The 45,776-nt window shown below is 40.6% G+C and carries 35 protein-coding genes; 28 read left to right on the top strand and 7 right to left on the bottom strand.

Features of this window, described 5'->3' with window-relative positions:
* Positions 1–1,158: 1,158 nt before the first annotated feature.
* From nadE to BM146_RS15530, 3 genes are all read right to left on the bottom strand, one after another.
* Positions 1,159–1,914 carry an NAD(+) synthase gene (nadE, locus tag BM146_RS15540; protein ID WP_074891042.1) on the bottom strand — a complete coding sequence of 252 codons (756 nt, stop codon included), beginning with the start codon at positions 1,912–1,914 and terminating at the stop codon, positions 1,159–1,161.
* Between the two features lie 56 nt (positions 1,915–1,970).
* Entirely contained in the window at positions 1,971–3,176 is a 1,206-nt protein-coding gene (gene pncB / locus BM146_RS15535; RefSeq protein ID WP_074891040.1) for a nicotinate phosphoribosyltransferase, read from the bottom strand.
* Between the two features lie 69 nt (positions 3,177–3,245).
* Positions 3,246–3,761: an adenylyltransferase/cytidyltransferase family protein gene (locus BM146_RS15530; protein WP_074891037.1), complete on the bottom strand. Its 516-nt coding sequence runs from the start codon at positions 3,759–3,761 to the stop codon at positions 3,246–3,248.
* 273 nt (positions 3,762–4,034) lie between these two features.
* Here BM146_RS15530 and BM146_RS15525 point away from each other — a divergent pair, with 273 nt between their 5' ends.
* The gene (locus tag BM146_RS15525) at positions 4,035–4,268 is read left to right on the top strand and encodes a NifU family protein (RefSeq protein WP_177201699.1); all 234 of its coding nucleotides are present in this window, start codon (positions 4,035–4,037) and stop codon (positions 4,266–4,268) included.
* 93 nt (positions 4,269–4,361) lie between these two features.
* Positions 4,362–7,463 (top strand): alpha-mannosidase, encoded by a 3,102-nt coding sequence (locus BM146_RS15520; RefSeq protein WP_074891035.1) that lies wholly within the window; start codon positions 4,362–4,364, stop codon positions 7,461–7,463.
* Here BM146_RS15520 and BM146_RS15515 read toward each other — a convergent pair.
* The gene (locus BM146_RS15515; RefSeq protein ID WP_074891032.1) at positions 7,419–9,230 is read right to left on the bottom strand and encodes a sensor histidine kinase; all 1,812 of its coding nucleotides are present in this window, start codon (positions 9,228–9,230) and stop codon (positions 7,419–7,421) included. The two genes, BM146_RS15520 and BM146_RS15515, sit on opposite strands and share 45 nt — an antisense overlap.
* Before the next feature lie 17 nt (positions 9,231–9,247).
* Positions 9,248–10,813, bottom strand: a complete 1,566-nt coding sequence (locus BM146_RS15510) for a response regulator (protein ID WP_074891030.1) — start codon at positions 10,811–10,813, stop codon at positions 9,248–9,250.
* A gap of 140 nt (positions 10,814–10,953) precedes the next feature.
* Here BM146_RS15510 and BM146_RS15505 point away from each other — a divergent pair, with 140 nt between their 5' ends.
* The 13 genes from BM146_RS15505 (at position 10,954) to BM146_RS15445 (ending at position 31,100) form a co-directional block, all read left to right on the top strand.
* The gene (locus BM146_RS15505) at positions 10,954–12,381 is read left to right on the top strand and encodes an ABC transporter substrate-binding protein (protein WP_074891028.1); all 1,428 of its coding nucleotides are present in this window, start codon (positions 10,954–10,956) and stop codon (positions 12,379–12,381) included.
* A 66-nt stretch (positions 12,382–12,447) separates the two neighbouring features.
* Positions 12,448–13,386 (top strand): carbohydrate ABC transporter permease, encoded by a 939-nt coding sequence (locus tag BM146_RS15500; RefSeq protein ID WP_074891026.1) that lies wholly within the window; start codon positions 12,448–12,450, stop codon positions 13,384–13,386.
* A 14-nt stretch (positions 13,387–13,400) separates the two neighbouring features.
* Positions 13,401–14,264, top strand: coding sequence for a carbohydrate ABC transporter permease (locus tag BM146_RS15495; RefSeq protein ID WP_074891023.1), 864 nt, complete (start codon positions 13,401–13,403; stop codon positions 14,262–14,264).
* 38 nt (positions 14,265–14,302) lie between these two features.
* Positions 14,303–16,912, top strand: a complete 2,610-nt coding sequence (locus tag BM146_RS15490) for a hypothetical protein (RefSeq protein WP_207649938.1) — start codon at positions 14,303–14,305, stop codon at positions 16,910–16,912.
* Between the two features lie 189 nt (positions 16,913–17,101).
* Complete coding sequence (locus tag BM146_RS15485; protein ID WP_074891018.1) at positions 17,102–18,742, top strand: glycosyl hydrolase family 28 protein; 1,641 nt, start codon at positions 17,102–17,104, stop codon at positions 18,740–18,742.
* 333 nt (positions 18,743–19,075) lie between these two features.
* Entirely contained in the window at positions 19,076–20,416 is a 1,341-nt protein-coding gene (locus BM146_RS15480) for a DUF2130 domain-containing protein (RefSeq protein ID WP_177201698.1), read from the top strand.
* Positions 20,417–20,441: 25 nt separating this feature from the next.
* Entirely contained in the window at positions 20,442–21,797 is a 1,356-nt protein-coding gene (locus BM146_RS15475) for an MATE family efflux transporter (protein WP_074891014.1), read from the top strand.
* 37 nt (positions 21,798–21,834) lie between these two features.
* On the top strand, positions 21,835–23,517 hold the full coding sequence (locus tag BM146_RS15470; protein ID WP_074891012.1) for a spermidine synthase: 1,683 nt from the start codon (positions 21,835–21,837) through the stop codon (positions 23,515–23,517).
* Between the two features lie 130 nt (positions 23,518–23,647).
* Complete coding sequence (locus tag BM146_RS15465) at positions 23,648–25,645, top strand: methyl-accepting chemotaxis protein (protein ID WP_074891010.1); 1,998 nt, start codon at positions 23,648–23,650, stop codon at positions 25,643–25,645.
* Between the two features lie 13 nt (positions 25,646–25,658).
* On the top strand, positions 25,659–26,648 hold the full coding sequence (locus BM146_RS15460; RefSeq protein ID WP_074891007.1) for a substrate-binding domain-containing protein: 990 nt from the start codon (positions 25,659–25,661) through the stop codon (positions 26,646–26,648).
* A 216-nt stretch (positions 26,649–26,864) separates the two neighbouring features.
* Complete coding sequence (locus tag BM146_RS15455; RefSeq protein ID WP_074891005.1) at positions 26,865–28,157, top strand: chloride channel protein; 1,293 nt, start codon at positions 26,865–26,867, stop codon at positions 28,155–28,157.
* A 186-nt stretch (positions 28,158–28,343) separates the two neighbouring features.
* Positions 28,344–28,601, top strand: a complete 258-nt coding sequence (locus tag BM146_RS15450) for a hypothetical protein (RefSeq protein WP_022775998.1) — start codon at positions 28,344–28,346, stop codon at positions 28,599–28,601.
* Between the two features lie 267 nt (positions 28,602–28,868).
* Positions 28,869–31,100 (top strand): carbohydrate-binding domain-containing protein, encoded by a 2,232-nt coding sequence (locus BM146_RS15445; RefSeq protein WP_074891002.1) that lies wholly within the window; start codon positions 28,869–28,871, stop codon positions 31,098–31,100.
* Positions 31,101–31,173: 73 nt separating this feature from the next.
* Here BM146_RS15445 and BM146_RS15440 read toward each other — a convergent pair whose 3' ends face one another.
* Positions 31,174–31,836, bottom strand: a complete 663-nt coding sequence (locus BM146_RS15440) for an HAD-IB family phosphatase (RefSeq protein WP_177201697.1) — start codon at positions 31,834–31,836, stop codon at positions 31,174–31,176.
* 129 nt (positions 31,837–31,965) lie between these two features.
* Between BM146_RS15440 and BM146_RS15435 the strand changes: the two genes are divergently transcribed.
* From BM146_RS15435 to BM146_RS15375, 12 genes are all read left to right on the top strand, one after another.
* Complete coding sequence (locus BM146_RS15435) at positions 31,966–33,153, top strand: ribonuclease H-like domain-containing protein (protein WP_074890998.1); 1,188 nt, start codon at positions 31,966–31,968, stop codon at positions 33,151–33,153.
* A gap of 309 nt (positions 33,154–33,462) precedes the next feature.
* Positions 33,463–34,779, top strand: a complete 1,317-nt coding sequence (gene rsxC, locus BM146_RS15430; RefSeq protein ID WP_074890996.1) for an electron transport complex subunit RsxC — start codon at positions 33,463–33,465, stop codon at positions 34,777–34,779.
* A gap of 15 nt (positions 34,780–34,794) precedes the next feature.
* On the top strand, positions 34,795–35,739 hold the full coding sequence (locus BM146_RS15425) for an RnfABCDGE type electron transport complex subunit D (RefSeq protein ID WP_074890994.1): 945 nt from the start codon (positions 34,795–34,797) through the stop codon (positions 35,737–35,739).
* Position 35,740: 1 nt separating this feature from the next.
* The gene (locus BM146_RS15420; RefSeq protein ID WP_074890992.1) at positions 35,741–36,352 is read left to right on the top strand and encodes an RnfABCDGE type electron transport complex subunit G; all 612 of its coding nucleotides are present in this window, start codon (positions 35,741–35,743) and stop codon (positions 36,350–36,352) included.
* The gene (rsxE, locus tag BM146_RS15415) at positions 36,349–37,119 is read left to right on the top strand and encodes an electron transport complex subunit RsxE (RefSeq protein ID WP_074890989.1); all 771 of its coding nucleotides are present in this window, start codon (positions 36,349–36,351) and stop codon (positions 37,117–37,119) included. The genes BM146_RS15420 and rsxE overlap by 4 nt, the downstream gene beginning before the upstream one ends.
* A 2-nt stretch (positions 37,120–37,121) precedes the next feature.
* The gene (locus tag BM146_RS15410) at positions 37,122–37,709 is read left to right on the top strand and encodes an electron transport complex protein RnfA (protein ID WP_022775988.1); all 588 of its coding nucleotides are present in this window, start codon (positions 37,122–37,124) and stop codon (positions 37,707–37,709) included.
* A gap of 194 nt (positions 37,710–37,903) precedes the next feature.
* On the top strand, positions 37,904–38,701 hold the full coding sequence (locus tag BM146_RS15405; protein WP_074890986.1) for an RnfABCDGE type electron transport complex subunit B: 798 nt from the start codon (positions 37,904–37,906) through the stop codon (positions 38,699–38,701).
* 2,153 nt (positions 38,702–40,854) lie between these two features.
* The gene (locus BM146_RS15395; protein WP_074890981.1) at positions 40,855–41,322 is read left to right on the top strand and encodes an Hsp20/alpha crystallin family protein; all 468 of its coding nucleotides are present in this window, start codon (positions 40,855–40,857) and stop codon (positions 41,320–41,322) included.
* A gap of 52 nt (positions 41,323–41,374) precedes the next feature.
* Positions 41,375–41,578, top strand: a complete 204-nt coding sequence (locus BM146_RS15390) for a hypothetical protein (protein ID WP_074890979.1) — start codon at positions 41,375–41,377, stop codon at positions 41,576–41,578.
* 208 nt (positions 41,579–41,786) lie between these two features.
* Positions 41,787–42,842 carry a hypothetical protein gene (locus BM146_RS15385; RefSeq protein WP_074890977.1) on the top strand — a complete coding sequence of 352 codons (1,056 nt, stop codon included), beginning with the start codon at positions 41,787–41,789 and terminating at the stop codon, positions 42,840–42,842.
* Positions 42,843–43,012: 170 nt separating this feature from the next.
* Complete coding sequence (locus tag BM146_RS15380; RefSeq protein WP_074890974.1) at positions 43,013–43,795, top strand: mechanosensitive ion channel family protein; 783 nt, start codon at positions 43,013–43,015, stop codon at positions 43,793–43,795.
* A gap of 82 nt (positions 43,796–43,877) precedes the next feature.
* Positions 43,878–44,483: a thymidine kinase gene (locus BM146_RS15375; RefSeq protein WP_074890971.1), complete on the top strand. Its 606-nt coding sequence runs from the start codon at positions 43,878–43,880 to the stop codon at positions 44,481–44,483.
* Between the two features lie 337 nt (positions 44,484–44,820).
* Here the strand turns inward: BM146_RS15375 and tnpA are convergent, their stop codons facing one another.
* Complete coding sequence (tnpA, locus tag BM146_RS15370) at positions 44,821–45,291, bottom strand: IS200/IS605 family transposase (protein WP_074890968.1); 471 nt, start codon at positions 45,289–45,291, stop codon at positions 44,821–44,823.
* Between the two features lie 183 nt (positions 45,292–45,474).
* Between tnpA and BM146_RS15365 the strand changes: the two genes are divergently transcribed.
* Positions 45,475–45,776: transposase (locus tag BM146_RS15365; RefSeq protein ID WP_143087508.1), on the top strand; the 302-nt coding region annotated here is incomplete at its 3' end.

The raw sequence follows: 45,776 nt of genomic DNA, 5'->3' as shown, positions 1-45,776 counted from the left end.
AAGCTTCGGAGCCTACCTTTCAAAGAAGATAAGTGAAGGCAAGCATTACAATGTTGCTGTCGGTCATGCGGCGAAAAAGCTGATACGCACCATCTATCGGATGGAACTTACAGGCGAAGCCTACCGAAAATAAAGAGTCTTTAACTTACATCCTTTTCTTAGAGCACCTTTTCAGATGCTCTGTTTGTCATGCAGTTTTCAAGGTACTAATTGAGGCTTAAGCCTGCCTCCAGGCTATCTAAAACACCTAACGATGTTTTATTCAAAAATCTTCATTTTCTTGTTGACTTTTAATAGTTAGTCTATTCTTATCATTTTTGTTAACAAATCTGCTGGCTTGTAGGATAAATCGATGGTTTCTTTCACGTTTATCCTACTTTCTGGTAAATTGCAGTGTTCAGAAGGCTGAAAATGTGGGATAATTTCGATAGAATTTCATGTTTTATCCCACATCTCTGAAAATCGACTGTGATAGAATGGGATAAGTTTTACAAATCTATCTTTTTTATCCTACATCGAAGCATGATCCCTTATGCCTCAGAGAATGGGATAAATATTACAGATTTTTCGCTCTTATTCTACTTCTCAGTTAATCCAGCGATAATCCCGTATTTACCAGATATCAATCACTTGTAAAGTGCCGTTCACGCTTTTATATTACGATTTCCCTTCAATCCTACCTAATATATTGCAATTCTTAAACATTTGTATGGATCATTATGCTCATTCAATCCATATCAATCCGTCCGTATAACAGTCCATATCTAATGGAGATAGTTATTCTGGGCATATAACGCTTTGTATGCAGCATTCGAAAGCCGCGTCCATGGAGCCTAGAAAGTAGCCGTCCTTACTGTTCTCGGAATTGGATCCCGAGGCACCTTACCCCAGCCACACCGAAGGTGCTTGCCATTGACGGGTTCTGAGGAAAACGCTACAATGCTGAATCCGACGGTGAAAGAATCTATCTACTGTTCCCATCATCTTCACCGTCGGCTCGAAGACAAAGGCGTTTTCCTCAGGTTCAGTCAATGGTGGCGTACGGAGCCAATTACTTACCAATCAATGACCAATTTCTTAAGTTTATACAAAGAAAAAAGGACGGATTAAATGAATTGTTTTTATAAAGTCATTTAATCCGTCCTCCTTGATTCTTACTTAGCTCTGGCGATAGGTTGGTATGGTTTGAAGTTTATGAAGGTTGATCGCGTGAAGGTGGTCAATCTTCTTTTTTGTTTCTTCATTTTCACAGATGCCTGTTAGGACGTATTTATCAAGAGTATCGTAGGTGAAGCCGAGTTTGTCTTCATCTGACATTCCGCTCAGTCCGTCTGATGGAGTCTTGTGAATGAGTTCGGATGGAAGACCTAGTTCATCACCGATGGCACGCATCTGGCATACAAGGAAGTCAGAGCAGGGGCTAAAATCTCCTGCGGCATCGCCGTATTTGGTTGAATAGCCAACATAGTCTTCTGAGGCATTGCAGGTGTTGGCAACGCGGCCGCCATTTGGAAGAGATTGGGCAATGGCATAGAGTGTAGCCATGCGGATCCTGGGCGGTGTGTTGATCATGGCATCTTTTGAAAGAGTGACGCCGGCTGCTTCTAAAGCTTTCTTTTCGCCTTCAACTGCAGGGTGGATGTTCACAATATGTGATTTTATGCCGAGTATCTCAGCGACTTTTTTGGAATCATCAATATCTTTCTGCTCTCCGTCAGGCATTAGAACACCGACAACTCTGTCTTTTCCAAGAGCTCTCACTAAGAGAGCAGCGACTATTGTTGAGTCTTTTCCGCCGGATAATCCGATGACAGCACTGGCTTTTGGCCCGTTATTATCAAACCAATCTTTGATCCAGGCTGTTATGTTTTCAATTTCTTTTTTAGCATTAAAATCTCTTATTATATTATTCATATTTGCCACCTATATCAAAAATTCTCTTACAGTCATTTGTAGGGATCATGCGAGCATCAAATCGCTTCGTTCTCCATTCTCCAATCGATACATCTTTGCAGATAGTCGACGTATGCAGGATTTTTGCACATTCCTTTGCCTTCAACATCAGAGATTTTGGCAACATCTTGTCCGTTGCAGGCTGTTGTCTTCATTACGATGTTAAGAGGTGGGACTTTTGTGTCGTTGGCAATATAGGTACCGATTCCAAAAGCAACCTTTGCCTTTCCGTTAAAGTGGGCAAAGATATCATTGGCGCGCTTGAAATCAAGGCTGTCGCTGAAGAGAAGAGTCTTTGTCTTGGGATCAATGCCAAGGCTCTCGTAGTGCTTTATCATCTTTTCACCCCACTCAAATGGATCGCCACTGTCGTGTCTTACACCTGAGAAAAGAGTTGAATATGTGAGCTGGAAGTCGCGAAGGAAACAGTCTGTTGTTATAGCATCTGTAAGAGCTGTTCCGTTAAGGATTCCATATTCTTTTACCCAATAATCGAGGGCGTACCAGTTGGAGTATGCAGGATTGTGCTTGTGGTTACCCTGGCCGACACACATGATCCATTCGTGAGCCATTGTTCCTACAGGAGTTACATTTAAAAGCTTTGCAAGATATACATTTGATGTTCCTACAAAGATTGAACCGTCGAGCTTGGCATTCTTGAGCTTCATTACAGCAAGTTCCTGAGCTTCAGCAGATAGGCGTCTTCTGAGACCAAATTCACTGAATGCACCAATCTTGTAAGTGCCGCTTGTGAGCATTGATATTTTTTCATCGAGCTTTTCTTCAAACGATGAGAAGAGTTCATCATAGTCATAGGCCATGCGGAAGTACACTTCATTTACAATAGCAAGAGTTGGAATCTCATACATGGATGTATTGAGCCAGGTTCCATTTGTCTCAATTGAAAGTCCGCATGGAGCGTCGGTTCCAATAGTGAAATCCTCATATCTTGGGTGCCATAAACGAAGGAAATCCACATAAGATTTTTTTATCCATTTAATGCCTGCAAGGTATGCAAGTTCATCCTCATCGAAATTGAGGTCACAGTATGCGTAGATCTGACGCTTGATTTCTTCAACCATTTCAGGTGTGAATTTCACATCAGTATTTCTGCATTTGAATGACCAGGTTGTGGTGTAGTCAGGAAAGTTGTGATAGATAGCCTGACCCATAGAAAATTTGTAAAGATCTGTTTCAAGTAAACTTTCAATAATGTTTTTCATGATAGTTTTCCCCTAAGAAAAAATATTATTCTTTGATTTATTGATTCTTGTTTTCGCTAAAAGAATTCTCTACTTAAGCATACCTGTCTCTTCCAGGTAATTTCTGAACGCTTCATTGATGTCATCTGCATGGATTGTGGGATTGTTTCGGATCTCTGTTCCGGATACACGAATGACTGCCCTGTCTACAAGATTGAATGTGTGATCAGGATAAATTTTTCCAAGTTTATCAATGTAAGATGGCTCTCCGGTGTACCAGTTAAAGTGTGCGCTATCCGGCGAAATCCCTGCCTGTTCAAAAAGTTCGTTTCCCCATAAAACCCAGTTTTCGTGGGTAAAGGTGCCATCAAGCCCCAGCTTTTTATCATCGATTTTTATAACGATCACCCGTGGATCATCCTGGAACATTTCTGTGACGATTTTAAATCTGGTGGCAAAGTCCAGAAAATCTTTGCCCCTGTCAGCCTGATATCCACATACTGCCAGTATCAGCCTGTCATTTTCTAAAAGAGCTCTTTTGATAAGTGACTCATGTCCCTTGTGCATAGGTATGAAACAACCAAAAACAATTCCGATGTTCTGCATTGCTGTCTCCAAAAGATATATGACGTGATTTTAAGTACCACACCATCATATCATACTCTGAGGCGGAGTATAGGTATTTTTGGGACAAAAAAGCTTACAAATAGGAAAAATTCAGTGATTATCATATTTTAATTAAGAAAATAGAAAATGCCACATTGTTCATAGGAAAGTGTCCTTGAGGATGAACATAGATTCAGTGCATCATGTAAAAGTAAAAATATAGGAATTTCAAAGATGGAAGAAAAGACACATAAATTGAAGGTGGAAATTATTATGGAAGATTACATCAAGAATACAATAGCCGGTATGATCCAAGGGGATGGTGGCTGGGTAGAATTTGTTTCGTTCAAGGATAATAGGCTCACACTTCTATTCAGAGCAGAATGCTCAAAGTGTTTCATCCTGGACAGATGCTGCAACTGGATCAAGGGTAGGATTTTGGAAGATCTGGGGCAAAATGTGGAAATCGAAGCAATCAGGAAGAAGCCTTTCTTTTGGGAAACATGATATGACCCGGAAAAGGACAATGACAACTGGGAACGCGAAAAGAGAAAGAGACAAAGAAACCCGGAAACAAGATAAAAATACGAGGGAAAAATAATGGCATTTGTAAAAGTAGTAAGAAGAAGCATGCGCCCTGAAGAGTGGACGGCGCTTAGATATGGTTGGATAAAAAAAGCTATCATCGATACAAAGGTCGAGATAACTGATATTGAGGTTCGTGATGCGCACCAGATTGGTGAAAATGAGTATGTTTATGACAATGATTACAGACCGCTGAAGCAGGGAGATGTCTACTTTACTCCCGATGGAACAGCGTTTATTAGAGGACAAGGTCAGGTTCCGCCTGAACTTATGGGAAAAGAGCTGTATCTCCTGCTTCATACAGCTGCTGAAATGATAGTAAAAATAAATGGCAAGTATGCAGGTGGCATCGATCCAAACAGAGACAGGATAGAGTTAAACAGATGGCTTAACGAGGATGGAAGCTTTGATTTTGAAATCGAAGGCTTTAACAGATCAAAGCCCGATGATGAAAGAAATCCTGACGCCATGGACTCAAGAGGATGTCGTCAGATATTTGAAGGGGCCTACATTTGCACTGTTGATCAGGATATGCTTAATCTTTATTATGACCTGACACTGTTACTGGATATAGCAGGGGCTGAGGAGTTTGACGAAGACTATAGGGCATTCCTTAACAGAGAGCTCAATGAAGCCCTTAACCTTGTAGACTTTGATACCTATGAGGGTGCAGCTGATGCCCTTAAATATATAGATGAGCATATTTATCAGAACAAAGATTTCAGGTCAAGCGGCGACGTGGCTTTGGTTGGACATTCACACCTGGATATCGCCTACTACTGGCGCAGGATGCATGTTGTGCAGAAGAATGCCAGAACCGTTCTCATTCAGATGAGGCTCATGGACAAGTACCCTGACTTTAAGTATGCTCACACGCAGCCTTATGTATATGAATTGTTAAAAGAAAATTATCCAGATCTTTTTAATGAATTAAAAGAAAAGATAAAAAATGGCCAGTTTGAGCCAATCGGCGCTATGTATGTGGAACCCGATTGCAATATTCCATGTGCTGAGAGCCTTATCAGACAATGCCTCTATGGACAGCTTTTTTACAGAAAAGAGTTTGGGATAACCGCCGACAATGCATGGCTACCGGACGTATTTGGAAACAGCTGGATACTTCCTCAGATTCTGAAAAAGAGTGGAGTGGATTTCTTTGTGTCAAATAAGATGTCAACCTGGAATGACACAAACAGATTTCCACATAATAACTTTCTGTGGAAAGGTATTGATGGAACATCTGTATATGCAAGCGTTCCACCTACTCACTTCATCACATGGAATATGCCAAGCCAGATCATGGCAAACTGGAATGCATACCAGGATAAAGAAAGCGGCGGCCAGACTTTAAGTATGTTTGGATATGGAGATGGAGGAAGTGGGGCTACTGAAGAGATGATTGAGCTTATGCACAGATTTGATAAGCTGTCCGTCATGCCAAAGACTGAACATATGTCAGCGCATGAATTTCTCCACAGAAACCTTGAGGGAAATGAGAACTTATCCACATGGGACGGTGAATTGTACCTTGAAATGCACAGGGGAACGTTTACAACCAAGTCCATCCTGAAAAGATATAACAGAAAACTGGAAAGCAAAATAAGAGCAGCAGAGATCCTTTCTCTGATGCGGATGATTACTGATAAAAAAGAATATCCCAAAACCGAAATTGACAAAGCTTATAAAAAGATGCTTGTAAATCAGTTTCACGATATCCTTCCGGGAAGCCATATAAATCCTGTATTTAAGGATGCAATCAGGGATTATGAGGAAGCTGATAAAACTCTTGATAACATCATCAATGAGAACGGAGAGTATTTTTTAAACACACTTAATGTGCCCTTTGATCAGGTGACCTTTATTCCCGATGAAAAAGGAGATATCACAAGAGAAGGAGTTAGAGGATTTTTTGCATATCCTGAAATTAAAGGACTTGAAAGCAAAAAAACAGAAGATATCTTAAAACACAGCCCTATATCCAATGACAATTATGGTGCTGTCAGGGAAGAGAATGCACAGAATAACGCCGGTTCCAATGAGCATGATAATAAAAATTGCAGCGGAAAATGGATTACAATTAACCAATGCGCAGATGGAGTCCTTGAGTTAAAAACTCCATTCTATGAAGCAAAGCTTAACACAGATGGAAGTTTTGGGAGTCTTGTAGATGTAAAAACAGGCAGAGAGTGGGTAGACGGAAACTTTAATAAGCTTCACCTTTATCAGGATGTACCGGGTATGTATGATGCTTGGGATATTTTGCCCAATTATAAAGATGTTGAGTATGAATTCACAGTAACAGAACCTTTAAAACTCACTTTTTCAAATGCCATTGTTGCTGAATTCGAGACGGTTTTACAGACTCCGGAAAACAAGGCAAAGCTTTCCCCTGCAAAGGGAAAGAGTACCTGGAGAGTTATCCTTAGATTTTTCAAGGATTCACCTTATATTGAAGTTGAGCATGACGTAGACTGGGATGAAAAGCACAGGCTTGTTAAAGCTGAATTCTCCTGCAACATACTCTCAAGAGAACTTATTTGCGATACAAGTGCCGGATATATCAAGAGAGAGACTCACAAAAATACAACATGGCAGCAGGCAAGATTTGAAGTCTGCTCTCACAAATGGTGTGACTTTGCGGAACAGGGAGCAGGCGTCGCAATTATAAATGAAGGTAAGTATGGGCTTGGCGTTGAAGAGAAAGGAATGTCCCTTAGCCTTCTTAGGTCCAACATAAGACCTGACGTTAACTCTGATATAGGAAAGCATCACTTCTCCTATGTGATCCTTCCTCATGAAGGCAGCCACATTGAGGCAAAGATAAATGAGAAGGCGCTTTGCTACAACAACCCACTTATAAAAGTGGAAAAGAACTTTTCTATAGGCAAAATCATTCCTGAACTTAAGCTTTTTGATGGGCCTATTCTACAGGCAATGAAGCTTTCAGAAGATGGAAAGAGCATTGTTATAAGACTTTCAGAGCAGAACGGATGTAGAGGAAAAGTAAAACTTCCTCGAAAGGTTACGATCATGAACATGCTTGAAGATATAGAAAAAGAGACTGATGAAATATCATACAGTCCCTTTGAGATAATTACTGTTTCTGTAACTCTTTAAAACTATTTTTATAGAGTTTCTGTAATATGGAATGGAATCCAGCAAGATATCAATGTTTTCTTTTCCATAAGTTGTTATAAATCTGTAATAGACATTGTGAAGTCCTATATGCCGCTGCTGATCATCTTTACCGTTTATCATGATCGCAGCGGTTTTTTCTATATCAAATCCTGAGCCATTGTCAGCAACTTCAATTGTCAGATTTTCTCTGTCTGAAAGAATGTTGACTTCCAGAGTAGGAAGCTGCACAGGAATTCCTTCGCTGTCAATACCAAATCCGTGACGGATACTGTTTTCCAAAAGAGGCTGAAGTATTGTTTTTGGTATTTTGAAAGTGGATAACTCGGGTGAAACCTGATAGATAAAGTTGATATCTTTTCCAAATCGTTTTTCCATCAGATGAATATATGCATTGGCATGTTGTATCTCTTGCGGTATAGCAATGAAGTCATCTCCATACGACAAGCCGATGCGCATATATTCAGAGAGATATTGAATGAGGTCAGCGGCAGTTTCGCTGTTTCCTTTTCTGACTTCTGATTGGATGGCATCCAACGTGTTGTACAGAAAGTGAGGGTTTACCTGCTCTGAAGTCCTTAGCATCTGGGCAACATATTTTTCTGATTCTTCCTTTTTTATCTGTTCAATCTGCGACTGTATAGTGTCGTACATTTGATTGATTGCCTTGTTTAGCTGCCCAATCTCGTCATTGGTTTTAAATTCTCTTTTTACATTATAGGTTCCCTGCTCTATTTCTTTTACTATTCCTGCCTGAATTTGAATGGGCCTACTGATAAAGCGTGACATAAGTACAGAGACAATTCCCAGAATCATAACAATTAAAATGCCAAAAAGTACAAAGGTATTGGATGTTATTCCGATTGCAGAAAGAAATGATGCGGGTCTTGTGTGGTACAACAAAAAAAGTCTTGAATTGTTGACGGGTGAGTAGTACCAGTAATCATCGCCACTTACATTGCTGACACTAGTGGTAATATCTGATAATTTTGAAAGCTTTTCATTTACAGTAAGCATATAATCCGCATCTTCAGGCGGATTAAGTATTACATTATCTGTCGAGAATAAAAAGAATTCAGAACTTTCAGTGGCTCGCTGATCTAAGTCCTGATTGGTTATGGCAGAGGAAAGCTTAGCATAATCAAGGTATACGATTACAAAAATGTCTGTGTAGTCAATGTTGTTTGTTATAGTGACGTAATCCTTATAATCAGTGCTAAGAGGATAGACTATAGGAATGGTTAAAGTGCTCTTGTGCAGAGGACTTGACCTTTTTGAAAGCCAGGTTATACCTTTGATCTGAGAAAGATCATCAGAGGTAAGCAAAGCATTTTCAGCCAGAGTAGCGGACCAGTTATAAGAAAAAATATTTCCGGTTTTGGTGGAAGTTGCCATAACAGAGTCTATGATGTAATCAGATACCTGAAGGTCCGCCAGATAGCTTTGAAGATCTTTTTGCTGAAGCTTTAGAGTATTTTCTTCATTTTGTTCTCTTTTTAAAAGAGTGGCAAAATCTTCGTTTCCGAAAATCGAGACAAAACGCCTTGTGATAACTTCATAGTGCATTGCAAGTGAATATGAAGCATTTGAGGCAAGAGAATCAGATTCCTGAATGAACCATTTATTAGTTCTGGCAGCATATATGAACAGGGAAAAGAATGTTATAAGAGATATAAGTATCACTGTGATGCCAAATAGATAGATACTGATTTTTTTGAATAAAGGCTGATCCTGAAATTTCTGTTTCATCTTTTCTCCATAATAAACTATTTGCTCTGAAAATCAGAAGGAGTGCATCCGTATATATTTTTGAAGGCTCTGGAAAATGATCTGTAGTCGCTATATCCAAGTGAGTCTGCGACTTCCATTACAGTCTGATTATCGCTTCTAAGGGCAGCTGCCGCATACTCCATTTTTGTCTGAAGCAGAAAATCACGAAGGTTTGCCCCGGTTTTTTCCTTGAAATAAGTCGCAAAATATGAAGGGGACAGATGCACGTTTCTTGCTATGTCTTCAAGCTTTATGCGCTTTGCAATATTATCTTTGATGTATTTTTGGGAAGCGACAATAATGTCATCTTCAACAGAGCTTATATCCACGCGTTTTTCTGATTGCGGATTGGAATAGCCGTAGATGGCATCAACCATGTCTGATAGTTTACAAAAAGTATTGCTGAGCCAATCGATAATCTGGTCAGTATTTGTACACTGATACAGCTCCTGACTTCCTGCAAAATCAGTTATATTCTCCTGAAGAAAATTGGAGAACTCCTTTTGTATTTGGGCAAAGAGCGCGTAACACATGCTAAAAACATAGTTTGGCGGAGGCATTTTTACATATAAGAGACTGTTAAAAAAGTCTTTACAAAAATTGCGTATTGAATCTTTGTCTCTTTTAACTATGAACTGGACAAGTGGAAGGCAGTCTATCTCCTGTAGTCTCAGAGTGGGAGGAGTTGTACATATGATATCACTTGGGAAAACTCTTGATGCTGAGTCAAACAGCTTGTAGCTTAGGGCAGTCATGGCTCTTCCGTATGAGTAAGAAGCATTTGTCAGTTGGTTTACAATGTCACCGATTCCTATAGTGGTTCCGGGGCAAAACTCTGACATTACCTCAACAATTTTCATGGCAATGCGAAAAGAAGTTTCCTCTGTAATATTAAAAATTGCTCCGAGCTTAATTGAATCAATCTGCCAGAAAACATGTTTAGTGTTTGAAAATGTCTCATTTAATTTATGTAACATTTTCTCAGGTTCTGTAAGCTCAATATTGGTCTGAATGACCATTACGTAACAGTTTCCCATACCGATTGACAAATCAAGGCTCTGAAGAAAACTGCTTATTGCTGAGGAATCAGTATATTTGCCATCTATCAGACGATTGAAATTGTTGTCTATAAGATGCTGCGTATACTTCTGATTTATTGGCATCTGACTGTGCCTTGAGTGTTCAAGACATATCTGTCCGATCTGGTTATTAAGTTCCTCGGCATTTACAGGTTTAAGAAGGTAGGCTTTGGCTCCGTGGGAAATGGCTTCCTGTGCATAAGAAAATTCCCCAAAACCACTAAGGATAATAAAATCTGTCCTGATCTTGTTGGCTCTTGCCTCGCGAATAATGTCAAGACCGCTCATTCCCGGCATGTTAATATCAACGATGGCAAAATCCGGCTGCCATTCAAGAAGAAGCTTTAATGCTTCTACGCCGTCCATGGCGGTTCCGATGAGCTTTATCTGATATCGGTCAAAATCTATTACTTCCTGTAATCCGTTTAAAACTGACTGTTCATCATCAACCAGAATGGCAGTGATGGTCTTGTAATCCTCCATTTTTTTTCCTCCAATAGATATTTTATTCTATCATTTATATGAAAAAAGTGTTACATAGTGAGTTGAAAAAGTCCTTTAGATAAAAAAATGCGAATGATAACATTTTTATAACAAATGTTTACAGTGAACAGGAGGGAAAAATGAAAAAGAAACTTTTAAGCAGCATTTTGGCTGCAACAATGGTTGTTTCACTTGCAGCTTGCGGAAGCGCTTCATCTGACACTACTGCTACTACAACTGAGACAGGTGATACACAGACTGCTGAAGCAGATACTACTGAAGCTGCTGCCACAACACAGACAGCATCAGGAGACGGCATCACAATAACAATGTGGACAAATGACCGTCATGACATGGACTACATTCAGTCAGCTATTGATACATTTAACTCAACCAATACAGATGGTATTACGGTAGAGTTCCAGACAGTAACTGACAACTATGCCAATCAGATCCAGCTTGCATATCAGGGCGGAACAGCACCTGACATTGTAACAGGTAACGGTTCTGATATTTCAATCAACAATTTTGCTGATACAGGAATCGTTATTCCTCTTAACGATTACATCTCAGCAGATGAAGAATATCAGAAGGTCAATGACCCATACAATCATATGTATGAAGGCTACAACGTAAAGGATGGAAACATCTACAGCGTATATTCGGGAGTTCGTTCAGGTGTAAGAGTTGAGTATAATACATCTCTTATTACAGAAGAAATACCATCAATACTTTCGGATTATGTGGCACTTGCTCAGAAGGTAACAGATGAAGGCGCAGGTCAGTATTATGGAATCGGTCTTACATCATCAGGTCCTTTTGGAAGACTTCTTGAAGCATCAGCTCAGATGTCAGGAATTTACCCATACGACTATGTAAACGGTAAATTTGATTTTTCAGGATTCAAAGAAATCGTAGAAGCCGGTAAGGGACTTGTAGCTGCTGCATACCCTGATCAGCAGGGTGTTGATAACATGAGAGCTCTTTTCGCAGAAGGACAGTTCGCTCTTTGGAGCAACGCTTCGCAGGAAGTTTCAGTATTTACAAACCAGATTCCTGTAACAGGCTTTGAGTGGGGTGTTGCTGAAGTTCCTACACTTGATGGTACAGTAAAGGGTGCGCTTAACATGGTTCCTCAGAAGGGCTACTACATTCTTTCATCAAGCCCTAACCAGGATGCAGCATGGAAGGTTATTTCTTACCTTCAGTCAGAGGAAGTTATGAAGTCTTACCTTGAGAATGGATATTGTCTTCCTATAACAGATTACATGGCTGGCATCATCGACAGTTCACAGACAGGAAGAATGGTGGATTTTGCAACACAGGACTATGAAGATGTATATCCTCCGACACCTTCAATCAACCTCACAGGTGATGATTACGGAACCGTTCTTTGGAATGCCGTAATGGGTTATGTGGATGTTGATGAAGCTATCGAAGATCTGAATACCCGTTATAACGAAGCACTTGAAGCTGACGTTGCATCAGGAACTGTCAAGAGACTTGTAATCAAAGATTATGATCCGCTTCACCCAAGTAAGGGAACTGCTGAATATCTTTCAGAGTAATACGGAGTAAAAAACTAAAAGGGGATCTTTAAGGTCCCCTTTTTCTAAGAGAAAAGGGGCATTAGTATGGCTGGTAATGATGGAAGAGGCAAAAAAAGAATCAAGTTAAGATCAGGCGGTTCTCACGAGGGATTAGCTTCTTTTTTGATGTTGCTGCCTGCAATCATTTTTTTAATAGTTTGTTCAATATATCCTTTCATATGGATATTCAGATATATCTGTTACAACTACAACGGTTTTACTGCCACATATACAGGGGCAGCAAACTTTGAGAGAATGCTTTCAGACAAGACATTTTGGATGAGCGTTGTCCATACTTTTGAGTATGCATTTTATAAGCTATTGTTTATTATTCCTTTGGCGCTTATAATCGCGGTCATTCTTCATACCAAGATTATGGGATCAAATGTTTTCAGAGGAGTGTACTTCATGCCAACTGTAATAAGTTCATCAATTGCAGGCATGATATTCACATTTATTTTTGCAACTAAAAACGGCATTTTAAATTCTGTTTTACAATCCTTGCATATTGTATCATCGCCGATTCCATGGCTCACCGGAACAAATGTCGTAATGGCGGCAGTGACAATTCTGGCTATATGGGGCGGCTTTGGTAATTACATGCTGTACTTTACATCAGGAATGGATTCCATTTCAAATGATGTATATGAGTCAGCCAAAATAGATGGAGCAAACGGTGTTCAGACATTTTTCTATGTGACACTTCCTATGCTTTCTCCGGTACTTAAAGTTGTTCTGATGCTTGCAATTACAGGAGCATTTAAAGACTATGAGGCAATTATGGTCCTCTCCGATGGTGGCCCGGGTAACAGATCAATGGTTATGTTCCTTTACATTTACAGAATGATATTTGGTTCTACCACTTCAACGGCCGCAGTACAGATTGGATATGGAGCTCTTTTGTCAGTGGTAGCTGCAGTAATCGTTGGTATAGTGACTGCTATATATCTTTTCATTTCAAGAAAACTGGATGATGTAGTATAAGGAGGCGAGAAAAGATGGAAGGACATGCGGTTGTATCAACAAAAGGTAAAATAATAAATACAATAGTATGGATACTGCTTCTTTTTCTGGCAGTACTTACTATTTTCCCGGTTCTATATGTAGTATTCGGATCATTTAAGGAAAATGCCGAACTTCTTGTAGGTGGAAGCAATATATTCCCTAAAAAGTGGATTATTGATAACTATATATCTGCGTGGAATCAGGCAAATTTCGCCGTATATACCAAGAACAGTATATTTCTTGCGCTTGGAGTAATGATTGTTTCTCTGGTGAATGCAAGTATGGCAGGTTACGTTTTCTCCCGCAGTAAATTTAAGGTAAAAGAACTTGTTTATTCACTTTTTGTAATGTTCATGTTTATAAATGTGGGATCTGTTTCACTTCGCCCTATGTATGAACTTGCAATAAAACTTCACCTTAACACCTCTCTTTTGGCGGTTGTTCTGATTTCCGCAGGTGGCGGACAGGCTACATACATTTTTCTGAGCAGAGGATTTGTAAATTCTATTCCGAAAGAGCTTGATGAAGCAGCAAAGATAGACGGATGTACTTTTTTTCAGACATTCTATATGGTAATTCTTCCTCTTCTGAAACCTGTAATGGGAACGATAGCTCTTTTATCATTCAGACAGGGATGGAATGAATATATACTGCCATTAGTATTCACAATGACCAACGATGCCAAGAGACCTCTTACAGTTGGCGTCAATATGTTAAAGAATGCAGGAGATGGTACTGCAGCTTGGAACATCATGTTTGCAGGAGCAAACATTGCGATAATTCCTATGCTGGTGATCTACTGCATATTCAGCAGAAACTTTATGAGTGGTATGACAAGCGGAGCTGTTAAAGGATAAAAAAGATGCCGCAGGGTAAGTCCTGCGGCATCTTTTTCGTGACTATTAACAGAACGAAAAAGCATTATTTAGAGGAGATGAAGATAGCTATGGACAGATGGAAACTAGGATATGAAGGATTTGTTTGTCAGTATATGGTTTCGGGGCCAAAGGTGAGCGATTATGAGTCAGATATTATTGATAAAGATCAGTTTAAATTAGAGGAACGTTTAAGAAAGCAGATTGCCAGGAACCTGATAATGAAAGATGACGCAGGAATTGATATTGGCAGTGGGAAAGCGTTGGCCGGTGAAAAGTCATATATTGGCAGTGGGAAAGCGTTGGTCGGCGAAAAGTCAGACATTTGCTGTGAGTGGGAAATAGCAGCAACTTTAGGGAATGGATTTATAGATAAGTCTGCGTTTTATTCGACCTTAAAGAAAATAGAACTTGAGGTGTCAACAGTTCTGGTAGCATCAGAAAGTACAAGGACTACAATTAGGCTATGGTCATATATGGCTGCGGCCTTATTCGTGAATGGCAATTATGAAGGCGGTACGGATACGCCCGTTTATAAGCCTATTAATTACAAAGATGTGGAAATAGAGCTTAATAAAGGTGAAAACGAAGTTCTTATCAAGTGCTTAAACTTAGGGGTTAGGGATACCAGAAATATTGTCGGAGTACAGGTTCTTGATAAAAGAGAAAAGATTTGTGTCACTTTACCTGACAAAAGGATCAGGGAAAAGGTATATGAAAATTTAAATGAGCTGGGAAATCTGAAATATGAAGACGGAAAGCTTTATCTTGGATTAAAGGAATACACAATTTCTTTTCCAAAATGGAAGAGTGACTATGAAGATGGAAGCGAGAATGAAAGCGTTAAGGGAACAGGGGAATTTGTAATTCCCGACGGCAAAGAATCTGTGAGAGTGTCCTGTGAAAACCTTGTGGGAGGAGCTTCGTACACAATAGGAAGAACTATTGAACTTTCCGACAGAATAGGCTCTTTTGTTGAAAAACAGAAAGAAAAAGCAGATAAGCAGAGGTATTTAAAGACAATAGCAGAGGTAAAGTCTGCAAACCGCGGAGAATTTGGCTTTTCCATTATGAATATTCTGGCAAGAAAAGCTTTGGGAATAGATGATCCTTTAGACAGGAAGAGATTTTTTGATGATCTTGATCTTGTGGAGAAAAGAGTTGATTGTGCGGATTTTCTTTTATGCGGGATTATCAGATATATAAAGAATTATGAAGTTGATGAAGAATTGGCTTCAAGAATTCGGGAAGTATTATTAAACTTCAGATATTTGATGAATATGGAAGGCAGCGATGGAATGTGCTTTTGGAGCGAAAACCATTCATTGATGTTTTATTCATGCATGATGTTTGCCGGAAATATGTACCGTGATGATGTTTTTACAAGATCAGGGATGACCGGAAAAGAGCTTTCTTTATACGGTGAGAGAAAAGTTTTGGAATGGCTTAAGGATGTTGAAGAGTATGGATTTGAAGAGTTTCTTAGTGCCACATATACCAATGTTACTTTTGGAGCTTTATTAAACCTTGTGGATTTTGCAGATGAATCTATATCCAAGAGGGCGTCAAAGCTGTGTGACAGGATGCTTGAAGAGATTGCCATGCATTCATTTAAAGGAACTATGATTGCGCCAATGGGAAGGGTGTATCGCGGCGTAATATATCCTTTTAGAGAAGGTGTTCAGAGCCTGGTGCACATGATTAACAATGATGCTCCGTCAATAAGCGGTGAAGGATGGCTTTCTTATGTGGCAACCAGTAAGTACGTTTTTGACGAAAGATTAAAAGAGTTGATGGAAAAGCCTCTGGATACGTCATATAGTACAGGCAATGCGCTTATAAATATAAAAAAGACAGAGGACTATTGTCTTACTTCCGTTCAGTCTCCGAGATCAGATGGCTATAAAAGGTGGAAAAATGAGAAAGGAGATTTTCCTCTCGATTCTCATGCTTGGTTAAAGGCTGCCAATGAGAGTTTTCATGGCACTACATTTTTTGAGCCTGGAACATATGGCTATCAGCAGCATATGTGGTACGCAGCACTTTCAGCAGAAGCAGTTGTATTTATCAATCATCCCGGATGCATGGCAGAAGGCTCAGGAATGAGACCCGGATACTGGCATGGAAATGGCGTGATGCCTGCCCTTAGGCAGCAGGGCAATGTGCTTGGCGGAATTTATAAGATTCCGGATGAGCATCCTGTGGGCTTTGTGCATATATATCTGCCTGAAAAGAGATTTGATGAGGTCTGCGAATTTGAAGATATCAGAAGTGTGATCGGTGCGTTGCCATTTGGTACTGAAAATGCTGCCGTGAAGTCAAATGGCGAGGGCAATAGTTCGTGGCTGTTCCTCAGAAAGGCAGAAGGATATCTTGCGATTTGGTGCAGTGAAAAACCTTACAAATACTCTGATATGATATTTGACAGTGAGCTTAGGATAGCCTCAAGAAATTCAGCTTATGTTGTGATCTGTGGAAGTAAAGCTGAGGACGGATCTTTTGAGGATTTCAGGAATAAAGCTGTTTCTTTTGCACCTTATTACGACAAAAATTGTGGAAAACTTTTTGTTTCAGGAACCGAATATATGAAATACGTAAAAGGAACAGATAAGACGCAATATGTAATATAATGATGACAGGGGATCGAAGTCATCATGCATTCATGCTTGCATGATATGCTTTATGACATTGAGACCCGCAAAACATGAGGAAGTAGCACTTGTGCGAATTACGAATGTTTTAGAATTGCGAGAGTGATTTATCACGGAGCAATTCGTGTCATCATAAAATGCTATAAGAATCGCGGAGGAGAAGCAGGTATGCAGATAGATAAGGCGACAATGCCTGATAATGGTGTGATCTATGAGGGCGATTATTACAGAGGAATTCCGTATGGGCAGTATATAAGGCAGCAGGGCCTACCTGACAAGAATATGTCGAAGGTATTTGATATAAGAGACTTCGGAGCAGTAGCTGATGGAATGACAGTTAATACGGAAGCTGTTCAAAAGGCTGCTGATGCGGCTAAAAGTTCAGGCGGCGGAGTAGTGCTGGTGGATGGCGGATGGTATATTTCAGGTACTGTTAAGATCTATGACAATACTACTTTGTGGATAACCGGGGATAGTGCTCTGGTTGCATCCAAAGACCATGACAATTTTGTAGATGCGTTTGTGATCCTTGATAATGCGGAGAATGTCCGCGTTACAGGTGGTGGAAGGATTTATGGTAGCGGAGAATACTTTGTTTATTTGCCTCTTAAGAAGCCTCTTTTGACACCTCTTGAAAAGATCAAACAGCCACCATTGCTATACGATCCTATGGGATATCCTGTGGATACTATGAGATATGCGATCAGAAGCCGCATTCGCTACGCTGAGGATAAATATGGAAATGGTCAGCCAAAGATCAAGAGACCAATGTATATGCTGTGGGCTAATGGTTGCAAGAATGTGATCATTGAGAATGTCATCCTGGAGGATTCTATGGACTGGAATCTGTGCATTGATGGTTGCGACAATGTGAAGGTTTCAAATGTAGTAATCAACGGAAATCGCCACGTGGCAAACACTGATGGTATTGATGTTATGGGCAGTGAGGATGTTGAAGTTACACATTGTTTTATTTCAACTGCAGATGACGGACTGTGCGTTAAGGCTCCAAGGGTCCACGACCACGACGGATTAAATGTGGCTTCCGAAGGAAAAATGCGTGGCACGAAGAATGTACGCTTTTCAGACTGCACGGTTCTTAGCGTTGCCAATGCTTTTAAGATTGGGACAGAGACTTACTTTGACATTGAAAATGTGACATGCGAGAATTGTCATTTCTTCTTGGATATCTATCCCGGAACCTGCTCCGGAATTGCTATTGAATCTGCCGATGGTAGCAATGTAAAAAATGTTACTGTGAGAAATATCACCATGGACAACGTTGCATGTCCGCTGTTTATCTGTCTTTGCAAGAGAAATAAGTTTGGATATGTTGATGCAGAGGATGAGAAGAAGCGCTTTTTGGGCGGCTCTATTGAGGGCGTGACTATCGAGAATATCAAGGCTGTAAATGCTGAAGTGCCGTCAATTGTGACGGGATATAGGATGACACGGAAGCAGATGGAAGCTCTTTTAGCCAAGGAAGGGGTATCTGAGATAGTAGCTGGCGGAATTGTTGCTGATGAATGTGAATTTAATGAAAATGATTCTTCGGATAATATAATTGGAAAAAATCTTGGGGAAATCATGATCAGTGACTTTGAAGTGGTATATAGAGACGACAAGGAAGAGATAAATCTTTTACCTGAAGTACATGAGAATGTCACTGATTATCCTGAGAACAGTGCCATGGGCGATGTGCCGGCATACGGCCTGTTTATCAGGCATGCACCGAAGTGTACGTATTCCAATGTTCATATTGTTCCGCGTGGCATGAATACAAGGGAATGCATAGTAGAAGAATTGTAAAAAAGATGTTGCGAAGCAAACCATGTCTGATATAATCTAAATAAAGAAGCGGTAACCCCGCTTGATATGAACTGTAGCTACAAAGTTATAACCGCTAGTCCGGTCAAGAACAGGGCGGTTACTTCTTTATTGATACAATGAGTGTTGCAAGTGCAAGTAAAACTAAGGTGTAAGTAAACATATCTGCAAAGCTCACCATTGGCATCACCTCCTCGCATATGCGAGGCTACCGCTCCACATGTAATAATAGCATGTGGAGTTTTTTAATACAAGAACAAATGTTCGAACAAAAATTCGCTATAATATGTAAAGGATTTGATGGAGGATATTGATATGGCAGAACTTAAGTGCCCACATTGCGGGCAGGCATTTACAGTTGATGATACAGAGCTCAGTTCGATCGTTCAGCAGATAAGGGATAAAGAGTTTGAAAAAGACCTGGACAGACGAACGAGTGAGCTTGAGAAACACCTCCAGGAGAAGCATGCTCTGGAGATGGCTGCGCAGGAGGACAAGATCACTCTTAAGACCAAGCAGCAGTATGAGAAAGAGATTGAAAATCAGATCAAGATCATCGAAGAGTTAAAAACGAAACAGTATAAAGAGCTTGAAGAGCAAAACAAAAAAATAAATGAATTAAAAGAGGAGAAGGCTGCAGAAATTGAGCAGTTAAAAGACAAGCTCCGTGAAGCTCAGGAGAAGAACAGTAAGCTCCAGCTTGAGATAGAAAGCACTTCTGACAAGACCAGGCTTGCGGTTCTGGAGGCGGTAAAAAAGGTTGAGGATGAAAAGCATGAACTTGAGAGTTCATTTAACGAGAAGGCAAGAGACCTTGAAAATGCGCTGACCCAGGAAAAAGAAAAGGGCAAGATCCTTCTTGAGCAGAAGGAAAAAGAAGTAGAGTTCTATAAAGACTTAAAGACCAAGATGTCCACAAAGATGGTTGGAGAGACCCTTGAGCAGCACTGTGAGATTCAGTTTAATCAGCTCCGTGCCACAGCTTTTAGGAATGCGTATTTTGAAAAAGACAATGATGCAAGAACCGGAAGTAAGGGTGATTACATCTATAGGGAAACAGATGAGAACGGGGTAGAGATCATATCTATCATGTTCGAGATGAAGAACGAGATGGATGAAACTGCCACTAAACATAAAAACGAGGATTTCTTTAAGGAACTTGATAAGGATAGAAAAGAAAAAAACTGCGAATATGCGGTTTTGGTATCTCTTCTCGAAAGTGACAGTGAGCTGTATAATGCAGGAATAGTTGATGTTTCTTACAAGTATGACAAGATGTACGTTGTAAGACCACAGTGCTTCATTCCAATGATCACGCTTTTAAGAAATGCAGCTCTTGGCGCACTTTCATACAAGCAGGAGCTGGCAGCAGTCCGTAATCAGGATATTGATATCTCCAATTTTGAAGATTCTCTCATGAAGTTTAAGGATGACTTTAGTAGGAATTACGAAATTGCTCATAAGCATTTTGACACCGCGATTGATGAGATTGATAAGACCATCCAGCATCTTGAGAAGGTTAAAAAAGAGCTTCTTGGAAGCGACAATCAGCTCAGAATTGCCAACAGCAAGGTGGATGATGTCAGTGTAAAAAAGCTTACAAGGAACAATCCTACTATGAAGGCAAAGTTCGATGAGCTGAAAGAACAAAAATAAATAAAGAAAACAGGTTAGATTATTAATGGCAACACAAAATAGAAGAGAATACTTGACAACAACACCGGTACCAAAGCTTATTTTGTCTTTGTCTGTCCCGACTATCATAAGCATGCTGGTAACGGCTATTTATAACACGGCAGATACATTTTTTGTAGCAAGGGTGTCATCTGACCCTGTGGTCAATACTGCAGCCACTGCATCAGTAGGACTTGTATTTACAGTAATGGCACTTATTCAGGCAACGGGATTTTTCTGTGGTCATGGTTCCGGCAATTTCCTTTCCAGAATGCTGGGGGCCGGCAATCACAAAGAAGCCAATGAGATGGCATCTACCGGATTTGCACTGTCACTGATTTTGGGAGTTATATTTGCGGTAGTCGGAAATATTTATATGAAAGAAATTGCACAGTTTCTTGGCGCCACAAGCACAACCATGCAGTTTACCATGGATTACATGAGGATAATCCTGTTTGGAGCTCCTTTCATGATGGCTCAGTTTGTTATCAACAATCAGCTGCGATTCCAGGGAAGTGCTGTATACGCCATGATTGGGCTTATGTGCGGCGCTGTCATGAACATTGTTCTTGATCCCCTTCTTATTCTGGTTTTCCACATGCAGGTAAGAGGTGCTGCAATCGCTACTGTAATTGGACAGATTACAAGCTTTATTGTTCTTTTAATTGGAACCAGCAAGGGCGAAAATATCAAGCTTAATATAAAAAATGTTCATATCAATGGCTATTATCTAAAAGAAATTGTAAATGGCGGTGCGCCTTCTTTGTTTAGACAGGGAATGGCAGCTATAGCCACTCTTATCCTAAACAGAACGGCTGGTGCTATTGGGCAAGACGCTGCAATCGCAGGCATGTCTGTTGCCGGAAGAGTCATGATGATGATGGCTTCTGCTCTTATCGGATTTGGACAGGGATATCAGCCTGTTTGCTCATTTAACTATGGAGCTGGACTAACTAAGAGGGTAAAAGAGGGATTCATTTTCTGTGTGAAGTATTCAACAGTATTTCTCGTTGGAATAGGCGTTGTATGCTTTATTTTTGCACCGGATATAATAGCTCTTTTCTCCAAAAATCCGATGGCGATGGAGGTTGGCGTGGCAGCGCTAAGATTTCAGGCCTGCACGTTGCCGTTTTCAGGAACCATTGTTATCAGCAACATGATGCTTCAGTCTATTGGAAAAGGGGTCAAAGCTTCCATAATGGCATCATCAAGAAATGGTCTATTCTTTATACCTATGATATTGATATTACCTCCATTATTAGGTATTCTTGGAGTTGAGATGGCGCAGTCCTGTGCCGATGTGCTTTCTTTTGGACTGGCTATTCCCCTTGCCGCTTCAGAGCTAAAAAAATTTAATGACTGATACAGGCAATAAAAAATGAGAAGTGTTGGGTGAGTAAATGAAACATAAGAAAATATTGAAAAACAAGTTATTTCTTTATTTGACAGAGTTCTTTTCAGGAATGTCTGTCATGGCGGTAGAACTTGGAGCAAGCAGGCTACTGGCGCCGTATTTTAGTTCATCGCAGATTGTCTGGACTATAATAATCGGAACGATTATGATAGCCATGGCGCTTGGCAATATCTACGGCGGTCGAAAAGCCGATAAGGACAAGGATCCCGGAAAGCTCTACGGAAGGGTTCTGATTGCAGCCCTTTGGATTGCACTGATTCCTGTTGTTGGAAAGTACATAATACTTGGAATTTCAGCAATTCTGGTATTTACTGTTAATTCGAATTTTCTCGTGATCGCAGCTTTTGCGGCATGTATGATCGTGTTTGTTTATCCATTGTTTTTGCTTGGAACTGTTACACCGAGCCTTGCAAAATATACAACGGATTCCCTTGAAGATAACGGAAGAATCATCGGAACTCTTGGGGCTTTCAATACGGTAGGAAGCATCATCGGTACTTTTGCTCCTACATTTATAACCATCCCTGCAGTTGGAACTTCAGTTACATTCCTTATTTTCGCAGGTGTTTTGGTAGCACTTTGCGTTTGTTATTTTCTAAGTCCTGATGAAGCTGACGCTGCTTCTAATGAGAATTTGGAAAAAGAAAAATCTCAAAAAAAAAATCTAAGTAGAGTAATAGCAGGAATGCTGATATTTACAATATGCTGCATTTTTGGACATAGCACCAGCTTTGCTTTTTGGGAAAGTGGTCTTACCTATGAAGGCGAGTCTGTATACAACTATCTTCAGGTAAAAGAAACACCAAATTCCGTAATTCTTTCAACAAACGTTCTCTTTGGAGTTCAGTCGGTTCTGGTAAAAGATGGCGCGCTGACCGGCATGTATTATGACTATGCCATGGCAGCTCCTTACATGTGCGGAGTAAAAGACAAGGCAGAAAATGGTGAGGATTTGGATGTACTTATCCTTGGAATGGGATCAGGCACATATGCGACACAGCTTAGCAGATATTTTGATAATGTAAATATCACAGGTGTTGAGATTGATGATAAGATCACAGATCTTGCACATAAGTATTTTGAACTGCCGGACACTACTTCAGTTACCACGTACGATGGTAGGGCCTATCTGGCAGCAGTCAGTGATCAATATGATGTCATAATGGTTGATGCATATCAGGACATAACTATTCCATTTCAGATGTCATCTGTGGAGTTCTTTTCACTGGTAAAAGAACATTTGGCACCCGGCGGAGTTATGGTGGTTAACATGAATATGTACAGTGAAGAGTCCCAAAGTGGAAGCCAGGAAGCCACGATCAACACGTATCTGGCAGACACCATTTCATCGGTGTTTGAGAACGTTGTAGTAGTTGATGTACCAGGTGCAACTAATAAAGAGCTGTTTGCTACTGAGTCAGATGAGTTCCTTACTAAACTGAAGAGCAATGCGGCAAAAGAGCAAAATGAAAAACTGGCGGCAATGATGGAGAGAGCTCTTTTGACTGTAACAGAGTATGAAGCAGGTAAGAATATCATGACTGATGACAAGGCGCCTGTTGAACTACTTGGTATGAGACAGATTGACTCAATAATAAAGGATGAAGTACAGTATTACAAAGAAATTTACAAAGCAAATGGAATTGAAGGGCTAATTAATAGTCTGTAAATTGTCTGAAAAATGTATAAATTAGTGCGGAATCAAGCACATTCCTAAATTGTTGATGCTATAATGAACATGCATTACAAGTTTAGTAATGTGCTATTTTTGTGTCCGCGAAAGCGAGAAAGAGAGAAAAATGGGTGAAAAAACTGAAAAGAAGAAAAAAACAAAAAAGATAAGTACTAAGCTTATTTGCTACATCGTTCCGCTTGTATCGGCGATGGTTATAGCGCTTGTCCTTGTGGCGTCGCTGCTTTCAAAGAGCAGGATGACTGAGATGGCGAATGAAACTCTTGAGTCGTCTATTTCGAATCAGGCTGACAATATTGAGGCATGGCTTAGTGAGAATCTGCAGTTTTTTAGCACAGTTAAGTATTTTATTGAGAAAGAAAATCCTGCAGACGAAGAACTTTCAGGAATGCTGGATATGTTTTATGGTTACAACTCCAGCTGTCCAAACGGTTTGTATGTTGGAACGTCAAATGGAAAGCTTATAAAAGCGTCTAAATCTGAAACTACTGAGTCGGATGTTCTTGGAAGTGCATGGTATAAGCAGGGTATCACAAGAGTGGACATGGCCTATGGCGGAGCACATTCTGATGCAAACGGTACAACAGTTATCAGTGCTACAGGTATTTTAGATATGGAAGGAGATGAGCTGAAGGTCCTTGCAGCTGACGTGCCACTTGACGCCATCAGTATCATCGTTAATTCCGGTGTAAAAATGACAAATGCAAGCTCTTTCCTTGTGGATAAGTCTGATTACACAATTCTTGCACATAGAAATTCAAGCCTTGTATCAACAAAGCTGACCGGTTCATCATCAGATGCTTTTCTTGATGGGGCCTACAGAAAACTTTCAGTAGGCGATTATACAACGGAAGAAATTGCAACTTACATGACAGCTTTTAAGGAAATTGAAGGAACTGACTGGGTGCTTGTATCATATATTCCTACAAGTATTATCCTAAGAGCAATAACACAGATGAGTAATCTTCTTATCATTATCGGTATTATCGCAGTTGTTCTTATAGTTGTTTCAATTCTCTATGTAGTTAGAAGAGTTATTGCTCCTCTTGGACACATTACCGAGAATATTACAGCTATGTCAGAGGGAGATTTTACAATCGAAGTTAATTCTGAGAGCAATGATGAGATTGGAATCATGGGAGGAAAGGTTACAGATTTTGTCGCTTCCATGAGAAAAATGCTTAGAAGTATCAGCGAGGAATCAGAGAAACTCAGACAGGAGTCTGACAGCAGTGATCAGGTTTCGCGAACAATGTATGATGCTTCTCAGGCTCAATCAGAGGCTATGAAGCAGCTAAATGAAACAGTTGATCAGCTTGCAACAGCGGTTAATGATATTGCGCAGAATGCAACAACTCTTGCAACTATTGTTTCTGACACAAGAGATAATAGTGACAAGGCCAATGAGAGCATGAAGGAAACTGTTGAGATATCTAAAAAAGGCCGTCAGGATATGGAGAAACTCAGTACAGCCATGCAGGATATCGAAGCTGCAAACAACGAGCTTGTTAATTCTATCAACAAGGTCGGAACAGCTTCTGAAGAGATCACAAATATTGTTGGAATGATTGGTGAGATCGCTGAGGAAACAAATCTTCTTTCTCTTAATGCCAGCATAGAAGCAGCCAGAGCAGGTGAAGCAGGAAAAGGCTTCGCTGTAGTTGCTACTCAGATCGGTAAACTTGCGCAGACATCAGCAGAAAGTGCTCAGAATATAGCAAACCTCATTGAAGAGGTGCACAAACTTATTGAGAATGCGGTAGGACAGGCACATGCCAGTGCTACAAGCATCCAGGAAAACAGTGAACTTATCGGTGTTGCCGTTGGTACTTTTGACCAGATTTATAACAATATTCAGGAATCCAACAAGCTTATTGAGAACATGATAGAAGATGTGCAGAAGGTTGATGATGTTGCAACCAATGTAGCAGCTATCTCTGAGGAGCAGGCGGCCAGTGCAGATGAGATCCTTGCTACATCAGAGAATATGGTTGAGATGGCTGAGAATATCACCAGAAGTAGTCAGGATGTGGCAGATAATTCTGAAGAACTTGCAGGAACCAGCCACACGCTCACTTCTTATGTTCAGAAGTTCAAGATTTGAGGAGGCTTGTAAGATGAAAAAGATTATTACAGTTCTTTTAACAGGATTATTGCTGGTTACGGTCATTGCAGGCTGCGGGGCTGCTTCAGGAGGATCAGCTGGCACAGGCGGTGGCGGAAAAGCAAAAATTCTTTTGATAATGAATGATGTTACTGATACATTCAGAGGCCAGCTTGCTGATGCGGTTACATCGGCTGCAACCAGCAGCGGAGCGACTGTTGATCTTGTTGAGACAGGCGGAAGTGTCGAGATGGAAGCAGAACTTGTTGCAAGTGCAGCATCAAAGGGATATACAGCAATAATTATGAGACCATCTGATGCCAGCACAGCTCTTCAGATGAATGTGGCAGCAGGAAATCTTCCAATCATCTATATCAATAACCAGCCTTCGGATGAACATCTTACTGCCGATAAATATATTTACTCAGGTTCAAGTGAGGAGCAGGCCGGACAGCTTCAGGCTGAATATGTCCTAAAAAAACTTGGCAATCCTTCAAGTCTCAATGTAATTATTTTTGAGGGAGAGCAGGGACATTCAGCTACAATCGGAAGAACTAATGCAGTTATCAAGACTCTTAAAGAAAATGGCTGCAACGCAACTTATGTATTTAAGGATTATGCAAACTGGTCTGACGCTGAAGCTGAATATAAGCTCGGAATCTTTATGAAGACAGGGCAGAGCGTTGATGCTGTTTTTTGTAATAATGACACGATGGCTCTTGGTGTTATCAGTGGAATGAAAAAATATGGTCTGGATTATACCAAGATTCCTGTGTGCGGCGTCGATGCAACAGCAGATGGCTGCGAGTCAATCTCTTCTGGTGAGATGGCATTTACGGTTCTTCAGAGCGCAGCAGGCCAGGGAGCTTCGGCTGTAAAGGCAGCGATAGCACTTGGAAGCGGCGGCACAATCGAGGGAATCGATTATGCTACAGAGGATCACAAATGTATCTATGTTCCATTTGAATCTGTAGATGCGTCCAATGTAAGCCAGTACAAGTAAAAAGTAATATGATAAATAAAGGGCAGTGCAGTGCAAAAAAAGCATTTCATTGCCCTGTTTTGCACATTATGAAAACTCAGATTTTAAATTTTGAAAGTTTTATGGTTATTCCAAAAAAGTATTACGAAACCGGGGCAAATATGTCATAATCCTAAAAATATCGCGGTATTGCCGTGCTATAAGTATTATTTTTTACAGAAGTTTGAGGTTAAGTGTATGGAAAATAAAGAAAAGAACAGCAATCCTATCGAGTACATCATTGATCATATGCCGGAGATGGATCTGATTGGGAGGATAAGAGTCTTTTTCAGGTGGATAATTCTGGGAAGTATCACGGGAATTGTGGTTGGAGCTATTGGTGCAGCCTTTGGCCGCGCAATAGTTTGGGCTACAGGTTTTAGAAATGAGCATGACTTTATTATTTTAGGGCTCCCTTTTGCAGGTCTTTTGATAGTGTTCCTGTACAGGCTCTGCAAGGATTACGAGGATAAGGGAACAAATCTTGTGATCAAGTCGATCCAGGCGGGGGAGAACCTACCTATTACAAAGGCTCCGCTTATTTTCATTTCTACGACTTTGACCCATTTATTCGGTGGTTCAACAGGTCGTGAGAGTGCGGCACTTCAGATGGGCGGAAGTATCGGCTACAATCTCGGCAAGCTGTTCAGGCTCAAAGATGGAAATATAAAGATCATCACTATGTGCGGTATGAGTGCTGCTTTCTCAGCACTTTTCGGAACGCCAATGACTGCCGCGTTTATGGCGATGGAGATTGAAAATGTAGGTATCATGTACTATTCAGCTCTTGTTCCCTGCGTTGTATCGGCTCTTGTAGCTTCGGGAGTAGCGGAGTTTTTGGGAGCGCAGGGAGAAATCTTTGCTGTAAACATAGTTCCGGAGTTTACAATTTACAATGCGATATTTACTGCAATTCTTGCAATTTTATGTGCAGTAGTCAGCGTGATCTTTTGCGACGTTTTGAAAACATCAGGACGACTTTATAAGAAGTTTTTTGCCAATCCGTATTTGAGAGTGTTTGTTGGCGGATGTATCGTTGCGGCTCTTACATTTATTTCCGGAACAAGGTACTACAACGGAGCTGGAATGAATGTGATTGAAATGGCTTTAAATGGTGATGCTCCTTACTTTGCATTTCTTTTGAAGATAATCTTTACAGCGCTGACTCTCGGCGCCGGCTATAAGGGTGGTGAGATTGTACCGGCTCTTTATATAGGCGCAACGTTCGGCTGCCTTTATTCACAGCTTTTAGGATTTGATCCGGCTCTTTGTGCTGCTATCGGAATGGGGGCACTGTTCTGCGGGGTAACTAACTGCCCTATTTCATCACTATTTATATGTTTTGAACTATTCGGATTCAAAGGCATGCCATATTACCTTTTGGCTGTTGCACTTAGCTATACCTTCTCCGGATACTCAAGCCTTTACAGCAGTCAGAAGATTGTTTATTCCAAGTTCCACAATAAGTATGTGAACAGGGATACGAACTGATCCACAGTGGTTACTGGAGCGAGCTGTATGCGAGTGAACAGTAACATGATTATTTTTACGCATAAAGTGTGTTGCCACTTAAGTAGTTATGTGATATATTATATGTAGTAATCAAAACTACATGCAATCATTTGAAAAACCACTTTTCTCATGATGACAAATAGAGACTTCAATTGGGAGGCAACTATGAACGCAAAAGAACTTCAGAAATATTTCAAAGAACACTTAGTACCATCAAAACTCTACAAAATTGGTGGACATCATAAGAATAGAATTTGCCTTGATAAAACTGAGAATGGTTGGGCTGTCTTTTTCCAGGATAAAAAAGAACGCATCGGAGTTATGAACTTTGTAGATGAAGCATCTGCCTGCAATTCCATGAAGGATGAACTCAGAAAGCTCATGGAGCAGATGTACGGAGTTACATGGGCTCAGGCCAGATGATTAAATGTGTGGATTTTCTGCGTGACAGATTCGCATATTCAGTATAGGCGACTAATTTAATAAAGTTAATATTTAAAGCTCACACTGGTTGAATGATCAGTGTGAGTTTTTTGTGTTTTTGGAAATTGCTTTGCGCCCTGAATTTATATTTTCCTCAATATTTTTTTAGGCTGGATTTAGGTTGTTTTTTTAGAATGGCAGTGTAGACAAAGAGAATGAGTTAAAAGAGCAGCCTAAAGGCATGTGAAAAGTAGAATGGAGAATAATATGTTGAATAAAAATTTGAAATCAAAAATGGGAATTGGATTTGCTACAGTGCTTGCAGTTGCTTTGCTTGTAGCAGGATGTGGGACAACAACAGGCGGAACTGAGACAGCTACAGTAGGTACAGAAAGCGCAACAGTTGTTGCGAGTACCGATACAAGTATAGATTTAAGCGATGTTACAGCAGTGATCACACTTTCTGATAATGGATCAGTTGTGAGTGGTAACGGAGCAAGTGTAGAAGACAATGACATTGTGATCACATCCGGTGGAACTTATTCCTTCAGTGGAACTTTAACTGAAGGAAGGATCAAAGTTGAGGCTGAGGGTCAGGATGTAACGATCATTCTAAACGGAGTGACAATTACAAACAGCGAGAAGGATGCAATATATATTGAATACGCAAACAGTGCAACAATTTACGTAATGGAGGGCACTGAGAATACGCTAACAAGCGGAACAGAAGCGACTTATGAAGAGGCTAAGGCTACTATTGACGAGGCAAATGCAAGTACCGATACTAGTGTGGCAACTACTGATCCTGCCAGTACAACAGAAACAAATAATAGCAGCACAAATGATGTAAGCAGCGCTGATGACAGTGCATCAGCGGAGGAAAGCACAAGTACAACTGAAGCTTCTTCTGCAGATACTGCAAGTGCATCTGAAAGTACAGATAGTACAGAAGCAGTGGATGAAGGATTTAGCAACAGCCAGAAGGCAACAATCATGGCAAAGTGCAGCCTCACTGTAGGCGGAAGCGGTTCACTTACTGTTAATGGATATATCAACAATGGTATTCAGTCAAAAGAAATACTGACAATAAGTGACGTTAATCTCACTCTGGTTTCTGCAAATGATGGAATCAAGGCAGGAACAGAACTTAACATAACATCAGGAACATTTGATATTGATTCTTATGGTGATGCAATACAGTCAGACGGAACTCTCAATATCTCAGATGGATATTTTGATATCTTTACAGGAAATGGTTCTGCCTCAGCGGAAAAAAAATCTGAAGCTATGCCAGGCGGTGGCGGCATGGGTGGAAGAGGCGGCGCAGGTATGTTTTCAAAGAACTTTGAAAGCGGAGCAGCGCAGCCTACAGACAGTGAAGCAGCACAGCCTGCAGATAGCGAAGCAGCGCAGCCTACAGACAGCGGAGCAGCACAGATGTCCGATAGCGCAGAGACACAACCGGCAGCAGGTGAAGCACCACAGATGCCAGATGGCCAGGCACCTCAAATGGGTGGTGGCGGCTTTGGCGGCAGAATGATGGATGATACTGCAGACAGCGTAGATTCTGATTCAAACAGTGTAAGTCAGAAGGGTATCAAAGCAGAAGGCGTAATGACAATTGATGGTGGTACATTCACTATGGATACAGTGGATGATGCAATTCACGGAACATCAGACGTTGTTATAAACTCCGGAACATTTACCATTACAGCAGGTGATGATGGAGTACACTCAGATACAAACCTTACAGTAAATGGAGGAACAGTAACTGTAGAAGATTGCTATGAAGGAATTGAAGCGGGAGTCATTACTATAAATGATGGTGAAGTAAGCGTAACATCTTCAGATGATGGATTTAACGCATCTACAACTCTTACAGATCCTGATATCACAATAAATGGCGGTGTTGTTTATGTAAATGCCAGCGGTGATGGACTTGATTCAAATAAGAACCTTACTATAAATGGCGGAACAGTATATGTTGATGGTCCTTCTGATGATATGAATGCCGCAATTGACATAGGAACTGAAAATCAGGGTATCTTCGTTATAAACGGAGGAACAGTGACAGCGGTTGGATCATCAGGAATGCTTGAAAATGCAGACTCTTCATCAACTCAGCAGACTATTACTTATGTATTTAGCGAGAAACTTGAAGAAGGAACTGTTATTACAGTCAGTGACTCATCAGGAAATGAAGTTGCAAGCTTTACACTTATTAAGAGCGCAAATGCAGTTACTTATTCTTCAGCAGATCTTGTTTCAGGCGAGACCTACACATTTACAGCCGGTGACCAGTCAGGTGAGATTACAGCAGACAGCATTAATACAACTAACAGCACCGGAGGCATGGGAATGGGTGGCCACGGCGGCATGGGCGGCCGTGGTATGATGCAGGGCCAAATGCCAACAGACGGCCAGATGCCAACAGGTGGCCAGGCACCTGCAAATGACCAGACTACTACAAACGAGCAGGCTCCAGCATCAGGAAACTGAATAACATAGACTACAAAGGGCGGCACACAGATGAGTCTCATCTGCGTACCGCTCTTTGTATTTGTTATATCAATCAGCAAAGAAAAGATAGAATCTCTTTTGCTGAATCTGCAACGAATGTTGCACCTTCACGTATCATCGCTGATGTGCTGCCATAGCCGTAGGTTACGGCAATGCTGTCTATGCCTGCATCTACGGCACCTTTTATATCATAGGCGGTATCCCCAATCATTATGCAGGATTTTTTTTCCAGGTTATAGGTACTAATGGCTGTTTCAATGAGCCTCTTTTTGTCAGAACTGTGGTCAGAAAGTGTAGGGCCAACCATGTGGTCAAAGTATTTATCGAGACCTATCCGAGTAAGTATTTTTTCTGCAAAAACGAGAGGTTTACTGGTGATCAAGACAACAGTGAAGCCTTTTTCTTTCAGAGTTTCAAGGAGTTCTGGAATTCCTTCATATATATCAACGTCGTACATTCGCTCTTTTTCGTATATGTCTCTGTAAAGGGCTACTGCCTTGTTGCAGTCCTCGTCATTCATGTGATATTCCCTTGTAAATGAATCATAAAGAGATGGACCAATGAAAGTTTCCAGTTTCTGGCGCGGCTGATCAGTTATACCAAACTGTGACAGAGCATACTCAACGGAGGATGTAATTGCTCTTCCGGAGTCTGTGAGTGTTCCATCCAGATCAAACATTGCGACCTTGTAAGGTGAAAAGAACTGTTTTACCATTTGAGCCTCCATAAATAGATGAATCAGTTTGAATCATTTTACCATGGAATGACAAGCTTGCTTTATTATACCTATTTGATAAAATATTTTTCATAGGAGATTCGTATTATTACGAAAGAGGAAACGTGTATGATTAAGACTAGTGAGGGAATTGTTCTTTCTGGTAGTCATTTTGTCAGGACTTTGCCGGATCTGTTAAACTGCAAGCCGGAGGATTTTCTTTTTATTGATATAGAAACTACTGGGCTTTCTCCTAGGAGTGCTGATATATACCTTATAGGATGTGCTTACTATGACAATGGTAACTGGCATGTCTGTCAGTTTTTTGCTGAAACACCTGATCAGGAAAAAGAAATTCTTGAGGCATTTATTGAATTCTCTAAGGAGTATAAGATACTTATCCATTTTAATGGTGATAGATTTGATATTCCTTTTCTTTTATCCAAATTTGAAAAGTATGAACTTCCGAATCCGTTTGCACATATGAGCTCCCTTGATATTTATAAGGAGGTAAAGCCTTATAAAAAGCAGTTGGGGCTTCTTGACTGTAAGCAAAAGACAATTGAGCTATATTTGGGTATTCAGAGAGAAGATAAATATGATGGAGGAAAGCTTATTCCAGTTTATCAGGACTATACTGTTTCCAAAGATGCTGAGAAGTTAAAGCTCCTCATGCTTCACAATTTTGAAGATGTCAAAGGAATGTTTGATGTTCTTACAATGCTTAAGTACAAGGAGTTCTTTAATTCTTTTTCAAAGCTTCCTAAAGAAGCAATCAGAACTGACGCAGAGATTCCATCATCGGAAGAATTACTTGAGCTGTTGCCTGTCCGCGCTAAAAAAGTTCAGGCCAACTACTATAACGACATTGATGGAACACAGAAAAAGGAAGTTTACATGAAACTGGCAGTTCCGAAGCCTCTTCCTTCTTCGCTTTCAGGAAATCTTGACGGATGTTATTTCAAGATTGATGGAACTGAAGCAGTTCTCAGAGTTCCGTTATACGAAACAACACTGAAGTATTTCTATTCTAATTATAAGGACTATTACTATCTTCCACAGGAAGACACAGCTTTGCATAAATCAATTGCCAGCTTTGTGGACAAAGATTACAGAGTAAAGGCATCACCTGAGAATTGTTACACAAAAAAAGAGGGGCAGTATTTACAGGAATGGAATCTGTGTTTTGCTCCGTTTTTTAAGTCAGATTATAACGATAAGAAATTTTTCTTTGACCTTAATGAGAATATGAAAAAGAGCAGGTTTGCAATGAGCCTGTACGCTTGCCATGTGATTGCACATGTGCTTGAACTGTAGGGGATTCATAGGTGATTGAAGAAAAACAATAAGGGCCTCAAGACGAGGCTCTTTTTATATGCAGAGTTAAAGCTAACGCATATATAAAACGACTTATAGGGTAAAATGTTACATTATACAATATATAGTCAATTAAACTGATTAAATAAAGTGTATTTCAATTAAATAACACCTTAAAAATTGATAGATTATTTTGATATTAATCAAGCAATCTTGTACAAAATTTAGTATAATTGTATAAGTAGTATTAAGTGCTGGGATAGGTTCAGCACTTTTACTATAAACAAAAATATGAAAGAAGGGTAGGAGATGGCAAGAGGTACATTTACGGGCGGAATCCATCCTTACGAAGGTAAGGAATTATCCAAGGATAAGCCCATCAAATCAGTCCTCCCTAAAGGGGATTTGGTGTATCCGATATCACAGCATATAGGTGCACCGGCTAAACCAATCGTTGCTGTTGGGGATCATGTTCTTACAGGACAGAAGATTGCAGAAGCAGGTGGCTTTGTTTCTGCGCCAATCTATGCAACTGTTTCAGGAACAGTCAAGGCAATTGAGCCAAGGCGTCTTGCAACAGGAGCTATGTGTGACAGCATCATAGTTGAAAACGATGGTAAGTATGACGAAGTGGAATTTAAGCCATTAAAACCGTACGAAGAAATGACCGCCGAGGACAAGATTGCAGCTGTTCGCGAGGCTGGTGTCGTTGGTATGGGAGGTGCAGGATTCCCAACTGCTGTTAAATTTTCACCAAAAGAGCCGGATAAGATCGACTATGTTATCGCGAACTGCTCTGAGTGTGAGCCATATCTGACTTCCGACTACAGGCGTATGATCGAAGAGCCTGAGCTTTTGTTGGAAGGTCTTAAGATTGCGGTTAGTATTTTCCCTAATGCGAGAGGAATTCTTGCAATTGAGGATAATAAGCCTGATGCAATCGCAAAATTCAAAGAATTAACAAAAGATGAGGAAAAGATAAGCGTTAAGCCCGTCAAGACAAAGTATCCTGAGGGTGCTGAGCGTATGCTTATCTATGCAGTTACAGGTAGAGAGATCAACTCTTCAATGCTTCCGGCAGATGCTGGATGTATCGTTGATAATGTTGATACTCTTTGTGCTGTGTGCAGAGCGGTAAAAGAGGGACGTCCTCTCATGGAGAGAATTGTTACCATTACCGGTGACGCTGTCACAGATCCAAGAAACTATAAGGTAAGAATCGGAACCAATTATAAAGAGCTATTAGAGGATGCAGGAGGATTTAAGACAGAACCAGCCAAGATCATTTCAGGCGGTCCTATGATGGGATTTGCAATCTTTGATCTCGACATTCCTACAACAAAGACAGCTTCAGCACTTACCTGTCTTACTAAGGACGAAGTGGCAGAGTTTGAGCCAAGTGCATGTATTAATTGTGCGCGTTGTGTTGAGGCATGTCCTGAAAGACTTATTCCAAAGAATCTGGCAGATGCTGTAGAACATGGTGATGAGAAGGCATTCCTTGATATGTATGGAATGGAATGCTGCGAATGTGGATGCTGTAGTTATATTTGTCCGGCAAGACGCCAGCTTACTCAGCTCATTAAGGGCATGAGAAAAATACAGCTCGGAAAAAGAAAAAAGTAAGGGGGACGAGATAAGATGAGTGATTTAAGAAGCGTATCATCCAATCCCCATGTGAGATCCAAAACCACTACTTCAAATATTATGATGTGGGTTGTGATAGCTCTTTTGCCTGCAACAGGTTTTGGTATCTATAACTTTGGCTTGGATGCACTAATTATTATTTTGTTATCGGTTGCTTCCTGTGTGCTTTCAGAGTTCATTTATGAAAAAGCAATGCACAAGCCGATAACTATTGGAGATTTCTCCGCGGTAGTAACAGGACTTTTGCTGGGGCTTAACCTTCCATCAACAGTTCCGTTCTGGATCCCAATCATTGGAGGCATCTTTGCAATTATCCTTGTTAAGCAGCTCTTTGGCGGACTTGGTCAGAACTTTATGAACCCGGCACTTGGTGGAAGATGCTTTTTGGTTATTTCTTTCCCGGCTATCATGACCAACTTCGTTACAGATACTTACACAGGAGCTACACCACTTGCCAATTTGAAGAATGGTGTAGAGGTTAACGTAATGGATATGCTCATTGGTAGAACAGCAGGTACTATCGGTGAGACATCAATGCTCTGCATTGCAATCGGTGCGATGATCCTTTTTGCAATAGACATTATCGATTACGTAATTCCATTTACTTACATAATCACCTTCATTATTTTCGTAGGTCTTTTTGGAGGATATGGATTTAACTGGTCCTATATTTCAGCACACCTTGCAGGTGGCGGACTTATGCTTGGTGCCTTCTTTATGGCAACTGATTATGTAACATGTCCTATCACTACCAAGGGAAGATATATCTATGGCTTTATATTAGGTCTTTTGACCGGAATATTCCGTATATTCGGAGCAAATGCAGAAGGCGTTTCATATGCAATCATCATTTCAAACCTTCTTGTTCCACTTATCGAGAAGTTCACTATTCCAAGAGCCTTTGGTATAAAGAGAGTTGCAAAAAAGGAGGCGAAATAACATGAACGATACAAAGAGCATGATTAAAAACGCCCTGATTCTTTTTGCAATTACTTTAGTTGCAGGTGTACTTCTTGGAGTTGTATACCAGGTGACAAAAGCGCCTATAGCTTATCAGGAAAAGCTTGCGCAGGATAAAGCAAACCAGTCAGTATTCGCAGCAGCGGCAACATTCAATGATACAGAGATTGATGAAGCCGGCGCACAGCAGGCTGGTGCAGCATTCCCGGGAGTTACTATTGAGAGCGTAAAAGAGGCAGTGGATGCTTCAGGTGCAGCTCTTGGATATGTCATTCAGGTAAGCTCAAAAGGATATGGCGATTTCATTACTTACACAGTTGGTATTACAAATGATGGAAATGTAAATGGTATTTCAATCATTTCAATTGCTGAAACTCCCGGACTTGGAATGAATGCAGAAAAGGTGCTTGTTCCACAGTTCGTTGACAAAAATGCTCAGCAGTTCTCAGTTGTTAAGAATGGTCAGATGACAGATTCAGCCACACAGATCGAGGCTATTTCAGGTGCAACGATCACCTCAAGAGCCGTAACTAATGGTGTGAATGCAGCTGTGAACTATTTTGAGAATGTTTTGAAAGGAGGTCAGTCATGAGTGCAGATGTAAAAACGGGCGCTTTAGGATTTAAGAAAGATACTCCTTTAGAGAGATTTTTTAACGGCCTTGTAGCTGAAAACCCTACTCTTGTGTTGATGATCGGTATGTGCCCTACCCTGGCAGTAACATCATCAGCAATAAATGGTCTCGGAATGGGACTTGCAACAACTTTTGTATTGGCGCTTAGTAATGCGGTTATTTCCGCTCTTCGTAAGGTAATTCCGGGAACTGTAAGAATTCCTTCATTTATCGTAGTTATTGCTTCATTCGTTACATTGGTTCAGCTTCTTATGCAGGCCTATGTACCGGCACTTAACAGCGCACTTGGTGTATATATTCCACTTATCGTTGTTAACTGTATCATTTTTGGCAGAGCAGAAGCATACGCAAGTAAGCACGGCGTCGTTCCGGCTTTCTTTGATGGAATAGGAATGGGAATCGGATTTACCTGTGCTATCACTGTTATTGGCCTTATTCGTGAATTTGTCGGAGCAGGCACAGCTTTTGATGTTCAGATCCTTGGAGCAGGTACAGTTGTTCCCGGACCAGTTGGTGCATTCCTTTCCGGATATCAGCCAATCAGCATCTTTGTACAGCAGGCCGGAGCCTTCTTTGTTCTTGCATTCCTGATTGCTATCATGAACAAGATCAAATCAAACATGGCCAAGAAAGGCAAGGATACTTCAAAATTTGGCGAGGGTTGCTGCGGCTCAGCTGAAGAAAAAGCGGCTGATAAGATTGCAGCAGAAAAGGAGGCTAAGTAATCATGGGAGAGACAATACTTAGTTTAATTGGGCTGATGATCTCAGCTTCACTTATTAATAACGTAGTACTTAGCCAGTTCCTTGGACTTTGTCCGTTCCTTGGTGTTTCAAAGAAAACAGATACAGCTCTTGGAATGGGTGGCGCATGTATCTTCGTTATCACACTTGCTTCACTGGTGTGCAGTATAATTTATAAGTTTATTTTAAATCCACTGGATCTTTCATATCTTCAGACTATTGTGTTCATCCTGGTAATTGCCATGCTGGTTCAGTTCGTAGAGATGATTCTGAAGAAATACATCGTTTCCTTATATCAGGCGCTTGGTGTATATCTTCCTCTTATTACAACAAACTGTGCAGTTCTCGGTGTTGCACTCAATAACGTAACTGATGGATACACAATTCTTGAGAGTACAATTTGCGGTTTCGCCACAGCTATTGGTTTTACAATTTCTATTGTAATTCTGGCAGGTCTTCGTGAAAAAATGGAATACAATGACATCCCTGCACCATTTAAGGGAATGCCAATGGTTCTTTTGACATCAGGACTTATGGCTATCGCATTTACCGGATTCTCAGCTTTGAAGTGAGTGATAAGGGATGAGAAGTTACAAGTATGCATGCTTGCATGCATATACTTGTAACCTCGAAGACCGAACATACATGAGGAATAAAGATATGCGAATTTAATGAGCATATCGTGTTCCGAATGTATGTAGGATTGCGAAAACGAAGTGGAGCAATCCGTATATCACTCTATAATAATAATAGGAGATAAAAGACTATGACCTATGGAATTATCATTGCAACAGCAGTTGTAGCCGGTGTAGGAATTGTGATTGGTCTTATCCTTGGACTGGCAGACATGAAACTGCATGTTGATGTGGATGAAAAAGAAGCTGCTATTTTAGAGGCACTTCCTGGTAATAACTGCGGTGGATGCGGCTTCCCCGGATGTTCAGGTTGTGCGGCCGCCATAGCTAAAGGCGAGGCAGCAGTTAATCAGTGCCCTGTTGGTGGTGCTCCTGTTGCGGCAGCAATCTCAGAGATAATGGGAGTTGAAGCTGTTGAGACAGAGAGGCAGGTTGCATTTGTTCATTGTAATGGTGATTGTGAAAATGCAGCTCAGAAATATGAGTACAAAGGCGTTTCAGACTGTAGACTTCAGTCGCAGGCTCCGGGCGGCGGTTCAAAGACCTGTTCTTATGGATGCCTTGGCGGCGGGAGCTGCGTACAGGTTTGCCAGTTTGATGCGATACATGTGGTTAATGGCGTAGCGGTTGTGGATAAAGAGAATTGTAAGGCTTGCGGAAAGTGTATAGACATCTGCCCAAGACACCTCATTGATCTTATTCCATATTCAGCACAGGAATCAGTTGCCTGCAAATCACAGGATATGGGTAAGCTTGTTAACGGATATTGCAAGGTTGGATGTATTGCCTGCCATATTTGTGAAAAGAACTGTCCTGCCGGCGCAATCACTGTGGAAAACAATGTGGCAACCATCGATCAGGAGAAGTGCACACATTGCGGTACATGTGTAGAGAAGTGTCCTAAGAAAGCTATTCATAAGATATCTTAAAAGAATAAGAGATTAATCATGTAGACTAGTGTAGCTGTTTTATATTAACTCGACTATATGCTTGCTATAATTTGAATCTACTGCGTTGTCATCAGTCGTCGATGGACGCCCATCGACTCCATCTTCCGCCTTGTAGATTGCAAATTATATCTAAGCAATATAGTCGAGAAATATAAAAACAGCCACACTAGAGAGAGTATTTTTGCGTAAGTGTTTTGCTTTCGCATAAATACTCTCTTTTTGTATATGCGTAAGAAATTCTCTGAATAACTTTAAGAAATTGGTAGGTAATTGGCTCCGGACACCACCATTGACTGAGCCTGAGGAAAACGCCTTGGTCTGCGAGCCGACGGTGAGGATGATGGGAACAGTAGCTTCATTCATGCACCGTCGGGACAAGCATTGTAGCGTTTTCCTCAGAACCCGTCAATGGCAAGCACCTTACGGTGTGGCTGGGTTTAAGGTGCCTCTGGATCCGAATCCAGGAACAGTAGGGGTGCTACTTCAAGGTGCTTCAGGTTCCACATTTAGGAACAGCAGGAGAAGCTAGTTTCATGGAAACATAAGCGCGGAGTTTTTTTAGGCTGCATGCTGGAAGTGGGGCTAAAGGTAGTTTGTATGTTTCCACTCTATGGTTAGTAGTTTAAAGAACGCTAAGGCGTTGCTTTGGGCATATAGCTCATTTTCAATAGCTCAGCCGTAATAAAACCGGGTTTGGGCATAAAGCCGGATATCAGGCTTTATGCCACCCCTCGTCATAGTTTTTATAGAAGACAAATGGGCATATACAGCATTTATCTGTCCACAGCCAGGTAAATATGGGATTATCGCGGGATTAACTGAGAAGTAGAATAAGAGCGAAAAATCTGTAATATTTATCCCAATCTCTGGGGAATAGGGATCATGCTCCGATGTAGGATAAAAAAGATAGATTTGTAAAACTTATCCCATTCTATCACAGTCGATTTTCAGAGATGTGGGATAAAACATGAAATTCTATCGAAGTTATCCTACATTTTCAGCCTTCTGAATACTGCGCTTGAATGAAAAGTAGGATAAACGCGATAAAAAAACATAGATTTATCCCACAAATAAGCGGAATTGTTAACAAAAATGATAAGAATAGTGGGATAAAAAGAGCAAAATGCAAACACTTATCCTACGCATGAGCAAAATCCACTATCAGGATGGTTAAATCCGTAGGATAAAAAGCGCTAAAATCAAGCATTTATCCTACTCATGAGAAAACACACTATGCGGATTGTTAAGTTCATAGGATAAGATGAACAATATTTAAGCACTTATCCCACATCCTCTCATACATCACTCAAAAATCTTCTCCTAACTCTGGATTGTCACAGTGAAATGGGTATATAGCTATACTTTTTAAGTTACGACACCCATCAGCAGAATTTTCGGGAAGGAAAAATGGGTATATACGAGAAAAATAGAACTACACATCCATTGAATGAGTGATATGAGACGATCAACCACCTATAAAAGGGTGTGTGAACTTCAAAAAGTCCGTATATACCCAAAATCACAAGTCAGAAATCTTGGTGGGTGGTGCTGTAATCTCAAAATCAAGCTATATACCCAAAACAGCATTTCCGCTCTCATTACATTGGGAGCCGCGAGCATATAGCCATACACATTCTTGAATGTGGCAACTTCTGATGTTCCTGGATTCAGAGCCCGAGGCACCTTAAAGTAGCCGCCCCTACTGTTCCTGGATTCAGAGCCTGAGGCAAATAAAACCAGCCACACCGTTAGGTGCTCGCCATTGACGGGTTCTGAGGAAAACGCCACAATGCTGGATCCGACGGTGAGAGATAACTACTGTTCCCATCATCATCACCGTCGGCTCGCAGACCAAAGCGTTTCCCTCAGGTACAGTCAATTGTGGCGGATGGTTCCAATTTCTTGCTATAAGTTATGCTTGAAGTTGAGTTTTTACGCTGTATTTGAGAGTTTATATTTTTTTTAGAAATTAATGTGTTGACATTATGTGCTACATGTTCTATAACATACTTGTAACAAGAAATTAGCAGCCAACACATAAGAGTGCTAATTAAATTTTAAGCAATCTTAAGTGGCGGCACAAAACTACTACAACCTAAATAAAAATATAAATAGAAAAGGAGTGATGTTTTATGTTAATGCCTATGCTTTGGAGTAATAATGATATTTTTGATGAGATGGACAACTTATTTAATGACAGATTTTTTGGCGAGCTTTGCGATTACAACAAAGGCGCAGGCAAAAAGTTTGATAACATGTCAGGCCTCATGAGAACCGATGTGATCGAAAAAGATAATTGCTATCAGCTTGAAGCTGAGCTCCCTGGATTTAATAAAGAGGATATCAATATCGACCTTAAGAATGATGTCTTGACAATTAGTGCTTCTCACAGCGAAAATAAGGATGAAAAGAATAATGATGGTAAGTACATCCGTCGTGAGAGAAGAAGTTCATCTTATCAGAGGTCCTTTAGTGTAGAAGGTCTTAAGCCTGAAGATATAATTGCCCAGTACAGAAATGGTGTATTGACAGTTACACTTCCTAAAAAGGAAGTAATTCCTGAGAAGGAAGAGGCAGCAAGGATCGAAGTTAAAGACTGAGATTTATCAGTTTATAAAGTCTCCCGCGGCGAATGGCCGAGGGAGATTTTTTATGTCACAAAATGAACTTGAATACGAGGGATATAAGGGAACTGTCGAGTACGACGAGAAGTGTGATTTTTATACAGGCGAAGTTGAGATAGACGGTAAGATATACACTTATGAAGGTGACACTTTAGAGGAACTTCAGGAGGACTTTGAGGATATCATCGATTCTATCATTGCCTTTGAAGAAATGGATGATGAAGAAGTCTGAATATTTAGTCTTCTTTCTACTGTCTAATGTTTAACTGTTTTTTTCCGATACTATAAGTAGCTCAGATGCTGCATCAAAAGTAAGCATAGCCAGCAGCTTACAACTAAAGCTAGGGAGGGTATGAATCTTCATGGAGGAGTAATTTCTTCATTTGAAGGTTCATTTTTTATGCCAAAAAATGAACCATTGCAACACCAAAGGAGGTACCATGAAAATTGCACAGGCACAGGTAAATATGGGCTCAACCCATAAGTATTATGAGGAAAACACAGTAACCGTACAAAGTGGTATCGTAACCAGGAATTCTTTCCTAAAAAGCCTAAATGAGCAGGAAAAGAAGATGGATACACTTGAGATCAGTATAGGTGATGCTACAGAAAACAAGGCTATGGGCAGTGAATCCTATAATTCACTAAAACCGTCAAAAACTGAATATCTGGGAAATACTGAATCATCTATGGAACAGCAACTGGCTGATATCAGAAATTCTATTCTTCAAAGAATATTGAGTCTGTTACAAATGCTTGGAGGTGAGGATAAGAGCAGCTACTTCAGAGAGACAGTTTCTAATACAGCGAACATGCTGACAAGCAATTCTTTTCTCAAAGTAACTACGGTAGAAATGAAGCATTTGGAGGAAGAGACCACTACTTTTTCCGGATCAGGAGCTGCTGTTACCGAAGACGGAAGAAGAATCGATTTTAATGTTGATTTTTCTATGTCCAGAAAGCTCTGTCAATATGCAGGAATAACAAGGGCAAGTTCAGCCAGACTTGTAGATCCGCTTGTTATAAATGTGGGAAATGAAGTTACTACTATATCCGATCAGCATTTTTATTTTGATCTTGATAGCGATGGTAAAGAGGAGAAGATATCAGCGCTGAATCCGGGCAGCGGGTTCCTGGCTCTTGATAAAAATGAAGATGGGAAGATCAATGACGGGTCAGAACTTTTTGGAACAAAAAGCGGGGATGGCTTCAAAGATTTGGGAGTATATGACAAAGATCATAACGGGTGGATTGATGAAAATGACGAGATTTATGAAGCTCTTAGGATATGGATCCGTGATGAAGAAGGAGTTGATCACCTTATGTCTCTTAAGGCTGCAGATGTGGGTGCCATATATCTTGGAAATGTGGCAACAGAGTATACACATCAGAATAGTGATCTTATGGTCTCCGGTATGATGAAAGCTTCCGGATTGTTCCTTAAAGAAAGCGGCGGCGTAGGTACAGTACATCAGATTGATATGGCAGCATTATAAAATGTTGAATAAAAAGCTCATCTGCTTCTGGCAGATGGGCTTTTTCCATGGGGCGCCAGGCGGAGCATGTTTCTGATTGGAAATCGCTCTGATGGCGCATTCTTTCTTTAGACCATATATGGTATACTTTAGAGGTTAAAAAACTAAAAATATACTATATGGAGCGGATTATGACTGAAGTACTTAATTTTTTTCTAAAGTATTGTTTGCCATTTATAGTGGCATATCTTCTTAATTTTTTAATGAATAAATTCTTAAGTAAGGAAATGCTTAGGGGGAAAATTCATCTTATTTTTCTTAAAGGTATAATTATTGCGGTTATCTGGGCCGCTGCGGCATTGACTGCATTAAGCGGCATTCCGGCATTCTCTAAAACATGGGAGACAGCCGTTGCTTCTTCAGGAATAGCAGCTGTGGTTCTTGGTCTTGCAGCCCAGTCAACTCTTGCAAATGTTTTTGCAGGAATAGCTCTTTCTGCATCTCATTCAAGGCCATTTGATATCGGCGACAGGATAATGATCAATTCTTATGACCCAGGATTTGTTGAGAATATTACTTTAAGACATACAGTAATAAAGACTTATCAGAATGAGATCATTTATATTCCTAACTCAATAGTTGGTGCAGCAACAATAGTTAACTATACACAGGAAAAGTCTTTCTCTTATCCGATAGATATTTCGGTTGCATACGGCACGGACATGGAAAGGGCAAAAGAAATCATGGCAGACGTGATAACAGCTCATCCAAAGCATTGTGGCAGCAGGCCCAGTGTTTTGTGCAGGAGCTGTGATGATAGTGGTGTTACGCTTAGAGCACTTATGGAGACAGCTGATTTCAAGGATAATCCTATAGCATGTTCCGATGTCCGCATTGAGCTTATGAAGAGATTTAGTGAAGAAGGCATCGAGATACCGTATAACAAGCTGGTATTGATTAATGGTAAAGAATAAAAACATGGGTGCATGATGGTATAAGATAATTCAGATATAAAAATTTATAAATCAAAAAATATGTGAAGCAAGGGGAAAAATGATGGGAAAACTGTATTTCAGATATGGAGCTATGGGGAGTTCTAAAACAGCCAACGCACTGATGGTGCGCTATAACTATCTTGAGAAGGGGCAGACGGCGATTCTATTAAAACCTAAAGCCGAGGACAGAGATGGTGAAAAGACGGTAAAATCCAGGATTGGGTTGAGTGCTGAGTGCACCTTTGTTGAAGATTTTCTTGAAGAGGTAAAAAACGAATGGTTCACAGGAAAAAGTGACGGCTGGAAAAAACTTGATTGCGTCATAGTAGATGAAGCTCAGTTTTTGTCAGAGGAACAGGTGGATATGCTGGCGGAGGTTGTGGATAAATATGACCTTCCGGTAATCTGCTATGGACTTAGGACAGATTTTACGAGCCATTTATTCAGTGGATCAAAAAGGCTTATGGAAATTGCCAACTATATAGAGGAAGTTCCTACAGTATGCTGGTGCGGAAGAAGGGCACATTTTAATGCCAGAGTAAGTGATGGCAAGATTGTAAGAAGCGGTGAGCAGATCATGATGGGCGGTAATGAGTCATATGTGTCTCTTTGTCGTAGACATTTCCTTAGTGGAGAGGTAGACGGAGCCAGAGAAAGAGATCTGTAAAAAAGAATGTCGCTTGCGACATTCTCGCGCCGAGCGCGGTTGCATTTATGCAACATCTTCCAATCGCGCGATGTGCAGATCACTTGGCGAGGTTTTTTCGAGCCTAGTGAAATGTCATACACAGTAGTGCGCTTCCTTAGCGGAGCGTTTTTTTATGGGGCTGTCGCACTAAGTAATTAGTGCTCAGCTCCCTTTTTATGCCCAAATCAGAACCACCGGCTTAGCCGGTGGTTTGTTCTGGCCCTATAAGGGCCTGTTGCCGGCACTGAGTCTAAAGACTCGCGAATGGTTCGCCAGCCGCAACATCATTTTCCTACAGAGCCCCCTGGGCTCATTTTTATTTGTTTTGCTTTACCGGCTCACCCGTGAACGGGTCAATATACTCTTTTAATGTCATTTGGTCGTACTCTAAATCCTCTTTTAACTGATTCTTTATGTACTCCTCAATTTTCTTTGCATTCTTACCTACAGTATCTACGTAATAGCCTCTGCACCAGAAATGTCTATTGCCGTACTTATACTTGAGATTTGCATGCCTCTCAAATATCATAAGTGTACTTTTTCCTTTCAAGTAGCCTACGAAGCTTGATACACTCATACTCGGTGGGATCCTTACCAACATATGTATGTGATCTTGGCATACTTCTGCCTCTATAATTTCTACACCTTTCCTCTTGCATAATGTACTGAGAATATTTGCTATATCCTGCTTGATCTGACCGTATGCAACTTTTCTCCTGAACTTAAGTGCAAATACTATGTGGTACTTACACTCCCATTTTGTGTGTGATAAACTATTCATGTCCATTTTGGACTACCTCCTGTGATTTTACTTTGGTTGGCGAACCGTAAGTAATTCTATCACGGGAGGTTTTTTACTGTAAGCTGAAGCAGCTGTTGTCCCCCTGCAGAGCAGGGGTTTATTAAAAGATGCTACACAAACACAAAAACCAGGCTTCGAAAAGCCTGGTTTTTGCTGTAAAATATATTTATGCTACTAAATAAAATCTTACAAGGAAATTATAGCCTTTCTTCCTTAAATCATCAAATAAAACTTCCGCTCGACATAGACCTATCAGTAGCAGATGACGATCCGGTACGCCTGGTAAGCGCATTCGTGGAGGAGATGGACCTTTCTGATCTTTATGCAACATATGAAAGAATCAGAAAAGGCCAGGCAACGCCCCGTCATATGATGAAGATAGCAGTCTATGCGGCAATGAACAGAATCTTCTCATCTCGAGACATAGAAACCTCATGCAAGCGTGATATCAATTTCATGTACCTTCTTGA

This window comes from Butyrivibrio proteoclasticus (genome assembly GCF_900115735.1).
In the GTDB taxonomy this organism is placed as follows: Bacteria; Bacillota; Clostridia; order Lachnospirales; family Lachnospiraceae; genus Butyrivibrio; species Butyrivibrio proteoclasticus_B.
The sequence above is the reverse complement of the archived record's forward strand: the minus strand, read 5'-3'. Positions and strand labels throughout refer to the sequence as shown.

What these genes read in the sequence shown, in the direction of transcription:
- nadE (WP_074891042.1), bottom strand. Translation starts at nt 1,914, where the DNA reads ATGAATAATATAATAAGAGATTTTAATGCTAAAAAAGAAATTGAAAAC.
- pncB (WP_074891040.1), bottom strand. Translation starts at nt 3,176, where the DNA reads ATGAAAAACATTATTGAAAGTTTACTTGAAACAGATCTTTACAAATTT.
- BM146_RS15530 (WP_074891037.1), bottom strand. Translation starts at nt 3,761, where the DNA reads ATGCAGAACATCGGAATTGTTTTTGGTTGTTTCATACCTATGCACAAG.
- BM146_RS15525 (WP_177201699.1), top strand. Translation starts at nt 4,035, where the DNA reads ATGGAAGATTACATCAAGAATACAATAGCCGGTATGATCCAAGGGGAT.
- BM146_RS15520 (WP_074891035.1), top strand. Translation starts at nt 4,362, where the DNA reads ATGGCATTTGTAAAAGTAGTAAGAAGAAGCATGCGCCCTGAAGAGTGG.
- BM146_RS15515 (WP_074891032.1), bottom strand. Translation starts at nt 9,230, where the DNA reads ATGAAACAGAAATTTCAGGATCAGCCTTTATTCAAAAAAATCAGTATC.
- BM146_RS15510 (WP_074891030.1), bottom strand. Translation starts at nt 10,813, where the DNA reads ATGGAGGATTACAAGACCATCACTGCCATTCTGGTTGATGATGAACAG.
- BM146_RS15505 (WP_074891028.1), top strand. Translation starts at nt 10,954, where the DNA reads ATGAAAAAGAAACTTTTAAGCAGCATTTTGGCTGCAACAATGGTTGTT.
- BM146_RS15500 (WP_074891026.1), top strand. Translation starts at nt 12,448, where the DNA reads ATGGCTGGTAATGATGGAAGAGGCAAAAAAAGAATCAAGTTAAGATCA.
- BM146_RS15495 (WP_074891023.1), top strand. Translation starts at nt 13,401, where the DNA reads ATGGAAGGACATGCGGTTGTATCAACAAAAGGTAAAATAATAAATACA.
- BM146_RS15485 (WP_074891018.1), top strand. Translation starts at nt 17,102, where the DNA reads ATGCAGATAGATAAGGCGACAATGCCTGATAATGGTGTGATCTATGAG.
- BM146_RS15480 (WP_177201698.1), top strand. Translation starts at nt 19,076, where the DNA reads ATGGCAGAACTTAAGTGCCCACATTGCGGGCAGGCATTTACAGTTGAT.
- BM146_RS15475 (WP_074891014.1), top strand. Translation starts at nt 20,442, where the DNA reads ATGGCAACACAAAATAGAAGAGAATACTTGACAACAACACCGGTACCA.
- BM146_RS15470 (WP_074891012.1), top strand. Translation starts at nt 21,835, where the DNA reads ATGAAACATAAGAAAATATTGAAAAACAAGTTATTTCTTTATTTGACA.
- BM146_RS15465 (WP_074891010.1), top strand. Translation starts at nt 23,648, where the DNA reads ATGGGTGAAAAAACTGAAAAGAAGAAAAAAACAAAAAAGATAAGTACT.
- BM146_RS15460 (WP_074891007.1), top strand. Translation starts at nt 25,659, where the DNA reads ATGAAAAAGATTATTACAGTTCTTTTAACAGGATTATTGCTGGTTACG.
- BM146_RS15455 (WP_074891005.1), top strand. Translation starts at nt 26,865, where the DNA reads ATGGAAAATAAAGAAAAGAACAGCAATCCTATCGAGTACATCATTGAT.
- BM146_RS15450 (WP_022775998.1), top strand. Translation starts at nt 28,344, where the DNA reads ATGAACGCAAAAGAACTTCAGAAATATTTCAAAGAACACTTAGTACCA.
- BM146_RS15445 (WP_074891002.1), top strand. Translation starts at nt 28,869, where the DNA reads ATGTTGAATAAAAATTTGAAATCAAAAATGGGAATTGGATTTGCTACA.
- BM146_RS15440 (WP_177201697.1), bottom strand. Translation starts at nt 31,836, where the DNA reads ATGGTAAAACAGTTCTTTTCACCTTACAAGGTCGCAATGTTTGATCTG.
- BM146_RS15435 (WP_074890998.1), top strand. Translation starts at nt 31,966, where the DNA reads ATGATTAAGACTAGTGAGGGAATTGTTCTTTCTGGTAGTCATTTTGTC.
- rsxC (WP_074890996.1), top strand. Translation starts at nt 33,463, where the DNA reads ATGGCAAGAGGTACATTTACGGGCGGAATCCATCCTTACGAAGGTAAG.
- BM146_RS15425 (WP_074890994.1), top strand. Translation starts at nt 34,795, where the DNA reads ATGAGTGATTTAAGAAGCGTATCATCCAATCCCCATGTGAGATCCAAA.
- BM146_RS15420 (WP_074890992.1), top strand. Translation starts at nt 35,741, where the DNA reads ATGAACGATACAAAGAGCATGATTAAAAACGCCCTGATTCTTTTTGCA.
- rsxE (WP_074890989.1), top strand. Translation starts at nt 36,349, where the DNA reads ATGAGTGCAGATGTAAAAACGGGCGCTTTAGGATTTAAGAAAGATACT.
- BM146_RS15410 (WP_022775988.1), top strand. Translation starts at nt 37,122, where the DNA reads ATGGGAGAGACAATACTTAGTTTAATTGGGCTGATGATCTCAGCTTCA.
- BM146_RS15405 (WP_074890986.1), top strand. Translation starts at nt 37,904, where the DNA reads ATGACCTATGGAATTATCATTGCAACAGCAGTTGTAGCCGGTGTAGGA.
- BM146_RS15395 (WP_074890981.1), top strand. Translation starts at nt 40,855, where the DNA reads ATGTTAATGCCTATGCTTTGGAGTAATAATGATATTTTTGATGAGATG.
- BM146_RS15390 (WP_074890979.1), top strand. Translation starts at nt 41,375, where the DNA reads ATGTCACAAAATGAACTTGAATACGAGGGATATAAGGGAACTGTCGAG.
- BM146_RS15385 (WP_074890977.1), top strand. Translation starts at nt 41,787, where the DNA reads ATGAAAATTGCACAGGCACAGGTAAATATGGGCTCAACCCATAAGTAT.
- BM146_RS15380 (WP_074890974.1), top strand. Translation starts at nt 43,013, where the DNA reads ATGACTGAAGTACTTAATTTTTTTCTAAAGTATTGTTTGCCATTTATA.
- BM146_RS15375 (WP_074890971.1), top strand. Translation starts at nt 43,878, where the DNA reads ATGGGAAAACTGTATTTCAGATATGGAGCTATGGGGAGTTCTAAAACA.
- tnpA (WP_074890968.1), bottom strand. Translation starts at nt 45,291, where the DNA reads ATGGACATGAATAGTTTATCACACACAAAATGGGAGTGTAAGTACCAC.